This window comes from Luteimonas terrae, from assembly GCF_031457535.1.
Lineage (GTDB): Bacteria > Pseudomonadota > Gammaproteobacteria > Xanthomonadales > Xanthomonadaceae > Luteimonas > Luteimonas terrae_A.
Genome location: NZ_JAVDWO010000001.1, coordinates 57,672 through 115,342 on the forward strand (window position 1 = coordinate 57,672; position 57,671 = coordinate 115,342).

The 57,671-nt window shown below is 67.5% G+C and carries 42 protein-coding genes (2 of these 42 cut by a window edge); 17 read left to right on the forward strand and 25 right to left on the reverse strand.

The window, feature by feature from the left end:
• Positions 1-2,448, reverse strand: partial view of a TonB-dependent receptor gene (locus tag J2W68_RS00235; RefSeq protein WP_310231444.1) — the 5' portion only. It extends 426 nt beyond the left edge of the window; the window shows 2,448 of its 2,874 coding nt (coding positions 1-2,448); the start codon lies at positions 2,446-2,448; the stop codon falls past the left edge of the window.
• A gap of 279 nt (positions 2,449-2,727) precedes the next feature.
• On the opposite strand from J2W68_RS00235, the gene J2W68_RS00240 reads away from it, so the two are divergent.
• The 7 genes from J2W68_RS00240 to J2W68_RS00270 all read left to right on the forward strand — a co-directional run bounded on the left by J2W68_RS00240 (position 2,728) and on the right by J2W68_RS00270 (position 14,488).
• Complete coding sequence (locus tag J2W68_RS00240) at positions 2,728-4,947, forward strand: polysaccharide lyase 6 family protein (RefSeq protein ID WP_310231446.1); 2,220 nt, start codon at positions 2,728-2,730, stop codon at positions 4,945-4,947.
• Positions 4,944-7,175, forward strand: coding sequence for an oligoalginate lyase (locus tag J2W68_RS00245; RefSeq protein WP_310231448.1), 2,232 nt, complete (start codon positions 4,944-4,946; stop codon positions 7,173-7,175). The genes J2W68_RS00240 and J2W68_RS00245 overlap by 4 nt, the downstream gene beginning before the upstream one ends.
• Complete coding sequence (locus tag J2W68_RS00250) at positions 7,172-8,464, forward strand: MFS transporter (RefSeq protein ID WP_310231451.1); 1,293 nt, start codon at positions 7,172-7,174, stop codon at positions 8,462-8,464. Before J2W68_RS00245 ends, J2W68_RS00250 begins: the two co-directional genes overlap by 4 nt.
• Positions 8,465-8,492: 28 nt before the next feature.
• Positions 8,493-9,248 (forward strand): SDR family NAD(P)-dependent oxidoreductase, encoded by a 756-nt coding sequence (locus J2W68_RS00255; protein ID WP_310231454.1) that lies wholly within the window; start codon positions 8,493-8,495, stop codon positions 9,246-9,248.
• 19 nt (positions 9,249-9,267) lie between these two features.
• Positions 9,268-10,449, forward strand: coding sequence for a GDSL-type esterase/lipase family protein (locus J2W68_RS00260; RefSeq protein WP_310231457.1), 1,182 nt, complete (start codon positions 9,268-9,270; stop codon positions 10,447-10,449).
• Between the two features lie 141 nt (positions 10,450-10,590).
• The gene (locus tag J2W68_RS00265) at positions 10,591-12,402 is read left to right on the forward strand and encodes a DUF885 domain-containing protein (protein ID WP_310231459.1); all 1,812 of its coding nucleotides are present in this window, start codon (positions 10,591-10,593) and stop codon (positions 12,400-12,402) included.
• Positions 12,403-12,820: 418 nt separating this feature from the next.
• Positions 12,821-14,488 (forward strand): alpha/beta hydrolase, encoded by a 1,668-nt coding sequence (locus J2W68_RS00270; RefSeq protein WP_310231462.1) that lies wholly within the window; start codon positions 12,821-12,823, stop codon positions 14,486-14,488.
• A 207-nt stretch (positions 14,489-14,695) separates the two neighbouring features.
• On the opposite strand, the gene J2W68_RS00275 is transcribed toward J2W68_RS00270, so the two are convergent.
• From J2W68_RS00275 to J2W68_RS00290, 4 genes are all read right to left on the reverse strand, one after another.
• The gene (locus tag J2W68_RS00275) at positions 14,696-15,046 is read right to left on the reverse strand and encodes a DUF190 domain-containing protein (RefSeq protein WP_310152578.1); all 351 of its coding nucleotides are present in this window, start codon (positions 15,044-15,046) and stop codon (positions 14,696-14,698) included.
• The gene (locus tag J2W68_RS00280) at positions 15,046-15,456 is read right to left on the reverse strand and encodes a CrcB family protein (protein WP_310152574.1); all 411 of its coding nucleotides are present in this window, start codon (positions 15,454-15,456) and stop codon (positions 15,046-15,048) included. The genes J2W68_RS00275 and J2W68_RS00280 overlap by 1 nt, the downstream gene beginning before the upstream one ends.
• Entirely contained in the window at positions 15,453-15,857 is a 405-nt protein-coding gene (crcB, locus tag J2W68_RS00285; RefSeq protein ID WP_310152571.1) for a fluoride efflux transporter CrcB, read from the reverse strand. Before crcB ends, J2W68_RS00280 begins: the two co-directional genes overlap by 4 nt.
• 297 nt (positions 15,858-16,154) lie before the next feature.
• Positions 16,155-17,231 carry a substrate-binding domain-containing protein gene (locus tag J2W68_RS00290; RefSeq protein ID WP_310231463.1) on the reverse strand — a complete coding sequence of 359 codons (1,077 nt, stop codon included), beginning with the start codon at positions 17,229-17,231 and terminating at the stop codon, positions 16,155-16,157.
• A 206-nt stretch (positions 17,232-17,437) separates the two neighbouring features.
• Here J2W68_RS00290 and J2W68_RS00295 point away from each other — a divergent pair, with 206 nt between their 5' ends.
• From J2W68_RS00295 to J2W68_RS00310, 4 genes are read left to right on the forward strand one after another with little or no spacing between them, the layout of a single operon-like run.
• Complete coding sequence (locus tag J2W68_RS00295; RefSeq protein ID WP_310152567.1) at positions 17,438-19,123, forward strand: OFA family MFS transporter; 1,686 nt, start codon at positions 17,438-17,440, stop codon at positions 19,121-19,123.
• A 52-nt stretch (positions 19,124-19,175) separates the two neighbouring features.
• On the forward strand, positions 19,176-20,063 hold the full coding sequence (gene fdhD, locus J2W68_RS00300; RefSeq protein ID WP_310231466.1) for a formate dehydrogenase accessory sulfurtransferase FdhD: 888 nt from the start codon (positions 19,176-19,178) through the stop codon (positions 20,061-20,063).
• A complete protein-coding gene (locus J2W68_RS00305; protein WP_310231468.1) occupies positions 20,060-22,414 on the forward strand; it encodes an FdhF/YdeP family oxidoreductase in 2,355 nt (784 codons plus the stop codon). Before fdhD ends, J2W68_RS00305 begins: the two co-directional genes overlap by 4 nt.
• A complete protein-coding gene (locus tag J2W68_RS00310; protein WP_310231472.1) occupies positions 22,404-22,682 on the forward strand; it encodes a hypothetical protein in 279 nt (92 codons plus the stop codon). The genes J2W68_RS00305 and J2W68_RS00310 overlap by 11 nt, the downstream gene beginning before the upstream one ends.
• 534 nt (positions 22,683-23,216) lie before the next feature.
• Here the strand turns inward: J2W68_RS00310 and J2W68_RS00315 are convergent.
• The 7 genes from J2W68_RS00315 to J2W68_RS00345 form a co-directional block, all read right to left on the reverse strand.
• Positions 23,217-24,023, reverse strand: coding sequence for a VOC family protein (locus tag J2W68_RS00315; protein WP_310231476.1), 807 nt, complete (start codon positions 24,021-24,023; stop codon positions 23,217-23,219).
• Between the two features lie 43 nt (positions 24,024-24,066).
• Entirely contained in the window at positions 24,067-24,468 is a 402-nt protein-coding gene (locus J2W68_RS00320; protein ID WP_310152555.1) for a hypothetical protein, read from the reverse strand.
• Positions 24,469-24,550: 82 nt separating this feature from the next.
• On the reverse strand, positions 24,551-24,970 hold the full coding sequence (locus tag J2W68_RS00325; protein WP_310152552.1) for a nucleotide triphosphate diphosphatase NUDT15: 420 nt from the start codon (positions 24,968-24,970) through the stop codon (positions 24,551-24,553).
• Between the two features lie 218 nt (positions 24,971-25,188).
• Complete coding sequence (locus tag J2W68_RS00330) at positions 25,189-26,022, reverse strand: aldose epimerase (protein WP_310152550.1); 834 nt, start codon at positions 26,020-26,022, stop codon at positions 25,189-25,191.
• Positions 26,012-27,064 (reverse strand): glycoside hydrolase family 43 protein, encoded by a 1,053-nt coding sequence (locus tag J2W68_RS00335; RefSeq protein ID WP_310231478.1) that lies wholly within the window; start codon positions 27,062-27,064, stop codon positions 26,012-26,014. Before J2W68_RS00335 ends, J2W68_RS00330 begins: the two co-directional genes overlap by 11 nt.
• A complete protein-coding gene (locus J2W68_RS00340; RefSeq protein ID WP_310231481.1) occupies positions 27,061-28,563 on the reverse strand; it encodes an MFS transporter in 1,503 nt (500 codons plus the stop codon). The genes J2W68_RS00335 and J2W68_RS00340 overlap by 4 nt, the downstream gene beginning before the upstream one ends.
• 203 nt (positions 28,564-28,766) lie before the next feature.
• Positions 28,767-31,733 (reverse strand): TonB-dependent receptor, encoded by a 2,967-nt coding sequence (locus tag J2W68_RS00345; RefSeq protein WP_310231484.1) that lies wholly within the window; start codon positions 31,731-31,733, stop codon positions 28,767-28,769.
• 375 nt (positions 31,734-32,108) lie between these two features.
• On the opposite strand from J2W68_RS00345, the gene J2W68_RS00350 reads away from it, so the two are divergent.
• From J2W68_RS00350 to J2W68_RS00360, 3 genes are all read left to right on the forward strand, one after another.
• Positions 32,109-33,422, forward strand: coding sequence for an MFS transporter (locus J2W68_RS00350; RefSeq protein WP_310231486.1), 1,314 nt, complete (start codon positions 32,109-32,111; stop codon positions 33,420-33,422).
• Positions 33,423-33,648: 226 nt separating this feature from the next.
• Positions 33,649-34,566 (forward strand): endo-1,4-beta-xylanase, encoded by a 918-nt coding sequence (locus J2W68_RS00355; protein WP_310232412.1) that lies wholly within the window; start codon positions 33,649-33,651, stop codon positions 34,564-34,566.
• 110 nt (positions 34,567-34,676) lie between these two features.
• Positions 34,677-37,490, forward strand: coding sequence for a glycosyl hydrolase 115 family protein (locus J2W68_RS00360; protein ID WP_310231488.1), 2,814 nt, complete (start codon positions 34,677-34,679; stop codon positions 37,488-37,490).
• Positions 37,491-37,532: 42 nt separating this feature from the next.
• Here the strand turns inward: J2W68_RS00360 and J2W68_RS00365 are convergent, their stop codons facing one another.
• Together J2W68_RS00365 and J2W68_RS00370 are read right to left on the reverse strand one after the other, a co-directional pair.
• A complete protein-coding gene (locus J2W68_RS00365) occupies positions 37,533-37,772 on the reverse strand; it encodes a hypothetical protein (RefSeq protein ID WP_310231491.1) in 240 nt (79 codons plus the stop codon).
• A gap of 456 nt (positions 37,773-38,228) precedes the next feature.
• Complete coding sequence (locus J2W68_RS00370) at positions 38,229-38,378, reverse strand: hypothetical protein (protein ID WP_310231494.1); 150 nt, start codon at positions 38,376-38,378, stop codon at positions 38,229-38,231.
• A gap of 143 nt (positions 38,379-38,521) precedes the next feature.
• On the opposite strand from J2W68_RS00370, the gene uxaC reads away from it, so the two are divergent.
• Positions 38,522-39,946, forward strand: a complete 1,425-nt coding sequence (gene uxaC / locus J2W68_RS00375) for a glucuronate isomerase (RefSeq protein WP_310231496.1) — start codon at positions 38,522-38,524, stop codon at positions 39,944-39,946.
• 236 nt (positions 39,947-40,182) lie between these two features.
• Positions 40,183-41,394, forward strand: a complete 1,212-nt coding sequence (locus J2W68_RS00380) for an endo-1,4-beta-xylanase (protein WP_310231498.1) — start codon at positions 40,183-40,185, stop codon at positions 41,392-41,394.
• Between the two features lie 385 nt (positions 41,395-41,779).
• On the opposite strand, the gene J2W68_RS00385 is transcribed toward J2W68_RS00380, so the two are convergent.
• The 5 genes from J2W68_RS00385 to J2W68_RS00405 form a co-directional block, all read right to left on the reverse strand.
• Complete coding sequence (locus tag J2W68_RS00385; protein WP_310231501.1) at positions 41,780-43,243, reverse strand: mannitol dehydrogenase family protein; 1,464 nt, start codon at positions 43,241-43,243, stop codon at positions 41,780-41,782.
• Positions 43,240-44,994: a glycoside hydrolase family 43 protein gene (locus tag J2W68_RS00390; RefSeq protein WP_430539651.1), complete on the reverse strand. Its 1,755-nt coding sequence runs from the start codon at positions 44,992-44,994 to the stop codon at positions 43,240-43,242. The genes J2W68_RS00385 and J2W68_RS00390 overlap by 4 nt, the downstream gene beginning before the upstream one ends.
• 128 nt (positions 44,995-45,122) lie before the next feature.
• A complete protein-coding gene (manD, locus tag J2W68_RS00395; protein WP_310231506.1) occupies positions 45,123-46,382 on the reverse strand; it encodes a D-mannonate dehydratase ManD in 1,260 nt (419 codons plus the stop codon).
• Between the two features lie 85 nt (positions 46,383-46,467).
• Complete coding sequence (locus J2W68_RS00400; RefSeq protein ID WP_430539652.1) at positions 46,468-48,417, reverse strand: sialate O-acetylesterase; 1,950 nt, start codon at positions 48,415-48,417, stop codon at positions 46,468-46,470.
• 50 nt (positions 48,418-48,467) lie between these two features.
• The gene (locus J2W68_RS00405) at positions 48,468-50,672 is read right to left on the reverse strand and encodes an alpha-glucuronidase family glycosyl hydrolase (protein ID WP_430539653.1); all 2,205 of its coding nucleotides are present in this window, start codon (positions 50,670-50,672) and stop codon (positions 48,468-48,470) included.
• 101 nt (positions 50,673-50,773) lie between these two features.
• Here J2W68_RS00405 and J2W68_RS00410 point away from each other — a divergent pair, with 101 nt between their 5' ends.
• Positions 50,774-51,835 carry a LacI family DNA-binding transcriptional regulator gene (locus tag J2W68_RS00410; RefSeq protein WP_310231508.1) on the forward strand — a complete coding sequence of 354 codons (1,062 nt, stop codon included), beginning with the start codon at positions 50,774-50,776 and terminating at the stop codon, positions 51,833-51,835.
• Between the two features lie 82 nt (positions 51,836-51,917).
• Here J2W68_RS00410 and xylA read toward each other — a convergent pair whose 3' ends face one another.
• The 6 genes from xylA to J2W68_RS00440 all read right to left on the reverse strand — a co-directional run.
• Positions 51,918-53,252 carry a xylose isomerase gene (gene xylA, locus J2W68_RS00415; protein WP_310231510.1) on the reverse strand — a complete coding sequence of 445 codons (1,335 nt, stop codon included), beginning with the start codon at positions 53,250-53,252 and terminating at the stop codon, positions 51,918-51,920.
• Positions 53,253-53,341: 89 nt separating this feature from the next.
• Complete coding sequence (xylB, locus tag J2W68_RS00420; protein WP_310231512.1) at positions 53,342-54,847, reverse strand: xylulokinase; 1,506 nt, start codon at positions 54,845-54,847, stop codon at positions 53,342-53,344.
• 322 nt (positions 54,848-55,169) lie between these two features.
• Positions 55,170-55,448 carry a hypothetical protein gene (locus J2W68_RS00425; protein WP_310231515.1) on the reverse strand — a complete coding sequence of 93 codons (279 nt, stop codon included), beginning with the start codon at positions 55,446-55,448 and terminating at the stop codon, positions 55,170-55,172.
• A 74-nt stretch (positions 55,449-55,522) separates the two neighbouring features.
• On the reverse strand, positions 55,523-55,846 hold the full coding sequence (locus tag J2W68_RS00430; protein ID WP_310231518.1) for a site-2 protease family protein: 324 nt from the start codon (positions 55,844-55,846) through the stop codon (positions 55,523-55,525).
• Positions 55,847-56,041: 195 nt separating this feature from the next.
• Positions 56,042-56,938 carry a 2,3-dihydro-2,3-dihydroxybenzoate dehydrogenase gene (locus tag J2W68_RS00435; RefSeq protein ID WP_310231521.1) on the reverse strand — a complete coding sequence of 299 codons (897 nt, stop codon included), beginning with the start codon at positions 56,936-56,938 and terminating at the stop codon, positions 56,042-56,044.
• 142 nt (positions 56,939-57,080) lie between these two features.
• On the reverse strand, positions 57,081-57,671 hold the 3' end of the coding sequence (locus J2W68_RS00440) for an amino acid adenylation domain-containing protein (RefSeq protein ID WP_310231523.1). It continues 3,330 nt past the right edge of the window; only the last 591 of its 3,921 coding nucleotides appear in the window; its start codon lies off the right edge, out of view; its stop codon occupies positions 57,081-57,083.

Sequence of the window (57,671 nt, forward strand, 5' to 3'; positions counted from 1 at the left end):
GCTGAACTTCAGGCCGAGCCCGTCGAACGGCGCGGGCAGGTAGGAGAAACGGTGCGCGGCGGTCAGCTCGAAACCGGTCAGCCGGCTCCTGGCGTCGGTGGTGATTTCGCGCGCCACCGGCACCACGACCGGTTCGCCGTCGATCACGAAGTCCTCGTTCGACTGGACGATCTCGGTGCCGCCGTTGAACTGCTTCCAGTACACCGCACCGGCCAGCAGGGTGTCGGCGTTGACGTACCACTCCAGCGACAAGTCGCCGTTCCACGACATCATCGGCGTCGCCTGCGGGTTGCCCTTGGCGTCGACGTTGGCCAACGCCTCGGCCAGGCTGGTGTAGTCGCCGCCGGCCTCGCTGATGCCCAGGTCCAGACCGGCCCCCAGGGCGGCGATGTCAGGGCGCGACATCGCGCGGAACGCGCCGACGCGCAGCAGCAGGTCGTTGCGCAGTTCGAAGGCCGCGTTGACGCTGGGCAGCAGGCGATCGTTGCCGGAGTCCTCGGTGAAGGTCGAGTAGGCGCCGGTCGAGCGCAGGTACACGGTGCCGTCCCCGTTGGCGGTCAGTTCCAGTTCCGAACGCACGCCGGTCGACTCCGCCTCGGTCCTGACCCAGCGCACGCCGGCGTTGCCGCTGAGCGGAATGCCGAACAGCTCGCTGCGGAACTCGCCCATCAGGTAGACGGAGCGGGTTTTCTCGGTGACGTCGACGTTGGCAGGATCCTGGTAATCCGGGTCCAGGCCGAGCGCGCTGGTGCCCCGGAACACCTCGTACGCGCAGGCCGGGTCGAAATAGGCCCAGCTGGAGATGGTGTTGCCGCTGGCCGAATCCAGGAAGTCGGTCTGCGGGAAGCCGGTGCGGCACGCGCGGTTGGCGGCGATGATCAGGGCCCGGCTGGCCGCGTTGTTCTGCGCGTAGTCGGTCTGCCGGGTCTGGTCCTGGTAGGTGTAGTCGGCCTCGCTGACGCGTGCGCCGGCCTTGACCCGGGTCAGGAAGCCGTCGGCCGGCAGGTAACCGACATCGAAGCGGCCGGCGCGGATGCGGTGCTCGTGGGCGGTCACCCGCGAGGTGACGCGTGCGGCGCCGGCGTAGGCGTCGTGGTCGTAGCGGTCGAACAACGGATCCAGGGTGATGCTGGGCACGTCGCCGTGCCAGTCCCAATCGTAGTTCACGTAGCCGGTGGTGCCGCTGCTGATGCCGGGCACGATGTTGCCGTCGATGTCGGTGCGGTTGGCGCGGAACCTGACCACGCGCTGGGTGTCGGTGCGCTCGGTGCGCGAGTAGGACAGATCGCCCGACAGTTCCCAGGCCTCGTCGGGGCGGAAGATCACGTTCAGGCCGCCGCCGGCGTAGTTCTCGTTGCGACCGTACACGGTCGAACTGCTGTCGATGGCACTGCTGCCGGTCAGGTGACGTGCGATGCCGTTGCCGTCGACGATCACGTTGCGGATGTTGCGGTTGCCGTTCGCCAGGCTGAAGTCGGAGCGGTTCTCATCCCAGTTGCGGTCTGTGTGCTGGTAGTCGAGGTTGATCTCAAGCTGGTCGTTCGGACGCCACTGCAGCGAGGCGAACTCGCTCTGGCGGTCGTTGCGCTCTTGCTTGAGGCGGTAGATCCGGCTGCTTGGCACCAGCACGTAGTCGGCCCCAGCGGCGATCTGCTGCGGAGTCAGCGGGACGCAGTTGGCCGTTCCATTGCCCGTCACCGGGCAGGGATACCAGGTCGACCCGGTGGTCATGCTCTCCTCCGGATCGGTGCCGTCCAGCGCCTGCACGCCGATCGACACGCCTAGCCTGCCGCCGTTGGCGAACGTGAACTGGTCCACGTAGCTGCCGGTGCCGCGCCAGCCGATCCCGTCCTTACGCGCGTAGCGGCTGTCGAACTCCGCCCAGCTGCCCTTGCCCTCGACCTGGATCGAGCGCTTGCCGTAGTCGAGCGGGCGCACCGCCTCCAGCGCCATCGAACCGGCCACCCCGCCTTCGATCAGGTCGGCGCGCTGGGTCTTGTAGATGGCCACGGTGTTGATCAGTTCCGAAGGGAACATGTTGAAGTTCACCGAGCGGTCGCCGCTGCCGTTGGTGATTTCGCGGCCGTTGAAGGTGGTGTTGCTCAGGTAGGCGCCGAGGCCGCGGATCGAGATCTCCGACGCGCCGGTCTTGTCGCGGGTGGACGAGGCGCCGGTCAGTGTTTCGATCGCGTCGGCCAGCGAGGCGGCCGGCAGGTCGCCGATGTCGTCGGCCGACAGCACGTCGGAGATGACCGTGTCGTCGCGCTTCTTGTTGATCGAGGTCTGGATCGACTCGCGAATGCCCTGCACCCGCACCTCGTCGAGGGTGGTCGGGTCGGACTGCTGCGCGCTGGCCGGGACGGCAGCGCCCAGTGTGGAGAGCAGGGCGGTACAGAGGATGCTGCGGCGCATGCCGGCCAGTCCGGTGCGCATGGTGCGGTGCTGCATGACGATCTCCCTCCCAGGATGATGGTCCGTTTGCACGGATGTCGGCCCGGAGCGTGCGATGCATTTCGACCAATGTCAATAAATTGGTACTAACCTTTCTATTGTCCATATTGCCTGACTAAATACGACTAGATATACGCGGTCGCAGCATAATTCGGTCTGGACAATTGATCTGATAATTGGACTAAATTCATGCCGTGAATTGGTTGACGATCGGTATCCCTCTGCTACCATCGGCCGCACTCGCACCGCACGGAACTGATCTGGGAGGGTAAGACCGTGACGAACAACCTCGGCCGCAGCGCGCGGCCATTCCTGCGTCACCGCCTGTTGCTGGTCGCGCTGGCGGCGCTTTCGACCCACCTGTACGCGGCCGACCTGCTCGTCGCGACGCCCGAGGAGTATGCCCAGGCGGCGAAGGCGGCCAAGCCCGGGGACACGATCGTGTTGAAGGACGGCGAGTGGCGGGACTTCGATCTGCTCCTGCGCGGGCGCGGACAAACTGGTAAACCAATTCGCCTGACCGCTCAAACCCCCGGCAAGGTGGTCCTGACCGGCCAGTCGCGCCTGCGCTTGGCTGGCCGGCATCTGGAAGTGTCCAATCTGATCTTCCGCGATGGTCATGCACCGGGTGGCGAGGTCATCGCGTTCCGGCGTTCGTCCACCGACTGGGCCGAGGACAGCCGGGTCACCGGCATCGTCATCCACGGCTACAGCAAGCCCGACCGCAGCCAGTCCGACCACTGGGTCGCGCTGTACGGCCGCAACAACCGCTTCGACCACAGCCAGCTGTCGGGCAAGACCAACCTGGGCAGCACCCTGGTCGTGGTCCGGAACGAGACCAGCGGGCTGGAGAACCATCACCGGATCGACCACAACTGGTTCGGTCCGCGACCGAACCTGGGCTCGAACGGCGGCGAGACCATCCGCATCGGCACCAGCCGCGATTCGCTGTCCGATTCGCGCACCCTGGTGGAGAACAACTGGTTCGAGCACTGCGACGGCGAGGTCGAGATCGTCTCCAGCAAGTCCGGCGGCAACATCTACCGCGGCAACGTGTTCTTCGAATCGCGCGGTTCGCTTGTGCTGCGCCACGGCAACGGCAACCTGGTCGAGCGCAACGTGTTCATCGGCAACGGCAAGCCGCACACCGGCGGGGTGCGCGTGATCAACCGCGACCAGGTGGTGCGGGACAACTACTTCCAGGGCCTGGCCGGCGATGGCTTCGCCGCCGCGCTGACCGTGATGGCCGGCACCAGGAACGCGCCGCTGAACCGCTACGGGCAGGTCGAGAATGCGGTGATCGAGCGCAACAGCTTCATCGACGTGCGCAGTGTGTTCCTCGGTGCCGGGACCGACGAGGAGCGCAATGCCGCACCGGTCGGCAGCACGATCGCGTCGAACCTGTTCATCGGCACTGGTAAGCGCGAGCTGCTGCGCACGCTCGGCGACCTGTCCGGTATCGCGTTCCGCGACAACGTGCAGAGCCCGCGCGCGTCCGGGGGATTCCCCGGTGGCGTGCAGGGGCGCGAGGTCACGCTGCAGCGGGCTGCCAACGGGCTGCAGCATCCGCTGGAGCTGGAGGGCGTCGGTGCGCCGCGCGACCTGCAGTTCATCGCGCGGCGAGCGGTCGGCGTGGACTGGTACCCGAAGACCGCTGAGCGCGTCGCACTGGACGGTGGACGTACGCTCGAGGTCGCGCCGGGCGAGGACAGCCTGGGCACCGCACTGGCTGCTTCCGGGCCCGGCGACCGCCTGCAGCTCGGTGCGGGTCGCTACGTGGTCACGCGCACGCTGGAAGTGGCGCATCCGGTGAGCGTGGTCGGTCCGACCCGCGGCACCGCGCGGATCGCGTTCTCGCGGCCGGTGCTGTTCGACCTCCAGCGCGGCGGCTCGCTGCGCCTGGCCCGTCTCGACATCGACGGTGCGCTGGCGCCGGACCAGGCCGGCAATGCGGTGGTGCGCATCGCTCCGGGCTCGCAGGCGACCAACTACGAGTTGCGGATCGAGGACAGCCGCATCCATGGCCTGAGCGTCAACGCCGGCTTCGACCTGATCAACGCCGGCAAGGGCAGCATGGCCGACCTGATCGCGCTGCACCGGGTCGAAGTGGCCGACGTCAGTGGCGCAGTCCTGTCGGCGGCCGCCGAGACCGACGACCTGGGGACCTACAACGCCGAACACGTGGAGATCGATGGTTCCCGGTTCCGGCGCGTGGCTGGCGCGGTCGTCGACCTGTACCGGGGCGGCACCGACGAGAGCACCTTTGGCCCGGAGCTGATCGTGCGCGACAGCGTGTTCGAGGACGCCGGCCGCGGCGACGCCGCACTGCGGCTGCGCGGCGTGCAGCTGGCGGTGCTGGACGGCAACCGTTTCCGGCGCAGCGGCGACGTGCGCTTCAGCCATCGGGTCGGTGATCCGTCCCTGCTGGCATCCCGCAACCAGTTCGCCGCTGGCGGACGCATCCTGGCCGATATCCCGGTCGAGGCCATCCAATGAACAACGCATCGCCCCTGATCCTCGCCCTCGGCCTGCTCCTTGCCCCGGTCTGCATCGCATCGGCGGCCACGCCGTCGTCCAGCGCCGTGGCGCGCCAGGATTCACTGGCGCCTGTGCTGGTCACCGCGCCGCAATGGGAGCAGATGCGCCAGCAGGTGCGGCGCTACCCGCTGTTAGCGGGCGAGGCGCAGCGCGCCGAGCGGCGCGTGCGCGCGATGATGGAGGCCGGCATCGACGTGCCGGCGCCCCGGGACAAGGGCGGCGGTTACACGCACGAACAGCACAAGCGCAACTACCAGGCGATCCATGCTGCCGGTGCGCTGTACCGGCTCAGTGGCGACCAGGCCTATGCCGACTTCGTCAGGGACATGCTGCTGCGCTACGCCGACCTCTATCCCACCCTCGGCCCGCACCCGCAGGGACGCGGGCAGATCCCCGGGCGCCTGTTCTGGCAGACCCTGAACGACTCGGTCTGGCTGGTGACCGCGGTGCAGGGTTACGACGCGGTGCGCGAAGCGATCGACCCGGCCAGCCGCGAGAGGATCGACACCCAGGTGTTCCGGCGCATGGCCGAGTTCCTGGCGGGCGCACCGGAGAATTTCGACAAGATCCACAACCACGCAACCTGGGCGGTCGCCGCGACCGGCATGACCGGTTATGTGCTGCGCGACCGGAGCTACGTCGATAGGGCCCTGATGGGCACCCAGCGCGATGGCGAGGCCGGCTTCCTCAAGCAGGTGGACCAGTTGTTCTCGCCGGACGGCTATTACGAGGAGGGCCCCTATTACCAGCGCTACGCACTGGCGCCCTTCATCCTGTTCGCCAACGCGATTGAGCGTAACGATCCACAGCGCGGCATCTTCCGGCACCGCGACGGCGTTCTGCTCAAGGCCGTCGATGCGCTCGTGCAGAGCAGCTACGGCGGTTACTTCTTCCCGATCAATGACGCCATCCTCGACAAGGGACTGGACACCGAGGAACTGGTCGCCGGCATCGGCATCGCCTACGCACAGACCGGTGATGCGCGCCTGCTCTCGATCGCTGAACAACAGGGGCGCGTCCTGCTGTCGCCTGAAGGGCTGCGGGTCGCCCGGGCGCTGGCCGAAGGCGAAGCCAGGCCCTTCGACTACCGGCCACAGCTGCTGCGCGACGGGCCCGACGGCACCGAGGGCGGTCTGGCGATCCTGCGCATGGGCGGTGAGAACGGCCAGACGCTGGTGATGAAGAACACCAAGCAGGGCATGGGTCACGGCCATTTCGACAAGCTCAACTGGCTGTTCTACGACAACGGCCAACGCGTGGTCACCGACTACGGCGCAGCGCGCTTCCTCAATATCGAGGCCAAGGCAGGTGGCATCTATCTGCCCGAGAACAGCAGTTGGGCACGACAGACGATTGCGCACAACACGCTGGTGGTGAACGAACAGAGTCACTTCGGCGGCGACTGGAAGAAGGGTCAGGCGCTGGCGCCGACACCGCTGTTGTTCGACATCACCGACGACACGCAGATCGCCTCGGCACGCATGGACGATGCCTACGCAGGGGTGCGCTTCACCCGCACCCAGGTGCTGCTGTCCCACCCGGCGCTTGGCGAGCCGGTGGTGCTGGACCTGCTGCGCGTGGAGGGCGACGAGCCGGCGCGCTACGACCTCCCCCTGCACTTCAACGGCCACATCATGGACGTGGGCTTCGAGGCCCGGTCGGCGGTGACAACGCGCCCGCTCCTGGGCAAGGCCAACGGCTACCAGCACGTCTGGATCGATGCCAGCAGCGAACCGAGCGCGGATGCGCGCAGCCTGACCTGGCTGCTGGATGGACGCTTCTATACCTACCGTTTCGCCAGCACCGCGCCCTCGCGCGCGATGATCGGCGAGAGCGGCGCAAATGATCCTGCGTTCAACCTGCGCCGCGAGCCGATGCTGCTGCAACGCGTGGATGGCCAGGCCAGCACGACGTTCTACGGTGTGCTCGAACCGCACGGCCGCTACGACGGCACGGCCGAGACCGTGCGCGGCGCCAACAGCCGCATCGACCGCATCGCTCACCACCGCGGCGCCGACGCCGACGTGCTGGTGCTGCATCTCGACGGTGGCAAGACCGTCGCGCTGGGCGTGGCCGACGACCCCGCAGCGGACGCCGCGCACGAAGTCAGCGGTGATGGCCAGCAATGGCATTGGCAGGGTGGCTGGAAACGCTTCGACACGTCCACCGGCGAGGACGTGAAATGAAGGTGACCACCAACGCCCGCTCCTACGTGCGCTGGCTGATCATCGCCATGATCGCGGTGGCGACGGTAATCAACTACATCGACCGCAACGCACTGGCGGTGATGTGGCCGCAGATCTCGCAGGATGTCGGCGCGACCAAGGAAGACTATGCGCTGCTGGTGACGATCTTCATGTTGTTCTACGCCGCCGGCCAGTTCGTGTTCGGACGTGTGTTCGACATCATCGGCACACGGCTGGGCTTCGCACTGTCGATCGTGGTGTGGTCGATCTCCATCGCCCTGCATTCGGTCACCCACTCCATCCTGTCCTTCGCCATCGTGCGTGCCATGCTCGGCATCAGCGAGGCCGGTGCATGGCCCGGCGCGGTCAAGGCCAACGCCGAGTGGTTTCCCGCGCGGGAACGCGCGCTCGCACAGGGCGTGTTCAACGCCGGCGCCTCGATCGGCGCAATCGTCTCCGCACCGCTGATCGCGGTGCTGTTCCTGTGGCTGGGCTGGCGCGGCACCTTCATCCTGATCGGTGCGATCGGCTTCGTCTGGCTGCTGCCGTGGCTGATCATCTACCGCGCAGGCCCCGACAAGCATCCGTGGGTGAGCGCGGCCGAGCGCGCGTTGATCCTCGATGCGCCGGCCGAAGCACCGGCCACTCCCCGGGCGGAGTACCTGCCGACCGTGCGCCAGCTGCTCGGGCACCGGCAGACCTGGGGCATCCTCGCCTCACGTTTCTTTCTCGATCCGATCTGGTGGCTGTTCGTGTCCTGGCTGCCGATCTACCTGGCCGACACCTTCGGTTTCGACATCAAACAGATCGGCATCTTCGCCTGGGTGCCTTATGTCGGCGCGATGATCGGCAGCCTCGGCGGCGGCTGGTTGTCTGGGCGCCTGATCGGCGCGGGCTGGAGCGTGGACCGCGCACGTAAATGGGTGATCACCCTGGGCGGCGCGATCATGGTTCCCGCCCTGATCGGTGCGGTGGTGGCGACCGATCCGGTCTGGGCGGTGCTGACGATCGCTTGCGTGCTGTTCGGCTTCCAGATCGCCATCGGCAACATCCAGACCCTTCCGGGCGACATTTTCCACGGCAAGTCCGTCGGCTCGGTCGCGGGCCTGGGCGGCATGGCCGCGGTTGCCGGCACGCTGATCACCACCTGGCTGGTGCCGGCGATGACCCGCGAGTCCTATGCCCCGATCTTCATCCTGGTGGCGGCCTTGGTGCCGGCCTCTCTGCTCGCACTGTGGCTGATCACCGGCCGCGTCGAAAAACTCGACGGTCCCGTCGAGTCCCGCTGATTTCCCCCACGCTTCACTGGAGCTTTCAATGACCCAATTCAAGGACAAGGTGGCGATCGTCACCGGCGGCGGCCGTGACATCGGCCGTGACATCTCGCTCAAGCTGGCTGCAGCCGGCGCGAAGGTCTGCATCAACTACGCCAACGACGAGGCCAGCGCGCAGGACACGCTCGAGCGGGTCCAGGCCGCGGGCGGCACCGCCATCGTCCATCGCGCCGACGTCACCGATGCCCAGGCCGTTGCCGGCATGGTGGCCGCCACCCAGGCCGCGTTCGGCGAGCGCATCGACGTGCTGGTCAACGTCGCCGGCGGCATGGTCCAGCGCCGTCCGCTGGCCGAGATCGACGAAGCGTTCTTCCACAAGGTGATGGACCTCAACATGAGCTCGGTCTACCTGACCACCCACGCAGTGGTGCCGCACATGCCCGAAGGCGGGGCGATCGTGAACTTCGCCTCGCAAGCCGGCCGCGATGGCGGTGGCCCGGGCGCAGCGATCTACGCCACTGCCAAGGCCGCGGTGATGACGTTTTCCCGCGCCATGGCCAAGGAGCTGGGCCCGCGCGGCATCCGCGTCAACGCATTGTGCTGCGGCATGATCGCCACCCGCTTCCATGACGAATTCACCAAGCCGGAAGTGCGCACCGCCGTCGCCGGCAACACGCCGTTGCGGCGCCAGGGGCGTCCGGAAGAAGCCGCCGATGCCGCGGTCTTTCTGGCATCGGACGCGGCCGGTTTCATCACCGGTGCCAACCTCGATGTCAACGGCGGCACCTACTTCTCCTAACCGCCCCGGGAGGGCTGCCATGCGGCGTTGGATCACTGCTTTCTCGATCGCATTTGCCACCAGCGCCGCAGCGCTGCCCGTCCACGCCCAGGTCTGGGTGCCGGCATGGACCGCATCGCCGGCACCGGACCGCCGGGAAGGCACGGCGGAGGCGCCGGTACAGTTCGCACACCAGACGGTCCGCCAGGACATGCGTCTGGCCAGTTCGGCCACGGCGCTGCGTTTCCGCATCAGCAATGAACTGGGCGAGGCGCCGCTGAAAATCGGCGGTGCATCCGCCCATCTCACCGGCGCCGCCACACCGGCAAAACCGGTGACCTTCGACGGTCGCAGCGCCGTGGTGGTGCCGGTCGGCGCCGCCCTGCTCAGCGACCCGGTGGAGATGACGGTACCCGCGCTGGCGGATGTCTCGCTCACCGTGTATTTCCCGGATGCCACAAAGCCCGCCGTGCGCCGCACCGCGCTACGCATCGCCGACGGCCAGCAACCCCAGGTCGGCGACGATGCGCCGCTGGCATACCGCCAGAACGTGGTCTCGGTGGTGCTCGCAGAACGCAGCGACACGCCGGTCGTGGTGGTCGCGCTCGGCGACTCGATCACCGAAGGCGCCACCGCCACACGCGGCAGCAACGGCGACTGGCCGGCACTGCTGGCCACCCGCCTGCAACAGGCCTGCCCCGACCAGGTGGTGCTGGTCAACGCGGGCATCAGCGGCAACAAGGTCATGGATCACGGCCGCAGCCACAGCGCACTGGCGCGCCTGGACCGCGACGTGATCGCGCTGCCGAACGTGGACCGCGTGATCCTGTTCGAAGGCATCAACGACATCCGCCACGACGGCGGCACCCCACCGTTGGCCGGCCGCAACGCCGAGGACATGATGCTGGGCTATCGCCAGATCGCCGAACGCCTGCATGCCAGCGGCATCGGCGCGATCGCCGCAACGATCACACCGTTCGGCGGCTCGGATCGCTACGAGCCGATCTCGGCCGCGACGCGCACCACGCTCAACACCTGGATGCGCAGCGGCCGCAGCGGTTTCGATGCACTGATCGACTTCGACCACATCCTGCGTGACCCGGACAACCCGGAATACTTGCCCGACGAGATCACGCGCGATCATCTCCATCCCAACGACGCAGGCTACCGGCGCATGGCCGACGGCATCGACCTGTCGCTGCTGGGGTGCCCGGCGCAGTAGCCGACCCGCATCGCGTGCGTTCGGATCGCGCGCATCCCGGCCCAGGTGCGCCATCGGCCGGCGTATCGACACGATCGGCACATGCATGCGCGCAGGCGCGCCTCTATGCTGCCCCGCTGTCCTACTGCCGGAATCGTTCGAATGCGCCGTTCCCTGCTCGCTGTCGCCGTGCTCACCGCCGCTCTCGCCGGCTGCAACCGCGAGGCGCCGACCACGCCCGCCACTACGCAGGACGGCGCGACCGCCACTGCGCCGTCGCAAGCCGACGCCGCATTCGCCGAACTGTCGAAGCGCTTCCTCGACGAGTCGATGCGAATGTCGCCGATCTCGGCCACGCAGATCGGGGACCACCGTTTCGACAGCGAAGTCGATGACGTGTCCGAAGCCGGCCGCCAGGCGGGGCTCGACTTCAACCGCCGTTACCTGACCGAGCTCGACGCGATCGATTTCGCCCAGCTCTCGCGCGACAACCATGTCGATGCGCTGATCCTGAAGAACACGCTCGAATACGGCATCTGGGACACCGAAACACTGCAGAGCTGGGCCTGGGATCCGCAGATGTACAGCGGCCTGGCCGGCGGCGCGATCTACACCCTGATGGCGCGCGAGTTCGCGCCGATGCCCGAGCGCCTGAAGTCGGCGACCGCGCGCATGGAGAAGATCCCGACAATCCTCGCCCAGGCGCGCGAGAACCTCGACCCGGCGCGCGTGCCTGCAACACATGCGCGCACCGTCGCCGCGCAGAACAAGGGCGTGCTGTCGCTGATCGACACCTTCATCACGCCCAACGCCGACCAGTTGCAGGGCGAGGACCGCACGCGTCTCGACGCCGCGGTGGAAACCCTGCGCGCCGCGGTCGACGAACACCAGGCCTGGCTCGACGGCACCCTCGTGCCGAACGCCAAGGGCGAGTTCCGCGTCGGCGCCGACATCTACGACCAGAAGCTCAAGTTCGCGCTCAATTCCTCGCTCAGCCGCCAGGACATCCGCCAGCGCGCGGAAGCCGAACTCGTGCGCATCCGCGACGAAATGTATGTCGTCGCCCAGGCCGTGCTGAAGGATCGCGAAGGTGCACCGGAAACCCCTGCGCAGCCGAGCGAGGACCAGCGCCAGGCGGCGATCGAAGCGGCGATGGAAGTCGCCTACGCCGACAAGCCGGGCCGCGATGAAGTCGTCGATTTCGCCAAGCACACGCTGGATGTGGCGACAGAGTTCACCCGCCAGCACGACCTGGTCACGGTGCCCGACGACCCGGTCAAGATCATCCTGATGCCGGAATTCCAGCGCGGCGTCGCGGTTGCCTATTGCGACTCGCCCGGCCCGCTCGACAAGGGCCTGGACACCTACTACGCGATCTCGCCGATCCCCGACGACTGGGACGACGGCCAGGTCGATTCGTTCCTGCGCGAATACAACAAGCACATGATCCACGTGCTGACGATCCACGAGGCGATGCCCGGTCATTACCTCGAAGGCGCGCATTCGGTGAATCACCCCTCGACGCTGCGCGCGGTGTTCCGCTCAGGCCCGTTCGCAGAAGGCTGGGCGGTCTACACCGAGCGGATGATGGCCGACGCCGGCTATGCCGACAACGATCCGCTGTTCCGCCTGATGCAGCTGAAGTTCTATGCGCGCGCCGTCGCCAACGCGATCCTCGACCAGGGCGTGCACGTCGACAACTGGACCAAGGAACAGGCGATGGATCTGATGGTCCGCCAAACCTTCCAGCAGACCAGCGAAGCCGAAGGCAAGTGGATCCGCGCGCAGCTGTCGTCCACACAGCTCGCCACCTACTTCGTCGGCGCGCAGGAACACTTCGACGCACGCAAGGCGGCCGAAGCCAAGGCCGGCGAGGCGTTCAACCTCAAGCAGTATCACGACGCCATGCTCGCCCAGGGCGCCCCGCCGGTGCGCTTCGCGCGTCAGCTGATGCTGGACGAGACGATCGAGTAAGCGGTTGGCTTTCGATCCGTTGATTGCCACGTAACGTCGCCCCGGCGCACGCCGGGGCCTGGTGACTTTGCGTCTGGAACGCGGTGATGCGGACGATCGATGCAATCCGCATCTGCGGCGCCGCAATCAACGCAATCTAGCGTCGACCCAACGAACCCTAGGATCGTCGCCCCAGCGGACGCTGGGGCCATTTTGATTTCTCTGCACGACAGCAAGATCAAAATGGATGACCAGCGCTACGCGCTGTTGTGAAGCTCTCCAGCATGACCAGACATACGTCTGTTGAGAGCCGCTGGGATGACGGCGTCTGGAGGCGTGCTGACAGACAGCGGATCGAGTTTCGGGTGTTCCGAAACGCAATTTCTTGATGACTTGCTCGTCGTCAAAGCAGAAGGCGCACCCGCGATATCATCGCACCATGCCTACACGCGCCTCGCTCCGCCACGCCGCCGCACGCATGCTCGATCCGCTGTGCAGCATGGGCCTGTGGCTCGGCACTATCTGCTTCGCCGCATCGCTCACGCCCAGCCTGATTCCGCGCGATGCGCTACTGCAGGGCGTGCTGTCGGGCATCGCATTCGCCGCCGGCTATGGCATCGGCGTGCTCGGACGCTGGCTGTGGATTTTCCTGGGATTGCCGCGACTGCGTGATCTGGCGATCGGGCGCGTGGCGACCGCGCTCGCCGTCGTCGTCTGCGCGGCGATGGTGATCGTGTTCCTGGCGCAGGCGTCCGGCTGGCAGAACGACATCCGCGCGCGCATGGGCATGGACGCGGTGGCGAGTGCGCGTCCGGTGTTCGTCGGTCTCGTGGCGAGCGGCGTCGCACTGGTGCTGCTGGTGCTCGGTCGGCTGTTTCGGGGCGTCGTGCATTTCCTGTCGCGGCGCCTCGGCCACCACCTGCCGCGACGCGTGTCGCTGATCGTCAGCGTCGCAGTTGCCGGCGTGGTGTTCTGGTCGATCGGCAACGGCGTGGTGTTCGAGGCCGGCCTGCGGGCGCTGGATTCGTCGTACCGGCAGCTCGATGCGGTGGTCGACACGACGCTCGAGCCGCCACTGGACCCGTTGAAGACCGGCAGCGAGGCGTCGCTGATCGGCTGGTCCGGGCTCGGCCGCATGGGGCGTGCCGCGGTGGCCGCGGGCCCCACGCAGACCGAGATTGAATCGCTGACCGGCCTGCCCGCGCAGGAGCCGCTGCGTGTGTATGTCGGCCTCAACTCGGCCGCCGACATCCGCGCGCGCGCCGATCTCGCGCTGGCGGAAATGATCCGCGTCGGCGCGTTCGAGCGCTCGACGCTGGTGATCAACACGCCCACCGGCACCGGCTGGCTCGACCCCGCGAGCCAGATGGCGATGGAGTACCTGCAGCGCGGCGATGTGGCCACGGTCTCGATGCAGTACTCGTATCTCGCCAGCTGGCTGGCGCTGATGGTCGACCCGACCTACGGCGCGGATTCGGCGCGCGCCTTGTTTGCCGCCGTGCACGGCCATTGGCGCACGCTGCCGCGCGACCGGCGCCCGCGCCTGTATCTGCACGGGCTGAGCCTGGGCGCGCTCAACTCGGATCTGTCGGTCGATCTGTTCGACATCCTGGGCGAGCCCTTCGACGGCGCGCTGTGGGCCGGCCCACCGTTCCCCAGCCGCACCTGGCGGCATGCAACGCAGGCGCGCGACCCCGGCACGCCCGCATGGCGGCCACGTTACGGCGACGGCTCGGTCGTGCGCTTCATGACCCAGGACGGCGCGCCGGCCGGCAATGCCGCCTGGAGCGGCCCGCGCATCGTCTATCTGCAATATCCCAGCGACCCGATCACGTTCTTCGAACCCGGCTCGGCGTTGCGCCGGCCGGTGTGGCTGTCCGGGCCCCGCGCAGACGATGTGTCCGATTCGCTGCGCTGGTTCCCTGTGGTGACGTTTCTGCAACTGGGCATGGACATGGCGGTCGCGACATCGACGCCGACTGGCTACGGGCATGTGTTCGCAGCCGAGGACTACGTCGATGCGTGGCTCGCGACGACGGCCTCGGATGGATGGGATGCGCCGACGGTGGCGGCGTTGAAGGCCAGGCTGGCGGCAGAGGGGCTGTAGCGGCGCGCTTGCGGCTTCCACGGGACACGCGCGCAACGGGAAATCCACATGCAAGCTCGTCCGATCCGCGGACGCGGCTCGCGCCCATGTCGGAAGACGTTGCATCAGCCCGATTCGAAGCCGCGCAGCGCGGTGATCGCGGCGATACCCCTCACTGCACGGCAGCCTCTGCGATTCTGTCAGGCGCGCGCGATGCGCGTCCGCGCGTCAATCACCGGGACGCGACGCCGGCACTTCGCGATGAAGTCGCTGGACCGGCGTTAGCGTGACCGCGCAGCGGTCGAGCATCGGCTCGATCTGGTCGAGGAAGCGCTCGATCGCTTCGGGCGTGTCCACCAGTTCGACGATCACTGGCAGATCGTCTGACAGGCGCAGGATCTTGCCGGTATGCAGGTGGCTGGTGTGGCCATACCCCAATGCGCCGCGCAGCACCGTGGCGCCCGCGATGCCGAGTTCGCGCGCCTTGAGCACGACGGCCTCGTACAACGGCTTGCCATCGAAGGTCTCGGCTTCGCCGACGAACATCCGTAGCGATGTGCCCGGGGTGGTCTGTCTCATCACAAGGTCTCCTGGAGACGGTTGAGTCGCGCGCCGACCGCATGGCCGCCCCACACCGCCAGCAGCCACGCGCTGATCGAGACGGCCAGATTGAGGCCGGCCAATGCCAACGCGCCCGCCTCGACAAGGTAGAGCGTTTCCAGACTGAAGACCGAAAAAGTCGTGAAGCCGCCGCAGAACCCTGCCAGCAGGAACTGACGCTGCGCGGGCGTGGCGAAGATCCGGCCGCCGGGTTCGGTTACTGCGGCAAACAGGCCGATGAGAAACGAACCGACCACGTTGACCGCCAAGCTGCCCCAGGGAAAGCCCGGCCCCAGAAGTTCGAGTGCCGCCACCGAACAGCCAAAGCGCGCGACCGCGCCCAGCGCGCTGCCGAGCATCACCGCGGCATAGACACGCCCGGCACTCATCCCCGGCCCCAGACCTGCAGCATCAGCAGATACCCTGCCGACACCGCGGCCAGGCATCCGATCAGCGACGCGGCGACATTGCCCACGGCGCGTGCGTACTCGCCGTCGCGCAACAGCGCCAGCGTCTGCAGCGAGAACGAAGACACGGTGGTGTAGCTGCCGAGCACGCCGATCACCAGCCCGGTCCACAGCGATGCATGGAGCACGGCATGTCCGGGGCGGTCGGTCAGCAGCGCGGCCAGCACGCCGATCGCGAATGCGCCGCTCAGGTTGACCACGAGCGTGCCCCAGGGAAAGGTCTCGCCGATCCGGCGCGCAACCAGGCCCGACAGCCAGAACCGCGCCGCGCCGCCGAGGGCGCCCCCGATCGCGACTCCCATGAGCTGCAGCGCCCAGTGCATGGCGTCTCCTGTGGACGGATCGTCCGCGCGCCGCCCGGACGGACAGCGCCGCCGCACACTACGTGCGATGCCAACGGGTGGCAAGACGTCTGATTGCGCGGCAAGCCGGCATGCCCTGGTCGAGAACAGGCGTGATACGCGCGCCCGGCGCAGGCGCCTGGGTCAGACTGAAATCGCCGGGATACACGCATCGGGCCATGCGTGCGCGCCTGCCGCACGCGAATCCATCGCATGCCTGTCCTCAACTATCGCGCCCGCTGTGCCGTGTCGATCCGCCCCGACCGCATCTCACTGCCACTAGATGCGCGCCGACGCGAACGCTTCGCCCAGCGTCTGCACGTTTCCGCAGTAGCTCGGGTCGTAGCCCGGCAGCAGCCCGAGTTCGCGCCGGAAGCGATCGCTGCGCAGCAGCGTCAGCAGGTCGACCAGCCGGCCGGCGTCGAGCATGTCGCTGTGGCACAGGAAAAAATAGTGCTCGGTGATCAGCGGGAAGAAATCCAGTCCGTACTTGCGCGCCGGCGGTTCCAGCGCGAAGCCGACATCCGCCAGGCCGCTGGCGACATAGGCCGACACGGCCGCGTGGGTGAGCTCTTCGACATCGCAGGCGCGAATGCGTTCGAAAGCAATGCCGTGGCGCGCGAGCATCGACTCGAGCAGCAGCCGCGTGCCCGAGCCGGGCTGGCGGTGGATCATGCGGATGTCCGGGCGCTCGAGGTCCTGCAGCGTGTGGATGGCGCGCGGATTGCCGGGCGCAAGCACCAGGCCCTGCCGACGCATCGCCAGATGGATCACACGGTCGGCGTCGAGATCGAGACGGTCGCGGTAGTGCGCGAACAGTACCGGTTCCAGTTCCCCGATCGGCAGGTGCAGGCCGGCGACGTCGCAGGCACCGCTGCGCAGCGCAACCAGCGCGTCGTCGGGACTGCGGTACTTGAGATCTAGCGCGAGGCCGGCCTCGGCCATCGTGCGGCGCAGCGTTTCCACGCCGAACCCGTGCGAGGCATGGATGCGCAATGGCGTGGCGTGCGCACTGACGGTGCGCTCGAGCTCGGCTTCGAGCTCGGTCGCGAGGCTGTCGAGCATCGGCGACAGGCGCGCGGCGATACGGCTATCGGCCCAGACCAGCCGTTCGCCAATCGCCGTCAAACGCGCGCCACGGCCGCGGGTCATGCGCAGCAGCGGCTGGCCAAAGACCTCGCGCGCATCCTGCAGTTGCCCCCACGCATAGCGATAGGAGAGGCCGACCTTGCGCGCCGCCGCAGCCAGCGAGCCGGTGGCGCGGACTGCGATCAACAGCTCGACCAGGTGCGAGGGCAGCGTTGCGCCGGCGCTGTTCTCCAGTTCCCAGCGCGGCTGGATGCGGACCTTGTACATCGGCGCTTCCTCCGAACCTGCTGCAGCGCAGCGCGCACGGGCCGCAGGTTCAATATGTTCTGGAAAGCCGGATATTCGACCATTGGAACTGGTAGCACAAGCAACACGGGAGTACGGTTGCGGCGATTTGTCGCAGCCAATATGTATTCAAGAGCATACGTGGGCGACAGAAGTCAGATATCGGCACATCGACCCGGGGAGGATTCATGGCCACCAGTTCCGCAACGACACATCCCGCCAGCAGCGCCCGCGAAGGCAGCCTGCTGTCGAAAGAACGCATCATCGCCAAGCCAGGTTTCAACCGCTGGCTGGTGCCGCCGGCCGCCCTGGCGATCCATCTGTGCATTGGCATGGCCTACGGCTTCAGCGTGTTCTGGCTGCCGCTGTCGAAGGCAGTCGGCATCGATGCCGCGATCGCCTGCGGCCCCGACATGGGCTTCTTCGCCCGCATCACCTCGGCCAGCTGCGACTGGAACATCAGCGAGCTGCAGTGGATGTACACGCTGTTCTTCGTGTTGCTGGGCTGCTCGGCGGCGATCTGGGGCGGCTGGCTGGAACGCGTCGGCCCGCGCAAGGCCGGCTTCGTCGCGGCGCTGTGCTGGTGCGGCGGCCTGCTGATCTCCGCGCTCGGCGTCCACCTACACCAGATCTGGATGCTGTGGCTGGGCTCGGGCGTGATCGGCGGCATCGGTCTGGGCCTGGGCTACATCTCGCCGGTGTCGACGCTGATCAAGTGGTTCCCGGACCGCCGCGGCATGGCGACCGGCATGGCGATCATGGGTTTCGGCGGCGGCGCACTGATCGGCAGCCCGCTGGCCGACATGCTGATGCGCCACTTCGCCACCCCGACCTCGGTCGGCGTGAAGGAAACCTTCCTGGTGATGGCCGCGGCCTACTTCGTCTTCATGATGGCCGGCGCGTTCGGCTACCGCGTACCGCCGACCGGCTGGAAGCCCAAGGGCTGGACACCGCCGCCGGCGAAGGACAACGCGATGATCACCCAGGGCCACGTGCACGTGAAGCGCGTCTGGGGCATTCCGCAGTTCTGGCTGGTGTGGGCGGTGCTGTGCCTCAACGTGTCGGCCGGTATCGGCGTGCTGGGTCTGGCCTCGCCGATGCTGCAGGAGATGTTCGGCGGCCGCCTGATCGGCATCGATGTGGGCTTCGGCGAACTGAGCACCGAGCAGCTGTCGGCCATTGCCGCGATCGCCGCGGGCTTCGTCGGCATGCTGAGCCTGGCCAACATCATCGGCCGCTTCTTCTGGGCCTCGATGTCGGACAAGTTCGGCCGCAAGGTCACCTATTCGATCTTCTTCGTGCTCGGCATCGCGCTCTACGCCGCTGCGCCGACGCTCGGCAATGCGGGTTCGATCGCGCTGTTCGTCGCGGCGTTCTGCGTGATCCTGTCGATGTACGGCGGCGGTTTCGCCACCGTGCCGGCGTATCTGGCCGATCTGTTCGGCACCCAGCACGTCGGCGCGATCCACGGCCGCCTGCTGACCGCCTGGGCGACGGCCGGCATCCTCGGTCCGTTCGTCATCGGCTACATGCGCGAGTACCAGCTGGGCCTGGGCATGCCGCCGTCGCAGGTCTACAACACCACGATGTACATCCTCGCCGGCATGCTGGTCCTGGGCCTGATCTGCAACCTGCTGGTGCGTCCGGTGAACGCCAAATACTTCATGTCGCCCGAGGAACTCGCCCACGAGAAGCAACTGGCGCACGAGAAGGTCGACGCGTCGGGCAAGTCGCTGGTGTCGCAGGACGAGATGGACCGCATCGGCGCAGGTGGCAACCCGGCACTGGTGGCGTTCTGCTGGGCCGCGGTCGGCATTCCGCTCGCATTCGGCATCTGGAAAACGCTGGAAAAAGCCCTGGTGTTGTTTACCTGAGGCATGACGCAGGACCGGCGGCCGCTCACGCAGTCGTCGGTACCCTCCTGACATGACACGTTCCCACGACAGCGATCTCCATGCCGACCCGACGACTGCCGGCGCCGTGCGCCGTCCGGTCGAACGCTGGCGCGACGGCGCAGTGCGCCAGATCGACGACCACGTCGCCGAGGAAGTGCCGGTGGCCTTCGTCTACAACGACGTACCGTTCGCGGTGATGATGGCCACGCCTGCGGATCTCGAGGATTTTGCGCGGGGTTTCGCGATCAGCGAAGGCATCGTCGATGCACCCGGCGATGTGGCGATCGAAGGCGTCGAGCATTTCATCGAAGGCATCGAAATCCGCCTGCGGATTCCCGAGGCGCGCGCGGACGCATTGGCATTGCGTCGCCGCAGCATGAGCGGCCGCAGTGGCTGCGGCGTCTGCGGCAGCGAACTGCTGGAAGCCGCGTTGCGTTATCCGGCTCCGGTCACGACCGATGTCCGCGTGTCACCCGAATCACTGTCACTTGCATTGCGCGCACTGCGCGATGCGCAATCGATCGCTGCCCTCACTGGCGCCACGCACGCGGCAGGCTGGGCGTCGCTCGATGGCACGCTGCAACTCGCACGCGAGGATGTCGGCCGCCACAACGCGCTCGACAAACTCATCGGCGCGCTGCACGCCACTGACTTCGATCCCGCCACCGGTTTCCTCGTCGTCACCAGCCGCGCCAGCTATGAAATGGCGATGAAGGCGGCCAGCGTCGGCATCGCATTGATGGCGGCGATTTCTGCGCCGACCGCGCTGGCGATCTCACTGGCCGAGCGCGCCCATCTCACCCTGATCGGTTTCGCCCGCGACGACGGGCATGCCGTGTACACCCACGCGCAGCGGCTGCTCCCCCCGTCGGCGACATCGCCGGCTGCCGCGCGCCCAGGCAGGAATTCCGCACCATGAGCAACGACACGATCCGCAAGTACGACGGTCCCGCCGGTGGCTGGGGCGCGCTCAAGAGCGTGGCCAGGCACCTGAGCGAACAGAAGATCGCGGTCAGCGGCGCCAAGACCCTCCTGCGCGCCAACCAGCCCGACGGCTTCGACTGCCCCGGCTGCGCCTGGCCCGACCGCGACCACACCTCCACCTTCGAGTTCTGCGAAAACGGCGCCAAGGCCGTGGCGGCGGAAGCAACGAAATTCCGTGCCGGTCCCGAGCTGTTCGCCAAGTACACCGTCACGCAGCTGGCCGAATACAGCGACTACTGGCTGGAACAGCAGGGCCGCCTAACCACGCCGATGCGCTACGACGCGGCCACCGATCACTACGTGCCGGTGAGCTGGGACGAGGCGCTCGGGCTGGTCGCGCAGCACTTGAATGCCCTGCCCTCGCCCGACAACGCGATCTTCTATACCTCGGGCCGCACCTCGAACGAAGCCGCGTTCCTCTACCAGTTGTTCGTGCGCGAATACGGCACCAACAATTTCCCCGACTGCTCGAACATGTGCCACGAGTCGTCCGGCACCGCGCTGAAGAAGCAGATCGGTGTCGGCAAGGGCACGGTCTCGCTGCACGATTTTGAACTGGCCGACGGCATTTTCATTTTCGGCCAGAACCCGGGCACCAACCATCCGCGCATGTTGGGTGAGCTGCGCGAGGCGGCGAAGCGCGGCGCGAAGATCGTCTCGTTCAATCCGCTGCGCGAGCGCGGTCTGGAGCGCTTCGCCGATCCGCAGGACAAGCTGGAGATGGCGACCTACGGCTCGACGCAGATCTCCTCGGACTACTTCCAGCTCAAGATCGGCGGCGATCTCGCCGCGGTGAAGGGCATGATCAAGCACGTACTCGAGCGCGACATCGAGGTCACCGGCAACGGCGGCGCGACGTTGCTCGACCAGGCGTTCATCACCGAACACACGACCGGTTTCGACGCGTTCGTCGCCGACGTGCTGGCCGAGCCGTGGGACGTGATCATCGAGGAATCCGGACTCGACGAAGCGCAGATCCGCCGCGCCGGCGAGCTGTATCTGTCCTGCGAGCGCGTGATCCTGTGCTGGGGCATGGGCATCACCCAGCACAAGCATTCGGTCGCAACGATCAACGTGTTGACGAACCTGCTGCTGCTGCGCGGCAACCTGGGCCGCACGGGCGCCGGCGTGTGCCCCGTGCGCGGCCACAGTAACGTGCAGGGCGACCGCACGATGATGATCTACGAGAAGCCGCCGGTCGCATTCCTCGATCGCATCCGCGACGTGTTCGGCTTCGAGCCGCCACGCGAGGAAGGCTTCGATACGGTCGGCGCGATCGAGGCGATGCTCGACGGCCGCGGCCAGGTGTTCTTCGGCATGGGCGGCAACTTCGCCATCGCCACGCCCGATTCCGACGCGACCGCACGCGGCCTGCGCAACTGCGCACTGACCGCGCACGTGACCACCAAGCTCAACCGCAGCCACCTGATCCACGGCAAGGACGCGCTGATCCTGCCGTGCCTGGGCCGCACCGAAATCGACATCCAGACCGGTGGCCCGCAGGGCGTGACCGTCGAGGATTCGATGAGCATGGTGCACCTGTCGTCGGGCATCAATCCGCCGGCGTCCGACACGCTGCTGTCGGAACCGGCGATCGTCGCGCGTCTCGCACACGCCACGCTCGGCGCACGGTCGAAGATCGACTGGCTGGGCGCAATCGAGGATTACGACCGCATCCGCGACATGATCGCGATGACGTTCGAAGACTTCCACGACTTCAATACCCGCGTGCGCGTGCCCGGCGGCTTCCGTCTTTCCAACACCGCGCGCGATCGCAAATGGGCGAACCCCGCCGGCAAGGCGGTGTTCTTCGCCTGTCCGGTGCCCACCGACAATCCGATCCACCGCGCACGCCGCATGCACGGCACGCAGCCGGTGTTCACGCTGGCGACCACGCGCTCGCACGATCAGTACAACACCACGATCTACGGCCTCGACGACCGCTATCGCGGCGTGTTCGGCGAGCGCCGCGTGCTGTTCGCGCATGCCGACGACATCGCCGCGCTGGGCATGAAAGCGGGCGACTGGGTGGATCTGGAAAGCATCTGCGAGGACGGCGTGCGCCGGCAGGCGCCGCGCTTTCTGCTGGTCGAGTACAACATCCCGCGCGGGTGTCTGGCGGCCTACTACCCGGAGACCAATCCACTGGTACCGCTGTCGAGCTTCGCCGACGAATCGCGCACGCCGACGTCCAAGTCGGTGCCGGTCATCGTCACCCCGCACGTCACCGACGTCGGCGCGCACATGCCGCGCCAGCGCGACATCCCCGCCGCCGTTGTCCGCTGACGAAGCCCTGCTGCAGGCGCTGCTCACCGAATTGGCGGCAGCGCCCGACGGCATGTCGCTGCCACGGCTGTGCAAGCGGCTCGGCGTGCGCATGAGCGTGCTGCTGCGCACGCTCGCCTACCTGGGTGATGAACGCATCGGCGATGCGCAGGGACCAGGCTGGGTGCGCACGGTCGAAGACGGCGCGCGAACACTCGCACACCTCACCGACAGCGGACGCGCTGTCGCGATGTCGCTGGTGGATCCGGACGACAGCCCGGCGCACTGATGCCGGGTACGGTGTCTGCTTGCGCTTGACCGCGTCGAACTGTTGGGTTTCCGAAGCGTTGTCCACACCGGGTGTGGACGGTCTGCTGACAAAGATGTGGATAAGCCTCGCGAACCCGCTCCGCCGGCGGCCCGGAAACGACTGATCAATCTTTCACCACCGGCGTCTTGCGCACACCACGTCACTCTTGATCCGCGCAGCGCAACGTGCATGCGTGCACTGAGCGCCCGACGTCGCACAGCGCGCATCGAGATTGACGGCCCTCGCCGCCGAATCAAGGCGTTGCGAGCTGCACATCTTCCGCGAGCGAACGTGCTTGACGCGCGGTCATCGAATCACCCGGCGCCGGTTGTCCACACCGGGTGTGGATGCTCTGATGACAAAGGTGTGGATAAGCGCCGCGAGGCCGCATCGGAAGCGGCCTGTTTCGATGCGGTCAAAAAATCACCACGCGCGCATCCCCGATGAAAACGTCCACTTGATCTGCGCAAGCGGATATGCACTTGCGTGCGTTCGATCGGGTGGAGGCTTCGATCAATCCGCCGGATCCGACCACACCGCGAACTCGTTGCCGCTGGGCTCGGCGAAATGGAAACGACGGCCGCCTGGAAACTCAAACACCGGCTTGAGGATCGTGCCACCCGCCGCTTCGACCTTCGCCAGCGTCTCTTCGATGCGTGCGCTGTAGAACACCAGCAGCGCACTGCCCGCTTCGCTGCGCGCCTGCAGGTCCGCGCGGTAAAAGCCGCCGTCGAGCCCCTGGTTCGCGAACGCGACGTAATCAGGCCCGTAGTCCTCGAAGGTCCAGTCGAACGCCTGCGCGAAGAAGCGCTTTGTCGCGTCCAGGTCGCGGGCGGGGAATTCAACGTAGTCGAGTTTTGCGTGGGCGGGCATGGACATGGGCTCCGGTCGTGGTCCGAGGATCATGCCGCATTGCGCCGGGCCGGACGCGGCGAACGCTTCGTGTGCTGCGGCGAATCTGCGCAGCAGGCGCCGCGCCACCCACCAGTTCTTCGCCGGCACGATCAGACCGGACTCGAACGGGGTGAACACGACCGTCATGACCAGCATCGGCGCCAGGCCGATCGTGCCCGCACGCGGATCGATCGCTCGGCACAGACGGTGAACCCGCGAGGCACAGACCAGCACCGGCGGCACGGTCAGCAGCGCCAGCAGGACCGCGATTTTCAGACCGGGCCCGTCACGGTGCAGCCAGGCGAACCCGCACATGGTCATGAACCAGAACGCATGCAGCAGGTAGGCACGCTTCAGCCGCCTGCACGCATACGACAGCGCAATCGCTGATGAAGGCGTGCCGTTGATGCCGGCGTCGTCGCGCATCGCTCGAAACCCGGGAGCGCCGGCAGAACACCGCGCAGTGGAATCATCCGACGTATGCAAGCTGACACCGCAACACGCCCTTGATCGCATGGTCTGCAGAACGGAGCCACACATGTTCGCCGGTGCCCTCAAGCACAAACGACGGCAAGGTGTCGGCCGACGCAGATGCCGTGTGGATCATCCGTATCCGCTGCGTGCGCTGGTCGAGCGTGGTGATCTCGTAGGCACCCAGCCGCGCACCACGTGGCGCGTTGACCTGGATCATCGCGATGGAATCGCCCCCGATGAACTCGAAACCGTATTCCCGACCGCCGCCCCTGGCTTCGAAATCACACATGGTGTGCGTGGCACCGGCTTGTGCGCAGACGACCAGCAGCACGAGCTGTGCGGAGCCACGCCAAAGAATCCGCGCCACATTCGTCTTGCGTTCCTGCGTGATTCCCATCTGTGCGCTCCTTCGCCGTCCAGCCGGTATCGCCTGCCGAGTGTTGCGTGCCTGCGGAATCCGATGCCCGCAGCGAACCCTCTCAGGCGACGCCTGCGGGCACGAAGCCCGAGTCGTAAAGCGTCTGCAGGGGCGCGAACAGGGGCCGCGGCAGATCGGCCCATTGGAACCAGTGCCAGCCCAGACACTTGTCAGGTTCGAGCGCCACCGGGTCACCGGTCGCCCCGGCAGTGACGAACAGGGTGACGTAGTGACGGCCCTCGGCCACGAAGACGTCGCTGGTGTACGGCGCGGATACGATGTCGTGTATCGCGAGACCGGTTTCCTCCAGCACTTCGCGCCGCGCGCAATCGGCGACCGTTTCGCCGAACTCCAGATGCCCACCCGGCAAGGCCCAGGTGCCCGCGCCATGCGAGCCGGCACGTTCGCCGAGCAGCACGTTGCCATCGCGGACGATGATCACGCCGACGCCGACGCGTATCGCCTGTGTGTCTCCGGTCATCTGGTCGCCTTGTCCTGCAACGCGCTGAAGTGGAATCGATACAGGATACGGCCCTCGCCACTGCCGGCTTCGCGCATCTATCGCGATGGGCCGCTCCAGAAATCATGCGCGGCTATCGGGCACGGACCCGATGCGGCCCGTTCCGGCGAAGCACTCCGCACTAAGGACGGTTATAGCGTGGGCATTTGACCCGTCTCGACGCACCTGCCGCCGGGCGATCACGCGTGACGTGCGCCCCACGCCATCTCGAACCACCGCGACAGGCGCGCGCCTGCCTCAAGCCGAAACGGCTCCAGATTGAACCCATCGGGCGGGCCGCTCTGGGGCTCGATGCAGGTCGCGTGCGCGGGCGCGTCGTAGACAACCCAGTGGCTGCAGTCCGAGCTCAGCTGCAGACGGTGGCCTTCACGATGCAGCACCGCGCCTGTGGCACCGACGAAACAGTCGTCCCACGGTGGTGTCGGAATCGGCCCCAGCGGCAGCGTCGCGAGACCCTCGGCATCGCGCGGGTACACCTGCGCCGGCGCGAACGCCACACGGTCCGGCTTGCGGAACCAGGGATGCCAGCCGATGACCGCGGGCATTGCATCCTGTCCCGCATCCAGGCGCAGCGTCAGACGCAGGCGTCGCGGCGTGAGCCGGATCGTCTGACGCACCGCCCCGCCGAACGGCCAGCGCGCATCGCACGGCAGCCGCAGCGCCAGCACGATGCAATCGGCGGTATGTAGTTCGACCGTCCATGGCAGCGCGAAGCCGACGCCGTGGATCGCGTGCGCGCCGAGATTGGGCGTCAATGTATGGTCGCGCCCGTCGAACCGGAAGCTGCCGTCCCGCACCCGCCCGGCCCACGGCACCATCGGGTAGCAGCCCCACGCGATCGTGCCCGGATGCCCGTCCTCGGGACCGACCAGCTGCGGCACGCCGTCATGGATGATCTGGGCGATACGCCCGCCCGCCGCAGGCGCGACGATGACCGACAGCGTGCCGCAGGCGATGCGCAGCAACCGCCCGGCTGCGAGTGGCGCCAGCGCGGCGTCAGGCTCAGCCGCCATAGGGATCGATCGTGCGGATCCGCCCCGTCTCGTCGTGATGCAGTTCGGTGACCTTGACCGTGCGCAGATGGGTCACGCCGCCCGAGTGCAAGGCATCGTGGTAGTACAGCCACCAGCGGCTATCGAACTCGACGATGGAATGATGCGTCGTCCAGCCGACCACCGGTTTGAGGATCACGCCTTGGTAGGTGAACGGCCCGTAGGGGCTGTCGCCCACGGCGTAACACAGCAGGTGCGTGTTGCCGGTCGAATAGGAGAAGTAGTACTTGCCTGCATGCCGGTGCACCCACGGCCCTTCGAAGAAACGTCGCGTGTCGTCGTCGGCGCGCAGCGGCGCTCCGTGTTCGTCGAGGATCAGCACCTCGCGCGTCGGCTCGTCGAGTTCGAGCATGTCCGCGCGCAGCCGGGCCACCCGCGCGCCCAGCGCGGGCGCGCCGCCAACGGGTTCTTCGTGCGTGGCGTCGCGGACGTTGTCGCGGTACTTCTGCAGCTGGCCACCCCAGATGCCACCGAAGTAGAGGTAATGCGCGTCGCCGTCGTCGTAGACCGCCGGGTCGATCGAATAGGTCCCGGCCATCGCCTCGGGCTGCGCGGTGAACGGGCCTTCCGGCCGCTCACCGACCGCCACACCGATCCGGAAAATGTCGTCGGCGTCCTTGGCCGGGAAATAGAAGTAGTAGCGACCATCGCGACACGCGGCGTCCGGTGCCCACATCTGGCGCACCGCCCAGGGCACGTCGCGCACGTGCAGGGCGACGCCGCAGTCGACGGCCTCGCTGTCGGGCGCGTCCATGCGCAGCACGTGGTAATCCTCCATGCCGAAGTGCCCGCCCTCGTCATCGAACGGCTTGCCGGCATCGATGTCGTGCGAGGGGTAGACGTAGACGCGGCCTTCGAACACGTGCGCCGAGGGATCGGCGGTGTAGAGGTGGGTCACCAGCGGTGGCGAGATCGCGCGAGCGGCCAGCAGCTCGAGTTCGGCCGAAAGCGCCTCGTCTCCGGGCGCGGACGCAGGGGGCGGTGGCGTGGAATGCGCGCTCATACGGCCTCCACCCCTGCGCGCAGACGGCGCTCGGCGAGCTCGCGCTCCAGGCGCGACTCCATGGTCCGGTCGATCCGGTAGAAGAACAGCAGACCGACCGCGAGCAGGAACGGCGTCGCGCAGTACAGGCTGATCGCGAGGCGGATGCCATCGACGACCGGCGCCGATTGCGCGCCGCCGCCGGTCTCGTAGCCGTAGCGCGCGAGGATCGCCGCGACCAGCGCGCCGCCGATGCTGAGCCCGACTTTCAGGCCGCAGATCATCGCCGAGAAGATGATTGCCGTCGCGCGCCGGTTGTTCTGCCATTCGGAATAGTCGGCGACGTCGGCGATCATCGCCCACAGCAGCGGGATGGTGATGCCGTAGAAGAAGCCGTGCAGGATCTGCGACCCGAACACCAGCCAGATCGCGTCGGGCGGGTAGACGTAGAACGCCAGCACGAACAGCGTCGACACGAACAGCGCGCCGCCGAACACGTCGCGTTTGCCGAAGCGTTCGGCCAGCGGCCGCGACAGGCCGATGCCGAGGATCATGAAGACGATGCCGCCGGCATTGAACAGGCTGAAGGCCGACGTCGGTGCGTCTTCCGGCCACTGGAAACCGGCCAGGCCCACGCCGGTCAGTGTCGCGTTGAGCCCGCCGATGAAGCTGTTGAAGCCGGTGCCCTGCAGGAACGCCGCCAGCGCGGTCGCGTCGAGGTAGTACTGGAAGTAGTAGATCGTCATGCCGCCCTTGAGCGCCAGGGTGACGAACACCAGCACGGTCAGCGTCAGCATGATCAACCAGGGCCGGTTGTGGACGAGATCGGTCAGGTCCTGGCGCACGCCGGACGACTGCGCGGCCGTCGGCACGATGCGCTCGCGGGTGGTCAGGAACGTGATCAGGAAGAACACCGTGCCGACGATGGCGAAGATCGTCATGACCTGTTCGAAGCCGCGCACGCGGTCGCCGTCACCGAGGATCAGCACCATCGGCAGCAGCAGCACCTGGATAACGAACTGCGCCACCATCACCGCGACGAAGCGGTACGACGACAGGCTGTTGCGCTGGTCCATGTTGCCGGTCAGCACCCCGCTGAGCGCCGAATACGGCAGGTTGTTGGCGCCGTAGACCAGCACCAGCAGGGTGTAGGTCACCAGCGCATAGACCACCTTGCCGCGCTCGCCGAGGTCCGGCGTGCTGAAGGCCAGCAGCGACAGCACGCCGAACGGGACGGCGGTCCACAGGATCCACGGCCGGAACTTGCCCCAGCGCGTGCGGGTGCGGTCCGCCAGCAGGCCGATGATCGGCGTGAACACGAACGCGCCGAGCAGGCCGACGACGAAGATGATCGTCGCAGCCGTTGCCGCCGGCAGCTCGTAGACATCGGTATAGAAGAACGCCAGATACGTGACCAGCGTCTGGAAAATCAGGTTGGCGGCGAGATCGCCAAGGCTGTAGCCGACCTTCTCGCGGACGGACAGCACCTCGGACACGCTGGGCGGAAGCACGGGATTCATTGCGGAGGGGGATCCGGTGTGGGGACGGCCGATGCCGACGTTGCGTCAAGGACCCGGACACGTCCACCGGCGCGCATCAGTCACCGCAAGGGCTGCGGCGCCGGTGACACGTCGATGGGCGTGACGCGAGGAAAAACACGACCCGCCCCGGCGCCGGAACGCCGGGACAGACCGTGGGGAGGCGGGCACAGCGGGACCCGGATTCAGAACGTGCCCCGGATGCCGATGGTGTACGTGGTGCCGGGGTCGTAGAGATCGTTGACGGCATTGGCGTACCAGAAGTTCGAACGCCGCTCCTCCCCGGTGATGTTGAGGATGTTGAACGTGATCTGCGGCTTCGATGGCAGGTTGGCCAAGGTGTAGCCGGCCGACAGGTCCAGCTGCCCACGGTCGTCACCGAAGATCTGCGCCTCCGGAATGCCCTGCTGGTTGGGACCGGTGCCGAAGGCGCCTTCCTGCCAGGAGTAGGACAGCCGCAGCGATGCGACATCGTTTTCCCAGTACGCGGTCGCGTTCCACAGCGATGGCGCCACGCCGTAGACATTGCCCGACAAGGCGCTGGCATCGCGGCCCTCGGTGGAGATGTCGATCTTGGTGTAGTTGGCCATGAAGCCCAGGCCATCGAACACGAAGCTCAGCGGCTGCACCCAGATCGCTTCCCAGCCGCGGATGTTGAGCGCCGCGTCGGCGTTGACCTGCTGATTGACGTTGACCGTGGCGACGCCCGGACCGCCGCGGTTGTTGATCGCGTCCCGCTGGGTTTCGGTCAGATCCTCGAACGGGATGCCCAGATCCAGGAACGGACGCGTGGTCACGCCCTGGAAGGTGTAGCCCTCGACCCGCTTGTTGAAGAGCGTCAGGCCGACGAAACCCTCGTCGCCGGTGTACCACTCGCCGCCGAGGTCGAAGTTCGTCGACAGATACGGCGTGAGTTCCGGGTTGCCCTGCGAGGCGACCTGCGCCGACTGGTCGGTGAAGACCGTCGAGGGCAGCATCGAACTCGGATTGGGGCGGGTCATGGTGCGCGAACCCGACATGCGCAGCACCACCTTGTCGGCGACATCCCAGGCCGCACTGAAGGACGGCAGCCACTCGCTGTAGTCGCCGGTCAGGGTCTGGTACTGGCGTACGCCGCCGATCGTCACCGGGCCCGCAATGTCCTGATCGGTGCTGGCCCAGCGCATGCCCGCGTTGAAGCGCAGGTTGCGGTTCCAGATCTCGGTTTCGCCGTTGAGTTCGATGTACGCCGCCAGCGTACGCTCGGTAAAGCCACCGGTCGCACCGCCGGTATTGGGACCGCCGGATTCCGGGGCCTCGTCGCGGTAGCGGTAATAATCGGTCGCGTTCTTGAAGCGGTTGCCGTCAACGGTGATGAAACCCTGCGGCCCAGGCAGCAAATACGACGCCAGCTCGGCGTTGGTGATCAACGCGCCCGCGTTGCCATCACAGGCCGGCCGCGGATCAGGAACACTGCCGTCGGGGTTCAGACCGCGGCACACCAAATCCTCCCACGCGGGGCTGTTGTCGAAGCCGCGGATCGTGCGGGCGTTGCGGTCCCAGGCCACGCCGACCCGGACGTTGCGGCTGTCCTCGCCGAACTGCAGGTCAGCCCGGACGCCGCTCGTCTCGGTCACCCGCTTTTCGTTCTGCACGTTGACGCGGCCACCGCCGGCCCAGCTCCAGCCGAGATTCGGATCGTTGAGATCGAGATCGGAATTGAAGGTCGGCACGCCGCCGTCGTTGGCGTACTGCACGGTGGTGAACGGCGAGTTGATGAGGATCGTCGGCGACTCGCGGAACATCCAGCTGCGACTCATGTTGGCTTCGACGTCCAGCTTGACGTCGTCGGTGAACCAGAACGTCGCGCCGGGGGTGACGTGCCAGTACTGCACGTCTTCTTCGTACGGCCGGTATTCGAGGAAGAACTGCGCGTTGGTGAAGGTTGCATCGGTGACCACGTTGTTCGCATCGAGCTGCATGTCGATCGGAATCAGCTGACCGTTGCGACCAATCAGGTTGACGTCGATGCGCTCGTTGGTGCGCTTGGCTTTGGTGTACAGCGCATCCACCCAGACATGCAGCCGATCGCTCGGGCGCCATTCCATCGAAGCCAGCACCGCGTCACGGTCGCGATCGCCGGACATGTACACCGGACGTCCGAGCCGCGGGATCAGGGCCTCGCCGATCTGATCGGTCGTCAGGCCCGGATTGTTGGCAAGCAACCAGGCGGCATCGATCGGGGTGCCTGGCGTGAGGCCGGCTGCACGCGTCGACGCGTTGTCGGGCACGACGTCCGGAATCCGCCAGCCATTGCCGCCTGTCACGTTGCAGCGTTCGCCGAGCGCGGGAAATCCGCCGGCCGCACCACCGTTGCCGCACTGCGCATTGGTGAGGTTGGGATTGGTCCAGCCGATCGTCTCGAAACCTTCGACGCCGATCTTGCCGCGCGACGAGGTCACGCCGACCAGGGTACCGAAGGTGCCCTCGTCGTTGGTCCAGCTGAAGATCGACGAGCCGCGCGGGCTGGTCTTCTCGCTGACGTCGTTGTAATCCGCCTGCAGGTGATAGGTGACATGGGTGCCCGGCATGTCGAACGGACGCACGCTGCGCATGTCGACCACGCCGGCAGCGCCACCTTCGGGCAGGCTGGCCTGCGGCGACTTGTACACCGTGACCTGGTTGAAGAATTCGGTCGGGAAGATGTTGAGATCGACCTCGCGGTTCTGGTTGGTCGCGTCCAGGCCGATCGATGCGGTGGCCACCGATGCGCCATTGATCAGCGTCTTGGTGAAGCTGCTGCCCAGGCCGCGGATCGCGATGTTCAGGCCTTCGCCGTTGACGTCGCGATTCAACTGGATGCCCGGGATGCGGGTCAGCGATTCGGCGATGTTGGTATCGGGAAACTTGCCCAGATCTTCGGCGAAGATCGAATCAGTGAAGCCGGTGGAATCGCGTTTCGCGTCGGTGGCGAACTGCAGGCTCTGACGGTAGCCGGTGACCGACACCGTATCGAGCTGGGTGACGGCAGCGGATTCCGCCGGTTGCGGCGGTGTCGGCTCCGGCGGGGATGGAGGCGGCGGATTCTGGGCCAGCACGGATGCGCTCGCCATTCCCAGAAGCGCCAGACTCAACGCGCGTGACAATGTGGTTCGTGTGACATTCACTTGCACCGTACTCCCCTCCCGTTTCTGGTGACTGGCTGTCCGGACGCGTGTGCGCGTCGGCAGCATGGCTTGTTCTGCGTGTACCCCGACCCCGCGGAAACCGGTGTTCCGAGATGACGTTTTCAAGGTAGCGCTATCATTCTGCCGCCGTCACGCTGCGCAGCAGCATGGCGAACAACGCGCCGATAATCGTGTTTTTACGCTGCATTGCAGCGCATATCGGTCGCTGGGAACTCCGCAACGCGGGATTGATGCGCTGCAGAACGCCTTCGCGAATCGCCTGTGTTAGTGATAGCGCTATCACTGATCGGGCGAATTCCGCCAGGGGACATCGATGGTGCCGACACCGAGGCGCGCGCCCAACGCGCAGCAAATCCGCCAATGAATACGCCCGTCGACGCTGTGCGTGACGCGCCCTCGCCCGTCGGTACGATCAGCCGATATCGCTGGGTGATCTGCGCGCTGCTGTTCTTTGCGACCACGATCAATTACGTCGATCGCGCAGTGCTGGGCGTGCTGGCGCCGACGCTGCGCGTCGAATTCGGCTGGACCGAACAGGACTACGGCGTGATCAGCGCGTCCTTCACCCTGGCGTATGCGATCGGCTTCCTGTTCGCAGGCTGGTTCATCGATCGCGTCGGCACGCGCGTCGGCTACAGCGTGTATCTCACCTTGTGGTCGTTCGCGGCCGCGGCGCATGCACTGGCGAAGTCGGTCATCGGTTTCAGCATCGCGCGCTTCGTGCTCGGTCTGGGCGAATCGGGCAATTTCCCCGCTGCGGTAAAGACCGTCGCCGAGTGGTTTCCCAAGCGCGAGCGCGCGTTCGCGACCGGCGTCTTCAATGCCGGCTCCAACATCGGTGCGATCGTGGCGCCCCTGCTGGTGCCGTGGCTGGCGCTCACCTGGGGCTGGCGCACGGCCTTCGTCGTGACCGGGCTGGCCGGTCTGGTGTGGCTCGCGTTCTGGTTGCCGGTCTACCGGCGTCCGGCCGAACACCCCAAGGTGTCGCCGGCGGAACTGGCATTGATCAACAGCGATCCACCCGACCCGCCGGTGCGTGCCTCGTGGCTGCAACTGCTGCGCTTCCGCCAGACCTGGGCGTTCACGGTGGGCAAGTTCCTCAGTGACTCGGTGTGGTGGTTCTACCTGTTCTGGTTTCCGATGTTCCTGGCCGACCGCTTCGGCGTGGACCTGCGCACGATCGGCCTGCCGATGGTGACCGTGTTCCTGCTCGCGGACGTCGGTTCAGTGGGCGGCGGCTGGTTCAGTTCGCGGCTGATGCAGCGCGGCTGGAGCGCTAATGCGGCGCGCAAGACCACGATGCTGATCTGCGCGCTGTGCATCCTGCCGGTGGTGTTCGCGCCGCATGTGGAAGGCCAGTGGGTCGCGGTGTGGTTGATCGGGCTCGCGGCCGCGGCGCACCAGGGCTTTTCCGCCAATCTGTTCACGCTGACCTCGGACATGTTTCCACGCGCCGTCGTCGCGTCCGTGGTCGGCATCGGCGGCTTCGCCGGCGCGATGGGCGGTTTCTTCATGAACCTCGGCGCCGGCTGGCTGCGCGGCTATACCGGCAGTTACGCCGCGATGTTTTTCATGGCCGGTGGCGCGTATCTCGCCGCGCTGCTGGCGATCCATGTCCTGGCGCCGCGTCTCGAACCCGCGCGCCTCGACCTCGCACCCCGCGTGTCGTCGTGACCGTCACGCGGATCCGTCCTGCAGCATCCATCCCGCGGGCGAACGCCACGCCTCGACTACGTTCCATGCCCGCCCCATCGTGCCCGGAGGCCTGACGCCCATGTTCCGTTCCAGAACCGCACCCTTGGCCGCGCTGATCGCGCTCCCCTACGTCCTTGCCGCCTGCGGCGCGCAGGACGACGCATCGCCGGTCGACGGCGCCACACAGACCGGTCCCGACGCGCCCATGCCCATCGCCGCAGGCCATGCGAAGTTCCTGGGGGGCGCGCACAGTCCGCCGCAAGCCGAGGGCTTCATCGACTACTGGAACAAAGTCACGCCGGAGAACGGCGGCAAGTGGGGCGAGGTGGAGGCCGAACGCGATGTCATGCAGTGGGACGAGCTCGACGCCGCGTGGCGCGTCGCACAGGACAACGACCTGCCGTTCCAGATGCACGTGATGGTCTGGGGCAACCAGCAGCCAGAGTGGGTCCGCAGCCTGCCACCCGAGGAGCAGCGCGCCGAGATCGAGGAATGGTTCGCAGCCGTGGCCGAACGCTATCCAGGCATCGACATCGTCGAAGTGGTCAACGAGCCGCTCAACGATCCGCCGTCGAAGGATGACGAGGACGGCGGGAACTATGCCAGAGCGCTGGGCGGCGACGGCGAGACCGGCTGGGACTGGATCCTCGAATCCTTCCGCCTCGCGCGCACGCACTTTCCGGATTCAAAGCTAATGCTCAACGAGTACAGCGTCACCAACAGCGAGGATGCAACCCGGCGCTATCTCGAGATCGTGCGCCTGCTGCAAGCCGAGAACTTGGTCGACGTGATCGGCGTGCAGGGGCATGCGTTCGCGACGACCGAAGAGACCTCGATGGACGTGCACAGGGCCAATCTCGATGCACTCGGCGCGACCGGGTTGCCGGTGCACGTGACCGAGTTCGATCTCGACGGCGTCGACGATGCCGTGCAGCTGGCCAGCTACCAGCGCGTGTTCCCGGTGTTCTGGGAGCATCCTGCCATCGAGGGCATGACGCTGTGGGGCTTCCGTCGTGGGCTCTGGCGCGACGAACAGGGCGCCTACCTGATTCGCGAGGACGGCAGCGAGCGTCCGGCGATGGAATGGCTGCGCAGCTATGTGCGCGGGGAGGTCAAGCAGTGATGCCGAGTGTAGGAGCGCGCTCGCGCGCGAACCAAGGTCACGGAAAAAGCCTCTTCGCGCGCAAGCGCGCTCCTACAGGTGCACTGCTTCTTCTGGCCCTGGTCTGCGCCATGCCGCTGCACGCCCGCGACTGCGCGCAGGCTGCCGCGGTCTGTGTGCAGGCCGTGCCCAACGCGCTCGCCCTGATCGATGACGGTCGTCCGCTGCCGGTATTGATCGACGCTGCAGACTTCCCCGGCGTCGCGCGTGCCGCCGACGACCTGCGTGCGGATCTCGCCGCCGTCTCGGGCGTGGGAGCCAGCGCCCTGCACGCGCCGACCGGCACGCCGCGGCTCGCGATCATTGCCGGCACCCTCGGCCACAGCCCGCGCATCGATCGCATCGTGCGCGAGCACGCGCTCGACACCACCGGTGTCGAAGGACAGTGGGAAGGCTATTCGCTGCAGCTCGTCGACGCGCCTGAGCCCGGCATCGAGCGCGCCCTGGTGATCATCGGCGCCGACAAGCGCGGCACAATCTTTGGCCTGTACGAGCTCTCGCGGCGGATCGGCGTCTCGCCGTGGACCTGGTGGGCCGACGTGGCACCCGAACGCAAGACCGCGCTGCACATCGCACCGGGTCGCTTCGTCGACGCGCCGGCGGTGCGCTACCGCGGCATCTTCATCAACGACGAGGATCCGGCCCTCGGCGGCTGGATGGCGGCGACCTACGGCGGGCCGAACCACCAGTTCTACGAACGCGTATTCCAGCTGATCCTCCGGCACAAGGGCAACTACCTGTGGCCGGCGATGTGGGGCCGCGCGTTCTACGACGACGATCCGCAAAACGCCATCCTCGCCGACGAGATGGGCGTCGTCATCGGCACCAGCCACCACGAACCGATGATGCGCGCGCATGTCGAATGGTCGCGGCATGGCGAGGGCGCGTGGGACTACACCCGCAACCGCGAGCGGCTGCAGGACTTCTGGCGCGAGGGCATCCGCCGCATGGGCACGAACGAGAACGTCGTGACCCTGGGCATGCGCGGCGACGGCGACGAGCCGATGAGCGACGCCACCGCGACCACGCTGCTCGAGACCATCGTCGCCGACCAGCGCCGCATCCTCGCCGAGGTCACCGGCCGGCCGGTCGAGGCCACGCCGCAGGTGTGGGCGCTGTACAAGGAAGTGCAGGACTATTTCGACGCCGGCATGCAGGTGCCCGACGACGTGACCCTGCTGTTCGCAGACGACAACTGGGGCAACATCCGCCGGCTGCCCACGCCCGACGCGACCCGCGCAGGCGGCTACGGCGTCTACTACCACTTCGATTACGTCGGCGGGCCGCGCAACTACAAGTGGATCAACACCACCCAGATCGAGCGCGTCTGGGAGCAGATGCGGCTGGCACATGCGCACGGCGCCGACCGGCTGTGGGTGGTCAATGTCGGCGACATCAAGCCGATGGAATTTCCGATCAGTTTTTTCCTTGACTACGCCTGGGCGCCCGATGCGTATCCGGTCGAGGCGGTGAGCGCCTATCCGCAGGCCTTCGCCGCCGAGCAGTTCGGCGATACCCATGCGGCGGAGATCGGCGAGATCCTGACCCGCTACACCCAGTACAACGCGCGACGCAAACCCGAGCTGCAGTCGCCGGAGACCTGGAGCCTGGTCAACTTCGGCGAGGCCGATCGCGTACTCGCGGACTGGGATGCGCTGGTCGAACGCACACAGCACATCGGCACCGCACTCGGCGGTGCGCATCGTGATGCGTATTACCAGCTTGTGGAATATCCCGTGCTGGCCAGTGCGAACCTCGCGCACCTCTACATCGCCGTCGCCCGCAACCGGCTGCATGCGGCGCAGGGGCGCGCCTCGGCGAACGCCTGGGCCGACGAGGCCGAACGCCGCTTCGCCCGCGACGCCGAACTCGCGCGCGTCTACGAGCAGGACATCGCCGGCGGCAAGTGGATCCACATGATGTCGCAGCCGCGCATCGGCTACACCCACTGGCAGCAGCCCGATCGCAATGTCATGCCGGCGCTGTCGCGGGTCGACGTGCGCGAGCGCGGCACGATGGGCGTCGCGGTCGACGGTGATGCGCGCGGCTGGCCGGTGCCGACCACGCGTGCGCGCCTGCCACAACTGGACGCGCACGGCGTGCCATCACGCGAGGTCGTCGTCTTCAATCGCGGGCTCGCGCCGTTCACGTTCATCGCGACGGCCTCGCAGCCCTGGCTGCGGGTGACGCCGGCCGCGGGCGAAGTCACGGCCGAAACGCCGCTGCGCATCGACGTCGACTGGGATGCGCTGCCGGCCGGCGACCATGTCGGCCAGATCGACCTGCTCGGCAGCGACCGCACCGAAGTGCGCGTCACCGTGCCCGTGTCGAAACCGGCCTCGGCGGTCACCGGCTTCGTGGAAAGCGAAGGCGTGATCGCGATCGAAGCCGCGCACCACGCGCGTGCGGTCGCGCCGGACGGTCTTGGCTGGGAGACGATCCCCAACCTGGGCCGCACGCTGTCGGCGGTCACCTCGGTGCCCGTCACCGCGGCCGCGACGACCGCGGACGCGTCCGGCGCGTGGCTCGAATACCCGGTGCATCTGGCGAGCGCCGGCGAGGTCGAGGTCCGCGTCGTGCTGTCGCCGACGCTCGACTACCAGCATCGCGGCGGCCTGCGCTACGCCGTCTCGTTCGATGATGCCGCGCCGCAAGACGTCACGATGCATCTCGATCCGACGCCCGGCCATCCGCAGTTCCAGGCCTGGGAGCGCGCGGTCAGCGACAGCGTGCACGTGGCGACCTCGCGGCACCGGGTCGAGGGTGGCGCACAGACGCTGAAGCTGTGGCGGATCGATCCGGGTGTCGTGGTGCAGCGGATCGAGATCGTGCGGGACGGGGTGCGGCCGAGTTATCTCGGGCCGCCGGAGAGTGTGCGGCGGTGATCCAGGCGGGTTCCCGTTTGACGGCATGCCAATCGATAGCGGCTAGCGCTGCCATCGCGGCCGTGCTGCCTGCTTCTTCCGCGCTTCGTATTCCTGCTGCCGCCTGCGCGTCCGCTCTGGCCGTGGCCCGTGCCCGGGCCGGTGCTCCTGCTCCTGCTCCTGCTTTTGCTTTTGCTTCTGCTTCTGCTTCTGCTTCTGCTTCTGCTTCTGCTCCTGCTTCTGCTTCTGCTTCTGCTTCTGCTTTGGCTCTTGCTGTGTCGAGCCGTAAAGCGAGCCGAGCACCGGAGCCTGGCGCGGCCGTAGAGGCGCCCATGTCTGAGCGCAGCGAGTTTGGGCGCCGTGCCGCGTCAGGCGAGGAGCGCAGGGGACCGGACGGGCGAAGCCCGGCCGGATCGCGTCCGGCGAAGGCGGTTTTGCTTACTTTTGACAAGACAAAAGTAAGCCGCGCAACAGCGCGGAAGCAGTTGATCTTGCCTCTCCCACTGAACGCCTGTCGAAACACAGGAAATGCGAATGCAAGTGCAGGGCTTTCGCCCGCTGCCGCGTGCGAGTTCCTTTTTGACGGGCCAAAAAGGAACCAAAAACCCCCTTCGCCGGACGCGATCCGATGCGATGAAGCCGCATCGGGCCCCTGCGCTTCTCGGTCCACGAGGCACGCAGCCCAAACTCGCTGCGCTCAGACATGGGCTGCTCTCCGGCCTCGCGGCCCTGCGATGCTCGGCTCGCTTTACGGCTCGATCAGATCAACAGCACAGCAACAGCAACAGCAACAGCAACAGCAACAGCAACAGCAACAGCAACAGCAACAGCAACAGCAACAGCAACAGCATGCGCGCGGCGAGCGGGCGGTGGCACGCCGTTCCAGCTCATCGGGGCATCGACTTTCACCAGTGCAGGCCCGGCATCCCGCGCCGCCGACCCGAAGCTCACGAACCTGCGCGATGGCGTCGTATCCGGCGTGCCGCTGCAGCAGCAATGAACCCAATTCGCCTCCGCCAGCAGACACCAACACATTCGATCCGAGCCTCGTCATGACGCACGCCCCCCACCCCCTCACCCTGCACCCCGACCGGCTTTTCCCGTCGGACCCGACCCAGCGCGACATCGCGCGACGCCTGCATGCCGAAGTCACCGGGCTGCCGATCGTCAGCCCGCATGGCCACACCGACCCGGCCTGGTTCGCAATCAATGCGCCGTTCGCCAATGCGACCGAGCTGCTGCTGGTGCCGGACCACTACGTGTTCCGCAAGCTCTACAGCCAGGGCGTGGATCTGGATGCGCTGGGCATCCCGCGCGCGGATGGATCGCGCGCCGAGGTCGATCCGCGTGACGCGTGGCGGCTGTTCGCCGAACGCTGGACGCTGTTCCGCGGCACGCCGTCATCGATGTGGCTCGATCACGTATTCCACGATGTGTTCGGCCTGCGCCAGCGGCTCTCGGCCGCGACCGCAGACGACTACTACGACACCATCACCGCCGCGCTGCAGACGCCGGCGTTCCGACCGCGCGCCCTGTTCGAGCGCTTCAACATCGAAGTCATCGCGACCACCGAGTCGCCGCTCGACCCGCTGACCCACCACGCGACGATCCGCGAGAGCGGCTGGTCGGGCCGGGTGCTGACCGCCTACCGTCCGGATCCGGTCATCGATCCGGAGCACGAGCAATTCCCCGATGCGCTGCGCCAGTTCGGCGCGCTCACCGGCGAAGACGTCTTCGACTGGACCGGCTACCTGCGCGCGCATCGCCAGCGGCGCGCGTTCTTCGCCGCGCACGGCGCCACGTCGACCGACCACGGGCACCCGAGCTGCGCGACCGCGGACCTGTCCGACGCCGACGCGCGTCGCCTGTTCGACACCGTCGTACGCGGCGCAGCGACACCGGCCGAAGCCGAGCTGTTCCGCGCGCAGATGCTGACCGAGATGGCGAAGATGAGCCTCGACGACGGGCTGGTCATGCAGATCCATCCCGGCTGCTTCCGCAACCACAACCGCGACCTGTTCGCCCGCTACGGCCGCGACAAGGGCGCCGACATTCCGCTGCGCACCGACTACGTGCACGCGCTCAAGCCGCTGCTCGACCGCGTCGGCAACGAACCCGGCTTCACCCTGATCGTATTCACGCTCGACGAAAGCACCTACGCGCGCGAGCTCGCGCCGCTGGCGGGCCACTACCCCTGCTTGTTCCTCGGCCCGGCCTGGTGGTTCCACGACGCGCCGGAGGGCATGTGGCGCTTCCGCGAGCAGACACTCGCCAGCGCCGGCTTCTACAACACCGTCGGCTTCAACGACGACACGCGCGCGTTCCTGTCGATTCCGGCGCGGCACGACGTCGCGCGCCGGGTGGACTGCGCGTTCCTCGCCAAGCTGGTCGCCGAGCACCGTATCGACGAGGACGAGGCGACCGAGGTCGCGATCGACCTCGCCTACCGGCTGCCGAAGCGGGCCTACCGGCTCTAGAACGGCATCGGCATGGATTCTTTCGCAACCGAACGATTCCCGATTGCGCAGACGTATCGCGCCGTCAGCACCAGGCAGACGCACGCAGCGTGTTGCCACTTGAGCATGCGCCGGTCGCATTGTGATCTGCGGAACGCGGGCACGATCAACGACCGGACGAGCCAGCCCGCGCACGCTCGCGGACGGTCGCAGCGCAGCCGGCGCCATGACACACCTTCAGCATCAAGGAGATTCCGATGACCCGACGCACCTGCTTCGCATCTGCACTCGCGGTGGCACTGCTCTGCGGCTTCACCCTGATTGCGACGGCTGCGCCGCGCAATCAGGCCCCTGCCCCGCAATCCACCAGCGCAGGCGAAGTGGCGTCGACGCTCAAGGACGCCTACCGCGGCGCCTTCCTGTTCGGCACCGCGGTCAACGACGACATCGTCGCCGGCCGCGACCCGCGCAGCGAAGCGCTGGTGCCCCGGCACTTCAACGCGTTGACCGCCGAGAACGTGATGAAGGCCGAGGTGCTGCATCCGCAGCCCGGCGTCTGGGACTTCGGGCCGGCCGATGCGTTCGTCGCCTATGGCGAGCGCCACGGCATGTACCTGATCGGCCACACCCTGGTGTGGCACAACCAGACACCCGCCTGGTTCTTCGAGGCCGACGACGGCACGCCGGCAGGGCCCGACGTGATGGCCGAGCGCCTGCGCGACTACATCGAGGTGGTGGCCGGGCGCTACGCCGGCCGCGTCGATGCCTGGGACGTGGTCAACGAGATCATCGGCGAGGATGGCGAGTACCGCGACACCGTGTGGACCCGCGCCTTCGGCGGCGATGGTGATGCGGTGGTGCGCCTGGCGTTCGAGGCCGCCAGCCGGTATGCGCCCGATACCGCGCTGTACTACAACGATTTCAACGCCTGGCGCCCGGAGAAGCGCGCCGGCATCGTGCGTATGGTGAAGATGCTGCAGGACGCCGGCATCCGCATCGACGGCATCGGCATGCAGGGCCACTGGGGCCTCAACTATCCGTCTCTCGACGACATCGAAACCTCGATCGACGCCTACGCCGCGCTCGGGGTCAAGGTGATGATCACCGAGCTGGACATCGACGTGCTCCCGCTGACCCGCGAGGGCCAGATCATCGGCACCGGCATGCAGCATCCGCAGTTCCAGCTGCCAGAGTTCAAGCGTTATCTGGATCCCTATCGCGAGGGGCTGCCGGCCGAGGTGCAGCAACAGCTGGCCGAGCGCTATGCCGAACTGTTCCGTCTGTTCCACCGCAGGCGCGACGTCATCGAGCGCGTCAGCGTCTGGGGCGTCGAGGACGGCATGTCGTGGAAGAACGATTACCCGATTCCCGGGCGCATCAACTACACGCTGCTGTTCGACCGCGAGGGCCAGCCGAAGCAGGCGCTGGAGGCGGTGCTGGCGGTACCGGTGGAGGCGGGCTCGCGCTGATCCGCACTCTCATCTGTGCGCATTCGGCGCATTCGGCGCATCCGGGTGTATCGCGGGCTTCTGGCCTGAGGCACTGGATTCCCGCTTTCGCGGAAATGACGAGGGACCTCAACAGGTGAGCCGCTAAGCACTTCAGGACGCCTGAAGTGCGCGGGGCAGGCACTCGGGGCACTTCCGTCATTCCCGCGAAAGCGGGAATCCATGGACTTTGCTGATCGCAGGCCCGACGTCTACGGATTCCAGCCTGATCAGCCGTTGGGTTATTGAGAGCCCCCGGGAATGACGGGAAAGGCCATCCAGCGGCGGTCAGTGCCGTGACGCCTATGCGCCGTTGCTACGTTTAATCCTCGAGCAATGCGATCCGCATACTCAGGGAGCTCGCAACTCAAACCGCGGCGAGCGCCCGCTCGACATCGGCAGGCGTCGCATCCCCAAGTACGGCATAGGCACGCACGAGCGCATCGCCGATCCGCGCGTCATTGACCACCGCGTCGAACACCTGGTCCAACGCCAGGATCGCAGTCACGTCCTGGCGCGCGTCGACGATCATCGTGGCGCCGACCGAAGCCAGCCTGTCCGCCATTGGATCGTCCAGCGCGACACCGGCCTGCGCCTGGCGCCGGACGAAGTGCATCCACGCGGCGACCGGCAGGCACAGCCTGTCGATGGATCGACCCGCTGCGCGTGCATCGGTAATCGTGCCGAGCAGGCGCACGGGAATCTTCTGCGAGCCGTCCCAGGCGATCTGGCCCAGCCGATGGCGGATCGCGGGATTACGGAACCTCTCCAGGATCGCGCCGATGTAGGCCTGGGCGTCGAAGCCGTCCATCGCCCCGAGCGTGGGTGCGATGTCCTCGCGCATCAGGCGCTCCACGAACGCGGACAACGCCGGATGCCGCATCGCGTCGCTGACGGTCTCCAGTTCCAGCAACCGGCCGAGATAGGCCAGCGCGCTGTGCGGCCCGTTGAGCAGGCGCAGCTTGGCGCGGTCCCAGCCGGCAATGTCGCTGCTGAGAATCACGCCGACGCGTTCCAGCGGCGGCCGGCCGTTGCAGAACGCGTCCTCGACCACCCACTGCGCGTACGGCTCGCGCTGCACAGGCCAGGCGTCGTGCAGGCCGAGCGCAGCGTCGACGTCGGCGCGCAGCGCATCGTCAGTGGCCGGGGTGATGCTGTCGACCATCGAGCGCGGAAACGTCGCGTGCGCGTCGATCCAGTCCGCCAGTCCGGTATCGAACTGGCGCGCATACTGCAGCACCGCGCGCCGCAGGCGTCCACCGTTATCAGTCAGGTTGTCGCAGCTCAGCACCGTGTACGCCGGCAACCCCTGCGCCCGCCGCAGGGCGAGCCCGGCGACGATGACGCCGATCGCGCTCGACGGCGACGCCGGCGTTGCGAGATCGCGGGCGATGTCCGGATGCGCGAGATCGACGCCGTCGGCCGACAGGCAATAGCCCTTCTCGGTCACCGTCAGCATTACCAGGCGCACATCCGGGTAAGCCAGTCGCGCGAGCACCGCATCGCGTTCGTCGGCCGCGCACAGCACCTCGCGCAACGCACCTATCACGCGCAGCGTCGGTCCGCCGTCGAGCAGCGCCAGCGTGTACAGGCCGTCCTGCGGACGCAACGCATCGCGCACGTCGGGATTGCGCAGCGACACGCCGCAGATCGCCCAGTCCGGATCGTCGGCCAGCAGATCGTCGATGTAGACCGCCTGGTGCGCGCGGTGGAAGGCACCGACACCCAGATGGACGATGCCGATGCGTGTGTCGGCGCGATCGAAGGCCAGCCGCGCCACCGTCGGCGGCAGCGCGGCCAGCGTATCGTCCGACAGACGAGGCAGGCTCATCGCTCGTCGCGTGCGTACGGGCCCAGGGTCACGCCGACGAAACCACCGGCATCGTCGGTGCTGAGCATGGTCGCGTCCGCGCCTTCCAGCAGCGGCTGCCAGTCGCCATCATCGGCCGCGAAGGCGAACGCCATCTTGCCCTCGTCGCCTGAGATCCGCAGGCGCAGCGCATCCGCAGCTGGCACCGCGCGCGTGGCCAACACCTCGGTCGGTGCGCTCTCGCCCTTGGCGCGTTCGACGAACAGTTGCAGCGCATCGTCGGCATCGCGCCGCGCACCGACGACGTACCAGTGGTTGCCGCTCTGGAATGCCGCCAATCCTGCGGCGACGCCTCGCGCCGGCGGCGCGAGCGCGGCGCTGGCCTCGAACACGAGGTGTTGCTGGCGACGCGCGAGGAACGACGGATTGCCGCGCGTGTCCAGCCCCTCGCGCAGTGGGTGGATCGCCAGCTTGCCCGGGTGCGAGGCGAGATCGGCCCAGTCGCGTTTGGGCACGCGCACGAACATCCATTCGTGTCCGAGCTGCGTGCCGTCGAACTCGTCGCGCCGGGTGAAGTTGCCCGACATCGGCGCCTGGTCGGCGCTGCCCGTCATCCACGACGGCGCCGGCAGCGTGTACGAAATCGTCTCGCCCAGCGGCAGGATCGTCGGCCAGCCGTCTTTCCAGGTCACCGGCAGCAGGAAGGTTTCGCGGCCGGTGTTGTACTGGCGCACGTCGTAGTTGCGACTGGCGAGGAACACCGCCCACCAGTTGCCGTCCGGGCCTTCGACCATGTCGACGTGGCCGGCATTGGTGATCGGCAGGTCGCGATCAGCCGGCAGGTCGCGCTGGGTGAGGATCGGATTGTGTTCGTACGGGATGTACGGACCCCAGACATCGCGGCTGCGCAGTACCACCTGCGAATGCTGCGGCCCGGTGCCGCCCTCCGCGTTCGACAGCACGTACCAGCCGTCGACCTTGTAGATGTGCGGGCCCTCGATCCAGATCGGGTTCTCTTCCGGCTTCACCCCGCCGTCGATCAGCACCTTGCGCGGGCCGAAGGGTTTCAGCGTCTCGATATCGATCGCCTGCATCCAAATCGCGCGGTGGCCGTCGTAGCGCACCGGGCCCTCTGGCTCGTCGTTGTTGAGGATGTAGGCGCGGCCGTCGTCGTCGAAGAACAGCGACGGATCGATGCCGCCGATGCCCGGCAGCCACACCGGATCCGACCATGGGCCGGCGGGATCGGTCGTGGTGACGATGAAGTTGCCGCCGCCATCGACCGAGGTGTTGACCACGTAGAAGGTGCCGTCGTGGTACTCGATCGTCGGCGCGAACACGCCGCGCGACAGGCCGAGGCCGTCGAAATCCAGCTGCCCGGGCCGATGGATCGCACTGCCCACCTGGGTCCAGTGCACCAGGTCCTCGCTCTCGAACACCGGGATGCCGGGGAAGTAGGTGAACGTGGAATGCACCATGTAGAACTTGCCGCGCGCGGCGACGATGCTCGGATCGGAATGGAAGCCGGCGAGAATCGGATTGCGGAACTGGCCTTCGGGCAGCGGCATCTCGAACGCGCGGTCGCGGCCGGTGTATTCGAACCAGTCGAACAGCACGGGCTCGGCAGCGGACGGCGCTGCGGCTGGGGTCGAGGCCGGCGCCTGCGCAAACGCGGGCGCGAGCGCTGCGCTCACGGCCACCAGTGCGCCGAGCAGGGCCGCACCCGCGGAAGCGGCGAACGCTGCGCGCCGCTGCCATGCGGCTGCATGCATCTCACCGCTGGCACGAGGCGCCGACGCGTGCGGCATCGGTGTGCGGGCCGGACACGGGGCGGTCGTCTGCGCTGCGGCCGGCAGCGCGGCATCGATCGATCGGGTCATCGTGGTCTTCTCCATGTCGCTCACCAGTCCCACATCGCGCCATCTTCAAGACGGGCGATCGGCAACTGTTTCGGGCTGTAGGGATATTTCGCCGCCAGCGTCTCGTCGATCGACACGCCGTGCCCCGGCGTGTCGCCGACATGCAGCCGGCCGTCGCGGAACACGTAGTCGTGCGGAAACACCTCATTGGCCTCGTCGCTGTGGAACATGTACTCCTGGATGCCGAAGTTCGGCACCCAGGTATCGAAGTGCAGCGCCGCGCCCATCGTGACCGGCGACAGATCGGTCGCGCCGTGGAAGCCGGTGCGCACCTGGTGCAGACCGGCGAAATCCGCGAGCCGGCGGATGTGGGTGATGCCGCCGCCATGCACGATGGTCGTGCGGATGTAGTCGATCAGCTGCTGCTCGATCAGGTGCTTGCAATCCCAGATCGAATTGAACACCTCGCCCACCGCCAGCGGCGTCACCGTGTGCTGGCGGATGATCTCGAACGACCGCTGGTTCTCGGCCGGCGTCGCGTCCTCCATCCAGAACAGGCGGTAGGGCTCGAGCTCGCGGCCGAGCCGCGCGGCTTCGATCGGGGTGAGCCGGTGGTGCACGTCGTGCAGCAGTTCCACGCCGCTGCCGTGGTCGGCGCGTACCCGTTCGAACAGCGCCGGCACGGTTTCCAGATATCGCGGCGTGTTCCATTCGGTCTCGGCCGGCAGTTCGCTCTCCGCGGGTTCGTAGGGCTTGCCGCCCGAGGAGATGCCGTAGGCCTTCTTGACGCCCGGCACGCCGCATTGCGCGCGCACCGCGAGGAAACCCTTGTCGATGTAGGCACCGACCGCGTCGCTGGCCTCGGCGATGTCGCGGCCGTTGGCGTGGGCGTAGACCAGCGCGCCCTCGCGCGAGCGGCCGCCGAGCAGCTGGTACAGCGGCAGGCCGGCCATCTTGCCGAGGATGTCCCACAGCGCGACGTCGACCGCGGCGATCGCGGTCATCGTCACCGGACCGCGCCGCCAGTACGCGCCGCGGTAGAGGAACTGCCACAGGTCCTCGATGCGGCCGGCATCGCGGCCGATCAGGTTCGGCACCACGTGGTCCTGCAGGTACGAGGCGACCGCGAGCTCGCGTCCGTTGAGCGTGGCATCGCCGAGGCCGGTCACGCCCGAGCGGGTGACGATCTTCAGCGTGACGAAGTTGCGGCCGGGACAGGTAACGATGACCCGCGCTTCGACGATCTCGCGATCGCGGTTCGAGCTGTAGGGGCTCGGGTCGTGGGGACTGGAGGTCGACATCGTGGCTCCCGGAACAGTCATTCGGATGGTGTGGAACGGGCCCTGCAGCGCCGCGCGCACGGGCGACGCGGCGCAGTCATTTCGGTCAGCGGATTTCGATCTCGAACGGACCTGCCGGCAGGTCCGCGGCATCGAACAGATTCACCAGCGGCGCGTCGGCCCAGGCGTAGCGCACGCGCACCGGCGTCGGCCCCGCGTCGGCGCGCAGGCGCACGCGGTTGCCTTCGACGCGGGCATCGACGAAGCGACAACTGTCGGCCCCCGCGCCGCACAGCTCGAAGCCGACCGGCCCGGCGGCGCCGTGCACGAACAGCCCGCCCTCGACATCGGCGAACGTCAGCACCACGTCCCCACCCTCGCGACGCGCCTGCTGCGGCACGGGACCGGACGCGGCGATCGCCTCGCCGTAGACCGCATGGCGCGCGGCACGCGCGAGCCGTTTGCCGAGTACCTGCTTGTTCGCCGGATGGATGTCGTAGCGGTCGCCGATGTCGATCGTCACCGCCAGCGCCGTGTGCGGGTCGTCGGCGACGGCGCGCTGCGCCTCGCGCAAAGCCGCCCAGTCGCTGTCGCCGGGCGCGTCGGCAGGCGTGCCGTAGTTGGCCAGCTGGACAATGAGGAACGGCAGCTCGGGATTCCCGAAGCGGCCGCGCCAGTCGTCGCGCAGTCCGCGCAGCAGGCCGGCGTAGGCATTCGCCTCGAAGGTATTGGATTCGCCCTGGTACCAGAGCATGCCGCGCAGGCGCATGCCCGAAAGCGGCGCGATCATGCCGTTGTAGAGCGTCGACAACCCGGCCGCGGACTGCCACGGCGCGCGCGGCGGCGAGCCGACCGCGTTCGGCACCACGCGATAGCGCCAGCCTCCATCGAATGGCGCCGTGCTGCCGTCGGCGAACTTCAACGCATGCGCGGACGCCGGCCCGGCCAGTCCGCCTTCGCGGTAGGTATCGAACACGTTGACGACGATGTGGTTGTCGCCGGCGCGCAGCAGGCCGTCAGGCAGAGCGTAGGTGCGCGGCGTGCCGGCGCCGTAGGTGCTGCCGACCGCCTGGCCGTTGACCCAAGTGGTGTCCATTTCGTCGGCCGGCCCGAGCACGAGGGTCGCCGGCTGCGCGGCCTGTGCCTGGGTCAGCGTCACGGCCGTCCGGTACCAGAGCATGCCGTCGAACGCGGCGAGTTCCGGCACGCCCCAGCGCTCCCATGCACCGAGCTCCGGCGGTGCGGCGCGCCAGTCGTCGCCATCGGCGTTGCCTTCCCAGGGCCGGTCGTCGTTGGCGATGCCCGGACGCTGCTGCCACCAGCCGGTCCACACCTGCCCCCAGCGCGCGAGTGCGGCGACCGGATCGGTGGCGTAGAGCGCGAGTACGTCGAGTTCGGCGTCGTAGCCGCCGCCGGCGCGCAGCGCCTCGGCACTGGTCCAGGCCTGGATGCGTGACCCACCCCAGGCCGCGTTGACCAGGCCCATCGGCACCTCGACGGTCTTCTGCAGCTCGCGCGCGAAGTAGTAACAGGCCGCGGAGAAATCCCGGATCGAATCGGGTGTCACGGTGTGCCAAAGCGTTTTGGCGCCGAAGCGCGCCTGCGGCGCCGGGTGGCCGGCCTGCGGCACGGTCAGCAGACGGATCGTGTCGCTGTCCGCGCCGGCGATCTCCGCGCGCGCATCCAGCGAACGCCAGACCTGCAGTTCCATGTTCGATTGCCCGGAGCACAGCCAGACATCGCCGACCAGCACGTCGGCGACCGTACGCGACACGTCGCCGGCGCGTGCGGTCAGCATATGCGGCCCGCCTGCGGGGAGCGCCGGCAGCTCGACGGACCAGCGTCCCGCGTCGTCCGCGCGTGCGCTGCGACGATGCCGCGCCAGTCCGACCTGCACGGTCGCACCGGGCGACGCCTCGCCCCAGATGCGGATCGGCTGGTCGCGCTGGAGTACGGCCTGATCCTGGAACAGCGGATGCAGCAGTGCCGCTTCGGCGTCGTCGGCCAGCGCTGGAGCGAACGGCGCGAGACCGAGCAGCAGCGTCGCCAGAGCGATGCGTGCGGATGCACCGGCCGGTCGACGCGCGGCGCCGGCAGGCGCGCCACTCACTGGGTGTCCCCGGGCGCGTGCGGAAATTCCAGCGCCTTGTAGTGCTCCAGCGGATGCGGCGGCGGCGCGACCCCCGCTGGTAGCGGCCGGCCGGAGATCGACTGGAAATAGGCGATGCTGGCATCGCGCCACCACTGCGCCTCGTCCTGCTGGATCGCGAGGAACGCGGCGACCTGTGCATGGCGCCCGGCATCGATGCGGCCGTCGAGGCCGGCCCAGGTCTCGCGCATCCCGCGCACGGTCTCCACGCCGCGGTCGTAGCGCAGCACCAGTTCGTCCCATAGCGGACGTCCGCTGCGCATCGGATGGCTCCAGGGCACGTGGTGGAACCACAGCAGGAATTCCTCCGGCGTGCGCGTGACGTCGTCGAAGACCTCGGCCACCGGCGCCGCGTATTGCGAGACCGCATCGCTGCCACGCCGGGTACGATCGAAGCCGATGCCGTTGCCGTCGGCGCGATGGAAATACACCGACGTCCAGTCCGCGCGCGGACCGCCTTCGACCCACGGTCCCGGGCCGTAGTGATGCCCGCGGCCCATCACGTGGTGCAGGCCCAGCGCGCCGGTGTAATCCACCACCGCCTCGCGCGAGGCCATCATCATGCCGACGACGGGCTCGACGACGGCCGGATCGTTGGAGAACGTCATCCGCGTCCACTCGACGGCGATATCGCGCGACGACAGGTCAGAATTCCAGGCCAGGCGTCCGAAGGCGTACCAGTTGGCCTGGTCGAAATGCGAGCCGCTCCAGTTGCGATCACTGCCGATGTTGGCGACACCGGCGATGCCGGTCAGTGCGTGGCCGTCGAGCGAGCCGTCGATCACCCGCGCGACGGTCGAGCCCGGCCCCTGCACATGGGTGTCGGCGTCCAGCACCTCCTCGTACAGCGGCGCCTTGTAGGCCAGATGCGTCGAGAAGCCGAGGTATTCCTTGGTGATCTGGAATTCCATCATCAGCGGCGTCTTGGGCATGCCGCCGAACAAGGGGTGGAAGGGCTCGCGCGGCTGGAAATCGATCGGGCCGTTCTTCACCTGCACCAGCACGTTGTCGTGAAACGTGCCATCGAGCGGCACGAACTCGTTGTAGGCCTGCTTGGCGCGGTCCACCGGCTCCTCGTCCGAATAGACGAACGCGCGCCACATCACGATGCCGCCGTGCGGTGCGACCGCATCGGCCAGCATGTTGGCGCCGTCGGCGTGGCTGCGGCCGTAGTCCTGCGGGCCGGGCTGGCCTTCCGAATTGGCCTTGACCAGAAAGCCGCCGAAGTCGGGAATCAGCGCGTAGACCTCGTCGGCCTTCGTCCGCCACCAGCGCTGCACGTCGGCATCGGCGGGATCGGCGGTGTCGAGACCGCCGATTTCCATCGGCGCGCTGAAGCGCGCGCTCAGATAGACCTTGATGCCGTAGGGGCGCATCACGCCGGCGATCGCCGCGACCTTGTCCAGATACATCGGCGTCAGCACGTCGGCATTGGCGTTGACGTTGTTGAGTACGGTGCCATTGATGCCGATCGAGGCGTTGGCGCGCGCGTAGTCGGTATAGCGCGGGTCCAGCCAGCCGGGGAGCCGATGCCAGTCCCAGATCGACTGGCCGGCGTAACCACGTTCGACATAGCGGTCGAGGTTGTCCCAGTGGTTGAGCATCCGCACGGCCAGACGCGGCGCCTCGCGGATGTCGAGGCCATCGAGCGGCTGCCCCGTCTGCAGCAGGCGCAGCAGATGGAAGGCGCCATAGAGCGCACCGATATCCTCGTTGGCGGCGACGACTGTGGTCGCATGACCATCGACGACCGCGCTGCGGATCCGGTAGCCCTCGCCCCCCAGCCCGTCGAGATCGAGCCCCAGGCGCGCGATCTGCGGCGACGCGGCCGGCGTGCCGACCAGCAGCGCGCCGGCACGCGTCACCGCATCGCCGTTCGCCGGCGCCCCGCCCTGCAGGCCTGCCAGACCGCGCTGCAATTCTTCCCGGGTAGCCGATGGCACGCCGGGGCTTCCGGCCACCACCAGCTGGGTGACCCGGGTCGCAGACGGGCCAGCCGCACCCGCATCGGGCGCCGCGTAGCGCAGCCACAGCGCGTAGCCGTCCTCGGCCTGCACGGCGGTCGCAGTGAACAACAGCAGAGCCGCGCACAGACCCGAGGCCAGCGTCCGCATGGCGCGCACGCACGACAGGTCGCCGGCGTGGCGGGTTAGCGTTAACATTCGTGGCATATGGATTCCCTCCCCGGAACCGGCTTTCATGCACATGGGCCCGCCGGACGCGCTGGGTCCGACCCATCGCCTGGCGAGTGAAGGAACGACCGTTGGAGAAACCCAAGAAATCGGTGCGCCGCAAGACCCGGGGCGTCACCATCGCCGAGGTCGCCGAGCTCGCCGGCGTGTCGCCGATGACGATCTCCCGCGTCGTCAACGGCCAGGGCAAGGTCCGCGACGCTACCCGCGAACGGGTCATGCGCGCGGTGCAGGCGTTGAACTACACGCCCAATCTGGCCGCCAGCTCGCTGGCCGCAGCGCAGCACCTGCGCATCGCGCTGGTCTACACCAACCCCAGCGGCGCCTACCTGCGTGAACTGCTGGTCGGCCTGTTGCGCGTCGCCTCCGGCACCGCGATCCAGCTGGTCATCGATTACTGGGACGAGCTCGATGCCGACGCCGAGCGCAAGGCCGCGCGCGCGCTCGCCAAACGCGTCGACGGCGTGATCCTGCCGCCGCCGCTGTGCGAATCGAAAGCCGCGGTGACCGAGTTCGTCCGCGCCGGCGTGCCGGTGGTCGCGATCGCGTCCGGGCATTTCAGCGACGACATCTCCTGCGTGCGCATCGACGACTTCGGTGCCGGCAAGGAAATCGCCGAACACCTGATCCAGCAGGGCCACACACGCATCGCCTGCATCAAGGGACGCGCCGACCTCAGCGCGACCACGCGACGTTTCCAGGGTTTCAAGGCGGCGCTCGACGAGGCCGGCATCCCCCTCGACGCGGCGCTGGTGCAACAGGGCGACTACACCTACCGCTCGGGCCTGAAGGCCACCGAAAAGCTGCTCGCGCTGCGCAAGCCGCCCAGCGCGATCTTCGCCAGCAACGACGACATGGCCGCCGCGGCGATTTCCGTCGCCCACCGCCGCGGGCTCGACGTGCCGCGCGACCTGTCGGTCGTGGGCTTCGACGACAGCTCGGCCGCCACCACTGTGTGGCCGGAGCTCACGACGATCCACCAGCCGATCGCCTCGATGGCCAATGCCGCGATCGACATGCTGGTGCGCGGCATCCGCCGCAACGACAGCACCACGCGTGTGCTGACCGATCACGTCGTCGCCCACCGCCTCATCGTCCGCGATTCGGTCGCCGGCCCGCCCCGCGCCAAATAAGCGGTGACGGTGCCAGACCGCACCGCGTGCGGACACGTTCGTGGACGGCATGCGGGCGGCGGCGGTCGGCATGCGCATCGTGTCAGCGCAGCAGGTACTGGTTGAGCAGGTTCTCGTAGGCCTCCTGGCGGCCGCTGCGCTGCTGCGGTTCACCGGCCTTCGACGCGATGCCGTGCAGGTCGGCCAGAGACAGCCCGCCCTGTTCGAACGCCTGACCGTCGCCTGCGTCGAAACTCGAGTAACGGTCCTTGCGCCACTGTTCCCACGGGGACTTCTCGAGCAGCGCATGCGCGACTTCGAGGCCGCGCGCGAACGCGTCCATGCCGCCGATGTGGGCGATGAACAGGTCTTCCATGTCGGTGGATTCACGGCGCGGCTTGGCGTCGAAGTTCAGGCCGCCCTCCAGACCGCCCTGGCGCAGCACGACCAGCATCGCGCCGACGGTGTCGTAGAGATCGGTCGGGAACTGGTCGGTGTCCCAGCCGTTCTGCGCATTGCCGCGATTGGCGTCGATGCTGCCGAGCAGGCCGTGATCGCTGGCGACCTGCAGGTCGTGCTCGAAGGTGTGGCCCGACAGCGTGGCGTGGTTGGCCTCGATGTTGAGCTTGAAGTCCTTGTCGAGGCCGTGTTCCTTGAGGAAGCCGGCGACGGTGGCGCTGTCGAAATCGTACTGGTGCTTCATCGGCTCCATCGGCTTCGGCTCGATGAGGAAATTGCCCTTCAGGCCGATGCTGCGGCCGTAATCGCGGGCCATCGTCAGGAAGCGCGCGAAGTGCGACAGCTCGCGCTTCATGTCGGTGTTGTGCAGGCTGGCGTAGCCCTCGCGGCCACCCCAGAACACGTAGTGCTCGCCGCCCAGCTCGACGGTCGCCTCGAGCGCGGCCTTGACCTGCACGGCCGCGCGCGCGACCACCGCGAAGTCCGGATTGGTCGAAGCACCGTTCATGTAACGCGGATGCGAGAACAGGTTCGCCGTGCCCCACAGCAGTTGCATGCCGGTCGCCTGCTGGCGCTCCTTGGCCAGCGCCACCATGTGCTTGAGGTTCTTCTCGTATTCGCCGATGTCGTCGGCATCCGGCGACAGGTCGATGTCGTGGAAACACCAGTACGGCACGCCGAGCTTCGTGAAGAACTCGAACGCCGCGTCGAGCTTGGCTTCTGCCGCGGCCAGCGGCGCGCCGCCGTCCCACGGAAAGCGCCGCGTGCCCGGGCCGAACGGGTCCTGGCCCGAGTTGCAGAACGTGTGCCAGTAGCAGACCGCGAAGCGCAGGTGCTCGGCCATCGTCTTGCCGCCGATCCGGCGATCGGCCTCGTAGACCTTGAACGCGAGCGGATTGTCCGAATCGCGGCCTTCGAAGGGGATCGAGCCGATGCCCGGGAAATATTCTTTGGCGCCGATGAAGGGGGAAGTGCTCATGTTCGGTCTCGTCGGTGTGGAGAAGCAGTAGGCGCGCGCTTGCGCGCAATCGGGATTAGTCGGAAACGCCTCATCGCGTGAGCGCGCTCCTACAGGGGCGGCGGCGCGGCGTAGAGCGGACGGACCGCGTCCAGATGCCGCAGGAAGCGCTGGTACGCCGGCTGGTAGGCACGCACGCGCTCCGGATCGGGCGTGCATGCGAGCGAAGGATCGACCGCTACATGCGCGGCGGCGACCTCGGCCAGCGTGCCCGCATCGCCCTGCGCACGCTGCAGCGACCACAAGGCCTGCAGCGCGGCGCCGAAGGCCGCGCTTTCGACCTGGGCGGGCACATCGACCGGGCAATCGAAGACGTCGGCCACCATCTGGCGCCAGGCCGCGCTGTTTGCACCGCCACCGGTCAGCGCGATGCGGTCGAAGCGCATGCCGGCGCCGACGAAGGCGTCGTAGCCGTAGCGCAGGCTGTAGGTCGCGCCTTCCATCGCCGCGCGGTAGACGTGCGCCTCGCGCATGTTGTGCGCGCCGAGGCCGGCCAGCACGCCCTTGCCCAGCGGCAGGTCGGGCGTGCGCTCGCCATTGAGAAATGGCAGGAACGTCAGGCCGTCGGCGCCGGGCGCCGTCGCCGCGATGCGCGCATCGCCGTCGCGCGTGCTGAAGCCGAACATCTTCGCGACCTGCTCGGTGACCACGGTGCAGTTCATCGTGCAGATCAGCGGCAGCCAGCCGCCGCTCGACGAACAGAACGCCGCCCATGCACCGTCGTCATCGACGATCGGCCGATCGGCGTAGGCGAACAGCGTGCCCGAGGTGCCGAGGCTCATCGTGAGCCGGCCTTCGGCCACACAGCCAGTGCCGATCGCGGCCATCATGTTGTCGCCGCCGCCGGCCGAGACCCGCACGCCCGCCGGCAGCCCGAGCGCACTGGCGATCGCCGGCAACATCGGGAACGACGCGTCGGGCTCGACCAGTGGCGGCAAGCAATCGCGCAGGTCGCGCGTGTCGTCGGTCGCGTCGAGCATCGCTGACGACCATTGGCGTGTGCGCACGTCGAGCCAGCCGGTGCCCGATGCATCGCCGTATTCGCAGAAGCGCTCGCCGGTCAGGACGAAGTTGAGATAGTCGTGCGGCAGCAGGATGGTCGCGAGTCGCGCATAGACCTCGGGACGATGCCGGCGTGTCCAGGGCAGTTTCGATGCGGTGTATCCGGCGAGGACCGGGTTGCCGGCCAGCTCGATGCACCGCCCGGCGCCGCCGACCGCGTCCATGATCTCGCCGCATTCGGCGCTGGTACTGGTATCGCACCACAGCTTGGCCGGACCGAGCACCTCGCCCGCCGCGTCCACCGGCACGAAACCGTGCTGCTGACCCGACACACCGAGCGCGACGATGCGATGACGCACGCTGACGTCGATGGCACCGAAACAGTCGTGCATCGCCTCAACCCACGCGGCCGGGTGCTGTTCGCGGCTGCCGTCGTCGCCGCTGATCAGATCCAGCGGCGCACTCGCGCTTGCAACGACCTGTCGCGTGTCCGCGTCGTAGACCACCAACTTGACGCTCTGAGTGCCCGCATCGAGCCCTGCGACCAAGCTCATTGCGCCGCTCCGTCGCTAATCAGGTTAGCGCTAACATCAGCAAGGCCAAAAAAAAACGAACGGCTTGAAACGAGGATCGACATGAGCGCGTACGGCGGAAATCGATGATGGTCGAACTCTAACAGCTGTGCCGAAACATGCTTGCTGCGCTGCGGTAAGAGCTTGGCGCCCGCATCTCGCGCTGGCGCCCCCCGCCCAGCAACATGCGACTGATGAGCACGTCGACGCCGATACCCTGCGCGCTTGCCCAAGCATCATTTTCCTGCTTGTTGCGTCGCCGCGAGGATGGCAGGAAGCCCTGCGATCAATACTCACCGCTGGCTCAGTGCGCGAGGAGGTGATAGGCCACGGCCACGCACCACGAACCGGCAGACAACCACCAGAGCACAGCGCTGCCGATCATCAGCTGACGGATCCAGCCTCCTTCCCCGTCACCTGTGAGCCCGGTCAACGCCAGAGCCGCCTGCCCACCATTGAGGTGCGGCAGCGGCAGCAGGTTGATGGCCGCCAGTTTTGCTGCGAAGACGCCTACAAACGCTGTCGTTCCCTGGAGCCCCAACCACGCCTGGCCACGGTCAAGAAACGTCTGGGCGTCGGTCATCGGGTGCAGAGCGCCAAGCGGAAACTGCACGAACCCGGCAACAAAGCTCCCGGGTGCAGCATCAGGCGCCAGGATCAGGCGAGCGCCAGCAATGCAAGCGGTCCGGACAGCGCCACCACCGCCCTGACGACGCCCGGTTGCGCGTCGAAGCGTTTGCCCGTTGGCAATTCACCATCGACCGATTCGTCGGGCGAGTCGGCGGTCCGGAACCTGCAATAGCCGCCGAACGGCAGCAGCAGCTTCAGCACCAGACGCCCTCTGCGCAGCAGTGGCGGACCGATGCCCAGCGAGATCTCTTCGACGCCAATACCGAACAGACGACTGACGAGCGCCATCGCCAGCACGTGCATCGGCGTGAACAGCGCGGCGGCGAGCAACGCGACGAAGATGAAACTCATGACCCTCCACCGACGCAGCACGACGTCGGCGCGGGAAACACCTGCCACGTCTCCATCACCGACCGCCCAGCCGCGCTCCGAAGCGCCTGCGCAACCGTTCTGACCATTGGCAGCCGTGACTGCCGGCCAGCACCGCGGAGACGCGCTGCCGGAGGTGTCCTGCTGACAGCCCCAGATCGCCCGCCCCCACCGGCATCACCCACGCAGCGTGGCCCCGCCGTCGACATAGAGATCGCTCATCGCGATATGACCGGCCTGCTCGGACAGCAGGAACATCACCGCATTCGCGATGTCCTCGGGCTCGGCCAGCTTGCCCAGCGGAATACCGCTCTTGAACGTCTCCAGCGTGCCGGCGATGGTCCGCGCCTCACCGTCGGCGTCGGTCCACATCCCGGTCTGCATCGGTGTGCGCGTCGAACCGGGCGCGACGATGTTGCAACGGATGCCGAGCGGCGCGAGTTCCAGACCCAGGCAACGCACGAACATCGTCGTTGCCGCCTTGGATGCGGCGTAGGCCGCCATGTTCTGGCGCGGGATGCCGGCGGCGTTGGAACTGACGGTCACCATCGCGCCCCGACGGCGCGGTGCCATCACGCGGGCCACGGCCTGGGACACGTGGAAGACGCCATCGGTGTTGACGGCGAATGTGCGGCGCCATTCTTCGGCGGTTAGATCGAGGACCGGTGCGGTAGACAGCACGCCTGCCACGTTGACGGCGAGATCGATCGGACCGATGTCCGCCTCGATCGTGGCGACGAGGGTGTCGACGGCATCCGCGTCAGTGACGTCGAGGGCGTGGGAATGGAATGTCGCGAGACCTGCCCTCCCCCCAACCCCTCTCCCAAAGGGAGAGGGGCTCGCATCGCGCAGACTGTCGCCTTCAAGCCCCTCTCCCTTTGGGAGAGGGGTTGGGGTGAGGGCCGCATCAGCCGAGGCAATCTCTGCGGCAGATGCCTCTACCACAGGCACTTCCCGATCCGTCGCCACGACGGTCGCGCCGCTCGCATGCAGCAGCCGCACGACCGCAGCACCGATACCGCCAGCGGCGCCGGTGACGAGTGCGATCTTTCCGTCGAAGCCTGTGAGTTGCATTGGGATGTCCCGGATCGGTGATGGCGGCGGTCTTCGGGCGCGCGTTCGGTATCACGACGCGCCTGCCCGACCGCAATTGTAGGAGCGCGCTTGCGCGCGATGTGGCGTTACCGGGAACGCTTCATCGCGCGCAAGCGCGCTCCTACATTCTGTCGTAGGCCGCCAGACGCACATCGATCAGCGGCGCGATGCGCGCAGTGGCATCGCGCCCTGTCAGCTCCGCGTGCAGGAACGGCAGTTCGATCGAATCGACATGCGCGGCGTGATCGGCCCACAGCGAAGACTGCAGCTGCGGGCGATCGGCATGATCATTGCCGGCGCGGACATGCAGCAGCGTGCCGTCGAAGTGGGCGTGGTGATGCAGGCGCACCAGACGGTTGGTATCGGTCACCGCGCGCACGACGCCATCGAGCACTGCCCCGGGCAGGTTGCCGAGTGCGCTGTCGCCGCGGCGCAGGAACTCGACGATGGCCGCGCGCGTCTGAAGCTGCGGATACGCGTCCGGGTCATAACCGGCGATCGCGAGCAACGCGCGCAGCGCGGCGATCGCGTCGGGTTCGGGTTCTGCGCGCCAGACCTCGGCCGGGTACGCATCAAGCAGCGCGAGCACGCCGATCTCGCGGCCGAGGCTGCGCAGGCGTACCGCCATCGCCTGGGCGAGGATGCCGCCGACCGACCAGCCGAGCAGATGCACGGGGCCGTCAGGCTGCAGGGCGACGACACGATCTGCATA

Bases quoted from the DNA above. Each gene is read 5' to 3' on its own strand.
- J2W68_RS00350 (WP_310231486.1), top strand. From the start codon at position 32,109: ATGAATACGCCCGTCGACGCTGTGCGTGACGCGCCCTCGCCCGTCGGT.
- J2W68_RS00260 (WP_310231457.1), top strand. From the start codon at position 9,268: ATGCGGCGTTGGATCACTGCTTTCTCGATCGCATTTGCCACCAGCGCC.
- J2W68_RS00335 (WP_310231478.1), bottom strand. From the start codon at position 27,064: ATGAGCGCGCATTCCACGCCACCGCCCCCTGCGTCCGCGCCCGGAGAC.
- J2W68_RS00380 (WP_310231498.1), top strand. From the start codon at position 40,183: ATGACCCGACGCACCTGCTTCGCATCTGCACTCGCGGTGGCACTGCTC.
- J2W68_RS00320 (WP_310152555.1), bottom strand. From the start codon at position 24,468: ATGGGAATCACGCAGGAACGCAAGACGAATGTGGCGCGGATTCTTTGG.
- J2W68_RS00330 (WP_310152550.1), bottom strand. From the start codon at position 26,022: ATGGCGGCTGAGCCTGACGCCGCGCTGGCGCCACTCGCAGCCGGGCGG.
- J2W68_RS00435 (WP_310231521.1), bottom strand. From the start codon at position 56,938: ATGCAACTCACAGGCTTCGACGGAAAGATCGCACTCGTCACCGGCGCC.
- fdhD (WP_310231466.1), top strand. From the start codon at position 19,176: ATGACACGTTCCCACGACAGCGATCTCCATGCCGACCCGACGACTGCC.
- xylB (WP_310231512.1), bottom strand. From the start codon at position 54,847: ATGAGCTTGGTCGCAGGGCTCGATGCGGGCACTCAGAGCGTCAAGTTG.
- J2W68_RS00355 (WP_310232412.1), top strand. From the start codon at position 33,649: ATGCCCATCGCCGCAGGCCATGCGAAGTTCCTGGGGGGCGCGCACAGT.
- J2W68_RS00295 (WP_310152567.1), top strand. From the start codon at position 17,438: ATGGCCACCAGTTCCGCAACGACACATCCCGCCAGCAGCGCCCGCGAA.
- J2W68_RS00425 (WP_310231515.1), bottom strand. From the start codon at position 55,448: ATGACCGACGCCCAGACGTTTCTTGACCGTGGCCAGGCGTGGTTGGGG.
- J2W68_RS00405 (WP_430539653.1), bottom strand. From the start codon at position 50,672: ATGTTAACGCTAACCCGCCACGCCGGCGACCTGTCGTGCGTGCGCGCC.
- J2W68_RS00340 (WP_310231481.1), bottom strand. From the start codon at position 28,563: ATGAATCCCGTGCTTCCGCCCAGCGTGTCCGAGGTGCTGTCCGTCCGC.
- J2W68_RS00255 (WP_310231454.1), top strand. From the start codon at position 8,493: ATGACCCAATTCAAGGACAAGGTGGCGATCGTCACCGGCGGCGGCCGT.
- J2W68_RS00360 (WP_310231488.1), top strand. From the start codon at position 34,677: ATGCCGCTGCACGCCCGCGACTGCGCGCAGGCTGCCGCGGTCTGTGTG.
- J2W68_RS00290 (WP_310231463.1), bottom strand. From the start codon at position 17,231: ATGTACAAGGTCCGCATCCAGCCGCGCTGGGAACTGGAGAACAGCGCC.
- uxaC (WP_310231496.1), top strand. From the start codon at position 38,522: ATGACGCACGCCCCCCACCCCCTCACCCTGCACCCCGACCGGCTTTTC.
- J2W68_RS00325 (WP_310152552.1), bottom strand. From the start codon at position 24,970: ATGACCGGAGACACACAGGCGATACGCGTCGGCGTCGGCGTGATCATC.
- crcB (WP_310152571.1), bottom strand. From the start codon at position 15,857: ATGCACTGGGCGCTGCAGCTCATGGGAGTCGCGATCGGGGGCGCCCTC.
- J2W68_RS00250 (WP_310231451.1), top strand. From the start codon at position 7,172: ATGAAGGTGACCACCAACGCCCGCTCCTACGTGCGCTGGCTGATCATC.
- J2W68_RS00430 (WP_310231518.1), bottom strand. From the start codon at position 55,846: ATGAGTTTCATCTTCGTCGCGTTGCTCGCCGCCGCGCTGTTCACGCCG.
- J2W68_RS00270 (WP_310231462.1), top strand. From the start codon at position 12,821: ATGCCTACACGCGCCTCGCTCCGCCACGCCGCCGCACGCATGCTCGAT.
- manD (WP_310231506.1), bottom strand. From the start codon at position 46,382: ATGTCGACCTCCAGTCCCCACGACCCGAGCCCCTACAGCTCGAACCGC.
- xylA (WP_310231510.1), bottom strand. From the start codon at position 53,252: ATGAGCACTTCCCCCTTCATCGGCGCCAAAGAATATTTCCCGGGCATC.
- J2W68_RS00390 (WP_430539651.1), bottom strand. From the start codon at position 44,994: ATGCATGCAGCCGCATGGCAGCGGCGCGCAGCGTTCGCCGCTTCCGCG.
- J2W68_RS00305 (WP_310231468.1), top strand. From the start codon at position 20,060: ATGAGCAACGACACGATCCGCAAGTACGACGGTCCCGCCGGTGGCTGG.
- J2W68_RS00265 (WP_310231459.1), top strand. From the start codon at position 10,591: ATGCGCCGTTCCCTGCTCGCTGTCGCCGTGCTCACCGCCGCTCTCGCC.
- J2W68_RS00315 (WP_310231476.1), bottom strand. From the start codon at position 24,023: ATGCGCGACGACGCCGGCATCAACGGCACGCCTTCATCAGCGATTGCG.
- J2W68_RS00275 (WP_310152578.1), bottom strand. From the start codon at position 15,046: ATGAGACAGACCACCCCGGGCACATCGCTACGGATGTTCGTCGGCGAA.
- J2W68_RS00280 (WP_310152574.1), bottom strand. From the start codon at position 15,456: ATGAGTGCCGGGCGTGTCTATGCCGCGGTGATGCTCGGCAGCGCGCTG.
- J2W68_RS00385 (WP_310231501.1), bottom strand. From the start codon at position 43,243: ATGAGCCTGCCTCGTCTGTCGGACGATACGCTGGCCGCGCTGCCGCCG.
- J2W68_RS00245 (WP_310231448.1), top strand. From the start codon at position 4,944: ATGAACAACGCATCGCCCCTGATCCTCGCCCTCGGCCTGCTCCTTGCC.